Source organism: Aestuariibaculum sediminum, assembly GCF_014596945.1.
Classification (GTDB): Bacteria; Bacteroidota; Bacteroidia; order Flavobacteriales; family Flavobacteriaceae; genus Aestuariibaculum; species Aestuariibaculum sediminum.
This window is the reverse complement of sequence record NZ_JACVXB010000011.1, coordinates 1-42,913: the sequence shown is the minus strand read 5'-3', so window position 1 is coordinate 42,913 and position 42,913 is coordinate 1. Positions and strand designations below refer to the sequence as shown.

34 protein-coding genes and 1 pseudogene are annotated in these 42,913 nt (G+C 33.6%); 16 read left to right on the top strand and 19 right to left on the bottom strand.

Going from position 1 to position 42,913, the window contains the following annotated elements:
- From ICJ83_RS16015 to der, 6 genes and pseudogenes are all read left to right on the top strand, one after another.
- Window positions 1-180: pseudogene (locus ICJ83_RS16015) on the top strand (thioredoxin-disulfide reductase); the annotation flags it as partial.
- Window positions 181-313: 133 nt separating this feature from the next.
- Complete coding sequence (locus tag ICJ83_RS16010; RefSeq protein ID WP_188231421.1) at window positions 314-2,878, top strand: M1 family metallopeptidase; 2,565 nt, start codon at window positions 314-316, stop codon at window positions 2,876-2,878.
- Window positions 2,879-2,884: 6 nt separating this feature from the next.
- A complete protein-coding gene (locus ICJ83_RS16005; RefSeq protein ID WP_188231420.1) occupies window positions 2,885-4,111 on the top strand; it encodes an Nramp family divalent metal transporter in 1,227 nt (408 codons plus the stop codon).
- Between the two features lie 115 nt (window positions 4,112-4,226).
- Window positions 4,227-4,955 (top strand): FKBP-type peptidyl-prolyl cis-trans isomerase, encoded by a 729-nt coding sequence (locus ICJ83_RS16000; RefSeq protein ID WP_188231419.1) that lies wholly within the window; start codon window positions 4,227-4,229, stop codon window positions 4,953-4,955.
- A 133-nt stretch (window positions 4,956-5,088) separates the two neighbouring features.
- Complete coding sequence (era, locus tag ICJ83_RS15995) at window positions 5,089-5,973, top strand: GTPase Era (protein ID WP_188231418.1); 885 nt, start codon at window positions 5,089-5,091, stop codon at window positions 5,971-5,973.
- Window positions 5,974-6,241: 268 nt separating this feature from the next.
- Entirely contained in the window at window positions 6,242-7,546 is a 1,305-nt protein-coding gene (gene der, locus ICJ83_RS15990) for a ribosome biogenesis GTPase Der (protein WP_188231417.1), read from the top strand.
- A gap of 315 nt (window positions 7,547-7,861) precedes the next feature.
- Here the strand turns inward: der and ICJ83_RS15985 are convergent, their stop codons facing one another.
- From ICJ83_RS15985 to ICJ83_RS15965, 5 genes are all read right to left on the bottom strand, one after another.
- Window positions 7,862-8,671 carry a TPM domain-containing protein gene (locus tag ICJ83_RS15985; protein ID WP_188231416.1) on the bottom strand — a complete coding sequence of 270 codons (810 nt, stop codon included), beginning with the start codon at window positions 8,669-8,671 and terminating at the stop codon, window positions 7,862-7,864.
- A gap of 5 nt (window positions 8,672-8,676) precedes the next feature.
- Window positions 8,677-9,114, bottom strand: coding sequence for a TPM domain-containing protein (locus ICJ83_RS15980; protein ID WP_188231415.1), 438 nt, complete (start codon window positions 9,112-9,114; stop codon window positions 8,677-8,679).
- Window positions 9,115-9,120: 6 nt separating this feature from the next.
- Window positions 9,121-9,744 (bottom strand): LemA family protein, encoded by a 624-nt coding sequence (locus ICJ83_RS15975; RefSeq protein WP_188231414.1) that lies wholly within the window; start codon window positions 9,742-9,744, stop codon window positions 9,121-9,123.
- A 91-nt stretch (window positions 9,745-9,835) separates the two neighbouring features.
- Window positions 9,836-10,165, bottom strand: coding sequence for a MerR family transcriptional regulator (locus tag ICJ83_RS15970; RefSeq protein WP_188231413.1), 330 nt, complete (start codon window positions 10,163-10,165; stop codon window positions 9,836-9,838).
- Entirely contained in the window at window positions 10,165-11,136 is a 972-nt protein-coding gene (locus ICJ83_RS15965; RefSeq protein WP_188231412.1) for a M23 family metallopeptidase, read from the bottom strand. The genes ICJ83_RS15970 and ICJ83_RS15965 overlap by 1 nt, the downstream gene beginning before the upstream one ends.
- A 218-nt stretch (window positions 11,137-11,354) precedes the next feature.
- On the opposite strand from ICJ83_RS15965, the gene alaS reads away from it, so the two are divergent.
- The 4 genes from alaS to ICJ83_RS15945 all read left to right on the top strand — a co-directional run bounded on the left by alaS (window position 11,355) and on the right by ICJ83_RS15945 (window position 16,832).
- Entirely contained in the window at window positions 11,355-13,967 is a 2,613-nt protein-coding gene (alaS, locus tag ICJ83_RS15960; RefSeq protein ID WP_188231411.1) for an alanine--tRNA ligase, read from the top strand.
- Window positions 13,968-14,004: 37 nt separating this feature from the next.
- The gene (locus ICJ83_RS15955; protein WP_188231410.1) at window positions 14,005-14,970 is read left to right on the top strand and encodes a GSCFA domain-containing protein; all 966 of its coding nucleotides are present in this window, start codon (window positions 14,005-14,007) and stop codon (window positions 14,968-14,970) included.
- Between the two features lie 453 nt (window positions 14,971-15,423).
- Entirely contained in the window at window positions 15,424-16,038 is a 615-nt protein-coding gene (locus ICJ83_RS15950; protein WP_188231409.1) for a DUF4230 domain-containing protein, read from the top strand.
- Window positions 16,039-16,079: 41 nt separating this feature from the next.
- A complete protein-coding gene (locus tag ICJ83_RS15945) occupies window positions 16,080-16,832 on the top strand; it encodes an enoyl-CoA hydratase/isomerase family protein (protein WP_188231408.1) in 753 nt (250 codons plus the stop codon).
- Here ICJ83_RS15945 and ICJ83_RS15940 read toward each other — a convergent pair whose 3' ends face one another.
- The 3 genes from ICJ83_RS15940 to ICJ83_RS15930 all read right to left on the bottom strand — a co-directional run bounded on the left by ICJ83_RS15940 (window position 16,833) and on the right by ICJ83_RS15930 (window position 19,684).
- Complete coding sequence (locus ICJ83_RS15940; protein ID WP_188231407.1) at window positions 16,833-18,593, bottom strand: aromatic amino acid hydroxylase; 1,761 nt, start codon at window positions 18,591-18,593, stop codon at window positions 16,833-16,835.
- Between the two features lie 110 nt (window positions 18,594-18,703).
- The gene (locus ICJ83_RS15935) at window positions 18,704-19,273 is read right to left on the bottom strand and encodes a DUF4136 domain-containing protein (RefSeq protein WP_188231406.1); all 570 of its coding nucleotides are present in this window, start codon (window positions 19,271-19,273) and stop codon (window positions 18,704-18,706) included.
- A 258-nt stretch (window positions 19,274-19,531) separates the two neighbouring features.
- The gene (locus tag ICJ83_RS15930; RefSeq protein ID WP_188231405.1) at window positions 19,532-19,684 is read right to left on the bottom strand and encodes a DUF5522 domain-containing protein; all 153 of its coding nucleotides are present in this window, start codon (window positions 19,682-19,684) and stop codon (window positions 19,532-19,534) included.
- Window positions 19,685-20,079: 395 nt separating this feature from the next.
- Here ICJ83_RS15930 and ICJ83_RS15925 point away from each other — a divergent pair, with 395 nt between their 5' ends.
- From ICJ83_RS15925 to hemL, 3 genes are read left to right on the top strand one after another with little or no spacing between them, the layout of a single operon-like run.
- Window positions 20,080-20,994, top strand: a complete 915-nt coding sequence (locus ICJ83_RS15925; protein ID WP_188231404.1) for a 1-aminocyclopropane-1-carboxylate deaminase/D-cysteine desulfhydrase — start codon at window positions 20,080-20,082, stop codon at window positions 20,992-20,994.
- Between the two features lie 2 nt (window positions 20,995-20,996).
- Window positions 20,997-21,803, top strand: coding sequence for a glucosaminidase domain-containing protein (locus tag ICJ83_RS15920; protein ID WP_188231403.1), 807 nt, complete (start codon window positions 20,997-20,999; stop codon window positions 21,801-21,803).
- Window positions 21,804-21,828: 25 nt separating this feature from the next.
- Window positions 21,829-23,115, top strand: coding sequence for a glutamate-1-semialdehyde 2,1-aminomutase (gene hemL, locus ICJ83_RS15915; protein WP_188231402.1), 1,287 nt, complete (start codon window positions 21,829-21,831; stop codon window positions 23,113-23,115).
- Window positions 23,116-23,200: 85 nt separating this feature from the next.
- Here the strand turns inward: hemL and ICJ83_RS15910 are convergent, their stop codons facing one another.
- The 5 genes from ICJ83_RS15910 to lysS all read right to left on the bottom strand — a co-directional run bounded on the left by ICJ83_RS15910 (window position 23,201) and on the right by lysS (window position 31,109).
- On the bottom strand, window positions 23,201-23,680 hold the full coding sequence (locus tag ICJ83_RS15910) for a hypothetical protein (protein ID WP_188231401.1): 480 nt from the start codon (window positions 23,678-23,680) through the stop codon (window positions 23,201-23,203).
- 108 nt (window positions 23,681-23,788) lie between these two features.
- Complete coding sequence (locus ICJ83_RS15905; RefSeq protein WP_188231400.1) at window positions 23,789-25,006, bottom strand: hypothetical protein; 1,218 nt, start codon at window positions 25,004-25,006, stop codon at window positions 23,789-23,791.
- Window positions 25,007-25,324: 318 nt separating this feature from the next.
- Entirely contained in the window at window positions 25,325-27,400 is a 2,076-nt protein-coding gene (locus ICJ83_RS15900) for a response regulator (RefSeq protein ID WP_188231399.1), read from the bottom strand.
- Window positions 27,401-27,890: 490 nt separating this feature from the next.
- Window positions 27,891-29,150: an SEFIR domain-containing protein gene (locus tag ICJ83_RS15895; protein ID WP_188231398.1), complete on the bottom strand. Its 1,260-nt coding sequence runs from the start codon at window positions 29,148-29,150 to the stop codon at window positions 27,891-27,893.
- A 261-nt stretch (window positions 29,151-29,411) separates the two neighbouring features.
- Window positions 29,412-31,109 carry a lysine--tRNA ligase gene (gene lysS, locus ICJ83_RS15890; RefSeq protein WP_188231397.1) on the bottom strand — a complete coding sequence of 566 codons (1,698 nt, stop codon included), beginning with the start codon at window positions 31,107-31,109 and terminating at the stop codon, window positions 29,412-29,414.
- A 208-nt stretch (window positions 31,110-31,317) separates the two neighbouring features.
- Between lysS and ICJ83_RS15885 the strand changes: the two genes are divergently transcribed.
- Together ICJ83_RS15885 and lipB are read left to right on the top strand one after the other, a co-directional pair.
- On the top strand, window positions 31,318-31,476 hold the full coding sequence (locus tag ICJ83_RS15885; RefSeq protein ID WP_188231396.1) for a YqaE/Pmp3 family membrane protein: 159 nt from the start codon (window positions 31,318-31,320) through the stop codon (window positions 31,474-31,476).
- A gap of 55 nt (window positions 31,477-31,531) precedes the next feature.
- The gene (gene lipB, locus ICJ83_RS15880) at window positions 31,532-32,230 is read left to right on the top strand and encodes a lipoyl(octanoyl) transferase LipB (RefSeq protein WP_188231395.1); all 699 of its coding nucleotides are present in this window, start codon (window positions 31,532-31,534) and stop codon (window positions 32,228-32,230) included.
- Here the strand turns inward: lipB and ICJ83_RS15875 are convergent.
- From ICJ83_RS15875 to ICJ83_RS15850, 6 genes are all read right to left on the bottom strand, one after another.
- Window positions 32,227-33,201, bottom strand: a complete 975-nt coding sequence (locus ICJ83_RS15875; RefSeq protein ID WP_188231394.1) for a bile acid:sodium symporter family protein — start codon at window positions 33,199-33,201, stop codon at window positions 32,227-32,229. The genes lipB and ICJ83_RS15875 overlap by 4 nt on opposite strands.
- A gap of 53 nt (window positions 33,202-33,254) precedes the next feature.
- Window positions 33,255-33,656: a response regulator gene (locus ICJ83_RS15870; RefSeq protein ID WP_188231393.1), complete on the bottom strand. Its 402-nt coding sequence runs from the start codon at window positions 33,654-33,656 to the stop codon at window positions 33,255-33,257.
- A complete protein-coding gene (locus tag ICJ83_RS15865; protein ID WP_188231392.1) occupies window positions 33,643-35,514 on the bottom strand; it encodes a PAS domain-containing sensor histidine kinase in 1,872 nt (623 codons plus the stop codon). The genes ICJ83_RS15870 and ICJ83_RS15865 overlap by 14 nt, the downstream gene beginning before the upstream one ends.
- A 418-nt stretch (window positions 35,515-35,932) precedes the next feature.
- Window positions 35,933-36,982 carry a nucleoid-associated protein gene (locus ICJ83_RS15860; protein ID WP_188231391.1) on the bottom strand — a complete coding sequence of 350 codons (1,050 nt, stop codon included), beginning with the start codon at window positions 36,980-36,982 and terminating at the stop codon, window positions 35,933-35,935.
- A gap of 84 nt (window positions 36,983-37,066) precedes the next feature.
- Window positions 37,067-39,502, bottom strand: coding sequence for a ribonuclease HII (locus ICJ83_RS15855; protein WP_188231390.1), 2,436 nt, complete (start codon window positions 39,500-39,502; stop codon window positions 37,067-37,069).
- Between the two features lie 71 nt (window positions 39,503-39,573).
- Entirely contained in the window at window positions 39,574-40,173 is a 600-nt protein-coding gene (locus ICJ83_RS15850) for a ribonuclease HII (RefSeq protein WP_188231389.1), read from the bottom strand.
- A gap of 419 nt (window positions 40,174-40,592) precedes the next feature.
- On the opposite strand from ICJ83_RS15850, the gene ICJ83_RS15845 reads away from it, so the two are divergent.
- Window positions 40,593-42,611, top strand: a complete 2,019-nt coding sequence (locus ICJ83_RS15845) for a putative porin (protein ID WP_223154816.1) — start codon at window positions 40,593-40,595, stop codon at window positions 42,609-42,611.
- Window positions 42,612-42,913 lie beyond the last annotated feature (302 nt).

Below are 42,913 nucleotides of genomic sequence, written 5' to 3'. Positions count from 1 at the left end.
AAGTTAGATGAAACAGGGTATATTATTAATACACCAGGAACAGCAAAAACAAATGTGCCAGGGGTATTTGTAAGTGGTGATGCAGCCGACCATGTTTATCGTCAGGCAATCACGGCAGCAGGTACAGGTTGTATGGCTGCATTAGATGCCGAACGTTATTTGGCAGCAAAAGTGGGTTAATTACTATAAAAATTTTACTTTTACTCGTTATCGAGACTAACAAGTCCCGAAACCGAGGCAATTAAAAATTAATAAACAACCTCGTGATGACCACGGGGTTGTTTCATAAATATCTATATACTACATTTTATCTATGAGGAATCTTTTTTTTGTTTTAGTTTTTATTAGTGTGTTTTCATGTCAATCAAACTCTAATGAAGAGAATCTTTTATTAGTCGAAGGTATTTCTTCAGAATTGGCAACGTACAGGAAAAAGCAAGTTTCCGAAATTGTTTATAATCTATTTTTTAACATTCCCGCAGAAAAGGAAAAAGCCATTAATTCGGAAATGCTTTTAAATGTTCAAATAAATGATTTAGAATACCCTTTGTATTTAGATTTCAATGAAGATAAATCAAAAATTAAACACGTATCAGTTAATGGAAAAGATATAGATATCATTCATAAAAGAGAGCATTTAATTATTCTTCAAAAGCATTTAAAAGAAGGCGCAAATAGTATAATTGTAGATTTTGATGCCGGTGAAGTGTCTTTAAATCGAAACGACAATTATTTGTATACTCTATTAGTGCCAGATCGTGCCAGCACTTTATTCCCTTGTTTTGATCAGCCAGATTTAAAAGCAACGTATCAATTAAATATTACAGCACCAGAGTCCTGGAAAGTACTTTGTGGTGGTCCATTGGATTATAAAGAATCGGACAAAGGGTATACGAAGCGCGTGTTTAAGATGTCTGATAAAATGAGTACTTATTTATTTTCATTCGTAGCGGGGGTGTTTAATGAAACTATAAGGACGCCTGGCGATATGGAAATGACTTTATTGTATCGTGAAAATGATTCGGCTAAAATAGCAGCAAGCGTAGACGCCATTTTTAAACATCATCAAAATGCATTAGATTTTTTAGAGGCGTACACTCAGTATCCGTTTCCATTTCAAAAAATGGATTTTGCATCTATCCCAGGGTTTCAATATGGAGGTATGGAGCACGTTGGAGCTATTCAATATAGAGAATCTTCACTTTTTTTAGATGATGCGACCACACAGGAACGATTATTAAATCGCGCGCGTCTTATAGCACACGAAACCGCGCACATGTGGTATGGCGATTTAGTAACCATGAAATGGTTTGACGACGTTTGGTTGAAAGAAGTATTTGCCAATTTTATGGCCGATAAAATTGTTAACGGATCTTTCCCTAATATTAATCACGATTTAAAATTTTTAACATCTCATTATCCCAGCGCTTTCAGTGAAGACAGAACCTTGGGGGCGACGCCTATTCGACAACCCTTAGGAAATTTGAAAAACGCCGGTACATTATATGGAAATATCATTTACCATAAAGCTCCAATAATGATGCGTCAATTGGAGGTTATTATGGGTGAAGAACCTTTCAAAAAAGGCATGCGAAACTATATTAAATCTTATGCTAACGGAAACGCAACCTGGAATGATTTAGTTGAACTTTTAGACACTGAAACTACTATCGATTTGAAAGAATGGAGTGAGGTATGGGTTAATCAACCAGGGCGCCCCATAGTTTCAGATAGTGTCACTTATTCAAAGCAAGGTGAAATTGAACGTTTCGAAATTATGCAGCACGCAGAGGACGGAAGCGATAATATCTGGACGCAAGCTTTTAATATTGGATTGGTTTATAAAGATTCAATTCACCTGGAGCCTGTAAATTTGAATGCAAAAAGCGTGCGTTTAAAATCGGTTGAGGGCTGGCCAAAACCAGAGGCTATTATTTACAATTATAATGGGTTGGGTTATGGCGTTTTTCCTGCTACTATTGAAAATTACAATGTTTACGATATTCAAGATGATGTGGCTCGCGGGTTTAGTTATATCAATTTGTATGAAAACATGCTAAGTGGAAGTATTTCTGCAATCACAGCGTTTAATGAATTACTTGAGGGGTTAAAAGTAGAGGATGAAGATTTAATAATTGATTTAATTTCTAAAGAAATAAGTTCAGTATACTGGAAGTATTTTAATGCAGAAGAGCGTGCATTAATGCAGAACGTATTGGAAACATTTTTACGAGAGCGTTTAAATGAAAATTTAGATCAGAGTATGAAGAAAACAATGTTTAATCTTTACAAAAGTATCGCTCATTCAGAAACTGGAAAAGCATTTTTATACGATGTTTGGAATAAAACAGTTTCGTTAGATAACGTTTACTTAAATGAAAACGATTATACAAGTATTGCATCAACCCTGGCTATTTTTCAACATGAAAAGGCGGAAGACATTTTAAACGAAGCTGAAAATCAAATTTCTAATCCCGATAGGAAGAAACGCTTCCAATTTGTTCGACCTGCATTATCACAGGATGAAACCGTTAGGGATAACTTTATGAAATCATTGGCTAAACCAGAGAACCGTGAAAAGGAATCCTGGGTATTAGATGCCCTTGGTTACGTAAATCACCCGATGCGTCAGGCTTCAGGACAAAAACATTTAAGAATGTGTTTAGATTTATTGGAAGAGATTCAACTAACTGGTGATATTTTCTTTCCGAAAGCTTGGTTAAATGCATCTATAGGGGCATATACATCGCCAGAAGCCTATAAAGTTTTGCAACAATTTTTAACCGATAATCCCGATTTTAGTCCAGTGTTAAAAAATAAATTGTTACAGGCCACCGACCCACTGTACCGCGTACAGTATTTATGGAAACAAGAATAATATAGCATGATTAAAAATTGGTTAAAAAATATAGGTCCCGGACCGTTAGTTGCAGCTGCATTTATTGGGCCAGGAACTGTAACCATGTGTACTTTGGCTGGCGTTAATTTCGGTTATGCACTCCTTTGGGCTTTATCTCTTTCAATTATTGCTACCATAGTGCTTCAGGAAATGTCCTCCAGATTAGGTATTATTACCCAAAAGGGACTTGCGGAAACTATTAAGGCTGAAATTAAATCGCCAATTTTAAAGGGAGCAGCAGTCTTCCTTATTTTATCGGCTATTGTTGTGGGTAATACCGCCTACGAAGCTGGTAATATTAGTGGTGGGGTTTTAGGATTAGAGGCTGTTTTTAGCCAACAACAAATAGAAACCGGTTTGGTTTCAGTAAATGTGTTTAGTGTTATAATTGGTATTTTGGCCTTTTCTTTGCTTTATATAGGTAATTATAAAGTTATTGAAAGGGCACTGGTAGGTCTGGTGATATTAATGAGTTTAGCGTTTTTCATAACGGCAATATTAACAGGACCTAATTTGTTAGAAGTTTTAAAAGGTGCTTTAATACCATCTTACCCAGAAAATAGCATTTTAACCATTATTGGTTTAATAGGTACAACTGTTGTCCCTTATAACTTATTTTTACATGCTTCTTTAGTTAAAGAAAAATGGCATCATAACAGTGATTTAAAATACGCCCGAAAAGATACGATTATCGCTGTTGTTTTAGGCGGGTTAGTATCTATGAGTGTTATGGTTTCGTCGTCTGCTATTCAAGTCAATGATGTAAATAGTGCAGCCGATTTAGCTAAAGGATTAGAACCTCTTTTTGGTGTTTATTCTAAATATTTTTTAGCAATCGGTCTTTTTGCTGCAGGAATTACAAGCGCTATTACTGCACCTTTAGCAGCTGCTTATGTAGCGTGCGGTTGCCTGGGTTGGAACAGCAATTTAAAGTCGGGATACTTTAGAGGTATTTGGATGTTTGTATTAGTTGTTGGTATTATTTCATCTTCAGTGGGTATAAAATCTATTGAAATAATCAAATTTGCTCAAGTTGCAAACGGCATATTGTTGCCGGTGGTGGCTGGCTTTTTAATTTGGATAATGAATAGAGCTTCCGTATTAGGCAATTATAAAAACAACGTTAAACAAAATGTGTTTGGTATTGTAATATTGTCGATTACTATCTTTTTAGGCTTGAAAAGTATCCTGAAAGTGTTTCAAGTACTTTAAAAGGGTATTAATTACATTTAATTCTGTAAAAAATCATAAAAATCTAACGGCTATCTTATATTAAATTTGTTACTTTAGCGTTCGAATTTTTTTAAACTATTAAAAAGACTATATAATGAAATTAATTAAATGTTTAGGCGTTGCTGCAGCTGGTTTAGCAATGGTTTCTTGTAATCAAAATGGAGGGGTTCCTAATAAAGCATTAAATACAGAAATTGATTCTGTGAGTTATGCTATTGGAATGGACGTAGCCCGTAACATTAAAACAAATGCTTCAGAAGTAGATAAGGAGATTTTTATGCAAGGATTCATGAATGCTCAAGATTCAGCTAGTCTAAAAATTTCTGAAGATCAGGTTCAGGCGATTTTAAGTAAGTACTTCCAAAAGAAACAAGCAGATGCAAGGAAGAAGCAAGAAGAGGAAATGATTAAAAATGCTGAGGAGAAATTTGCTGATAACAAAGCTGAAGGAGAAAAATTCTTAGAAGACAACAAGTCTAAAGAAGGTATCCAGGTTACCGACAGTGGTTTACAATACGAAGTTTTAAAAGAAGGAACCGGAGAGAAACCAACACCTTCTTCTCGTGTGAAAGTACATTATCATGGAACATTAATCGACGGAACAGTATTCGATAGTTCTGTAGATAGAGGTAACCCAACCGAGTTTGGAGTTACACAAGTTATTCCAGGATGGACCGAAGGTTTACAATTAATGTCGGTAGGTTCAAAATATAAATTCTACATTCCACAGGAATTAGCATATGGTTACAGACAAAGTGGGCCAAATATCAAACCGTTTTCTACATTAATTTTCGAAGTAGAACTTTTAGAGATTGTAAAATAATTTAATCTCATTAATAAAAATATTAAAAGGCAGAAAAATTTATTTTTCTGCCTTTTTTAGTTTATCTGGGTTAATTATAGTCAAATAAACAAAACAAGGTTGTATTTTTGCACCATCTAAATAATGAGTAGGAATGAGTCATAAAGCCGGTTTTGTAAATATTATAGGTAATCCTAATGTGGGTAAATCCACATTAATGAATGCTTTCGTAGGTGAAAAATTATCGATTATAACCTCAAAAGCGCAAACCACACGCCATAGAATTCTTGGAATTGTGAATGGTGATGATTTTCAGGTTGTTTTATCTGATACCCCTGGAATTATAAAGCCAGCTTACGAGTTACAGGAATCTATGATGGATTTCGTAAAATCTGCATTCGAGGATGCCGATGTGTTGTTATATATGGTTGAAATAGGAGAAAAGGAACTAAAAGATGAAGCTTTTTTCAAAAAAATAACCAGTTCAGAAACACCGGTATTATTACTTTTAAATAAAATAGATACCTCCAATCAAGAGCAATTGGAAGAACAGGTGCAGCTTTGGGCCGAAAAAGTACCTAATGCCGAGATATTTCCAATTTCTGCGCTCGAGGGGTTTAATGTTCAGGAGGTTTTTAATAGAATTATTGAGTTACTTCCAGAATCACCTGCATTTTATCCTAAGGACCAGTTAACAGATAAACCAGAACGTTTTTTTATCAACGAAACTATTCGTGAAAAAATCTTACTTCATTATAAAAAGGAAATTCCGTATGCAGTAGAGATAGAAACAGAAGAGTTTTTAGAAGAGGAAAATATTATTCGAATTAGAGCCGTAATTATGGTAGAACGCGATACTCAAAAAGGAATAATTATTGGTCATAAGGGAGCAGCTCTAAAGCGTGTGGGCATGGAAGCCCGAAGGGATTTAGAAGCCTTTTTCGGGAAACAGATTCACTTAGAAACTTATGTTAAAGTGAATAAAAATTGGCGAAGTAATCAAAACCAATTACGTCGTTTTGGTTATAACCAGCGTTAACCTTTGATTGAATTTTAAACGGTTTTGGGTAAGCCATTTGTCCAGATTATTTGTCTGGTTTTTTATACTAAAAACACCAGTATTTCAGTGTTCTTCAAATATGTAATAAGGGTTCATTTCCAATCTTTTAAATAAGAAACCATGGTTTGAAATGAAAACATTTTTAATCTTTTCTAAAAAAGAAGATTAGCTAATGTATATTTCCTATTTTTGCAAAAAATTTCAGTAGTCATAAGTCAGTTAAAAACTGCGTCACATAATTAAGAGTATGAGTAATATAGTTGCTATAGTAGGTCGTCCAAATGTTGGTAAGTCAACATTTTTTAACCGTTTAATACAACGTCGAGAAGCCATTGTAGATGCGGTAAGTGGTGTTACCCGAGACAGACATTATGGAAAAACTGACTGGAATGGAAAAGAATTCTCGCTTATCGATACTGGTGGGTATGTTGTTGGAAGTGATGATATTTTTGAGGCTGAGATAGATAAACAAGTAGAATTAGCCATTGATGAAGCCGATGCCATTATTTTTATGGTTGATGTAGAATCTGGTATAACTGGTATGGACGAAGACGTAGCTAATATTTTAAGGCGCGTTAAGAAACCTGTATTTTTAGTAGTTAACAAAGTAGATAATGCTAAGCGTGCGGAAGATGCAGTAGAATTTTATGCTTTAGGTCTTGGTGATTATTATACCGTTGCAGGAATTAATGGTAGTGGTACTGGTGATTTATTAGACGCCGTAGTTGCTGCCTTACCAGAAAAAGAAGAGGTTGTAGAGGACGAATTACCCCGCTTTGCAGTTGTTGGTCGTCCTAATGCCGGAAAATCTTCCTTTATAAATGCTTTAATAGGAGAAGAGCGTTATATCGTTACGGATATTGCAGGAACCACTCGGGATGCCATCGATACAAAATATAACCGATTTGGATTCGAATTTAACTTAGTAGATACGGCAGGAATACGCCGTAAATCTCGAGTAAAAGAAGATTTGGAGTTTTATTCGGTGATGCGAAGTGTGCGTGCTATTGAGCATGCCGATGTGTGTTTAGTGGTTTTAGATGCTACGCGTGGTTTCGATGGTCAAGTGCAAAATATTTTCTGGTTAGCAGAACGTAACCGTAAAGGCATTGTGATTTTAGTAAACAAGTGGGATTTAGTTGAAAAAGACCATAAATCCACGAAAGAATACGAAAAAGCAATAAAAAAACAAATTGCACCATTTACCGATGTGCCCGTTATATTTATATCGGCAATGACCAAACAACGTATTTATAAAGCCATTGAAACGGCTGTTGAAGTGTACCAGAATCGTACAAAGAAGATTAAAACAAGTACACTTAACGAGATCTTTTTACCTCTTATTGAAAACTATCCTCCACCAGCGTATAAAGGGAAATTCGTTAAAATAAAATATGTTATGCAGTTGCCAACACCGCAACCACAGTTCGCATTTTTCTGTAATTTACCGCAATATGTAAAAGATCCTTATAAACGTTTCTTAGAAAATAAACTTCGTGAACACTTCGAGTTTACAGGAGTACCCGTAAGTGTATATATGCGTAAGAAATAGGTTTATTGGAGGTTAGAAGTGTTTTTGTCTAAAGTCTAAAGTTATCGTCACGTCAAGTAATTTTGAGGTACGAGAAATTGTATCCAGACACAGAACAAATAAAAATTTACTCTGTTTTCGCTATAACAAATCATAGGTTTGTCACTTTAATTGATGAGAATTTTTTAAACAACCTAATAATCAGAATCATACCTCGTTACTCTTTTGTCCTTTTTCTAGAACAAATAGCAAAATACATATTCCAAAAATTCAAAAATCGTTAATCAGAAATTGTAATTTCTAAAGTATTATATTCAATAATCTAAAATAAAAATATTACCAGCTGCCACCGGCACCACCTCCCGAGAATCCGCCGCCGCCAAATCCGCCGCCGAATCCCCCGCCGCCAGAAAAACCACCACCTGATCTGCTTCCAAATCCGCCACGTCCCATATTACTTAATATAATGGCGTCCCAAATATCGAATCCGCCATGTCTGTTACCACCACGACCATTATTACCACCGCCACCACGACGGTTTTTCGAAATCATGATTATAATAAAAATGATTATTAATAAGAAGAAAAACCCAAAAGGGCTATTGTTTTTATCTGCTTTTCGTGCGCCTTTGTAAGCTCCGGTAAGGACGTCAAAAATAGCATCGGTACCTTTATTTAAGCCCTGAAAGTAATCTCCGTTTTTAAACTCAGGGATGATGACATTTCTAACAATTTCGCCAACAATACCTGCGGTAAGCCGGTCTTCAACGCCATAACCCGGGGAAATCCATATTTGTCTATCGTCTCGGGCTAATAATATAAATACGCCATTATCTTCCTTGGCCTGACCAACGCCCCATTTATGTGCCCATCGTGGTGTTAATAGTCCAATATTTTCACCTTTTGTGGATCCGATTATGGCTACCACAATTTGTGTGGATGTAGTGTCAGAATATTTTATAAGCTTGCGCTCTAAGTTAATTTTTTCATTTTTAGAGAGCAGTCCCACATAATCATAGACACTGGTTTGTTCTTCAGGTATCTCAGGAATATTGAATTGGGCAAAACCAATATTGAAAACAAGAAATGTTATTGTTAATGCTAAAATAAAAGGCTTAAAACGTGTGTTTGTTATGGGAAATTGCATGTGTTTTATCCTTTTGAAATGTCGTTTGAAAGTTCGTTTTCATCCCCATGTTGCCAAGGGAAATGTGTTTCAAGTTCCTTGCCTGCCTTTAACACGCCATCAACTAATCCTTGTTTGAATTTTCCAGCTTTAAAGTGTTCTTGTATAATATTTTTCGTGCTATCCCAAAATCCTTTGGGTACAACATCATTAATGCCTTTGTCGCCACAAATAACAAAAGCTTTGTCTTCTACAGCAACATAAATTAATACACCATTCTGTTCTTTGGTATTATCCATTTTTAAAAGGTGAAAAACACGTAAAGCGCGCTTATACGTATCGCCGTAAGATGACTTTTCCAAGTGTACGCGTATTTCTCCAGAAGTTTTTAACTCAGCTTGACGTATCGCATCTACGACTTCCTGCTCTTCGCTTTCGGTAAGGAAATCTTCTACTTTAGACATGGTTTCTTAGTTAAAATCGAATTCCACATCAACAGGTTGTTCAGCACCACTTTCGGAGTCGAAATACGGTTTACTATCGAAGTTTAAAATTCCCGCCAACAATGAGTTTGGGAAGGTTTTTATATGGATATTGTAGGGTTTAATCGCTTCGTTATATCGTGTTCTGGCGGTTTGAATCGTATTTTCTGTACTTGTTAATTCATCTTGAAGCTTCAAGAAATTTTGATTGGATTTTAATTCTGGGTAACGCTCCACGGTTACCAATAAGCTTTTAAGCGCACCACTTAAACCACCTTGAACCTGATTGTATTGGGCCAACTGTTCCGGTGTAATGTTATTAGGATCTATGCTAATGGAGGTTGCTTTGGCACGAGCCTCGATAACTTCGGTTAGGGTCTTGCGTTCAAAGTCGGCAGCACCCTTAACTGTGTTTACCAAATTCCCAATTAAGTCATTTCTACGCTGATATGATGTTTGTACATTACCCCAGGCCTCGCCAACATTTTCTTCAAGGGCAACGGCTTTGTTGTTAAAGTTCATACCAAATAAAATGGAAATTACAATAAAGATACCGATAGCAATAGCAGCTATGGCACCACATCCAAGACCTGAAATTAGTCCTTTTTTCATAATAAAATAAGTTTAATAAAGTTTTCGTTTCTATGTATTAGACGCAAAGTAATTTAAGATGTTACTTTTTTTAAGAGATACCTTTGTGATTTTAAAGGTGTTCTTTAATTTTTATTAGTTGATTTTTTACATCTTCTAATTTGCTTATAATTTCAAAATTAGACATAGGCTCTTGCTTTCCTTCTTTTAAATGAATTTTAGCTCCCTCAAGGGTGAAACCGCGTTCCTTTACCAAATGATAAATAAGTTTCAAGTTTTTAATATCATCCGGGGTAAACTTACGATTGCCTTTTGCATTTTTCTTAGGTTTAAGCGCATCAAACTCTTTTTCCCAAAAACGGATTAAAGAGGTGTTTACCTGAAATGCCTTAGCGACTTCGCCAATGCTATAATAACGTTTTTCGGGTAGTTCTATGTGCATTAGTCTAAGGATTGGTTTTCTAATGAGGCGTGCTCTAAAAGTTCATTAAATTCTTCGGCTGTTAAACTTCCGTAGTAAAAATTAATTGGGTTAATACGTTGTCCGTCTTTAAAAATTTCATAATGTAAATGAGGCGCCTCTGAACGTCCTGTACTTCCTACAAAACCAATTAGGTCGCCGCGTTTCACTTTTTGATTTCTTTTTACATTGTACTTGTATAAATGCGCATACAAACTTACGTAACCATAACCATGGTTAATACGTATATGGTTTCCGTAACCGGAAGCATTATTGTCGGCGCGCTCAACAACGCCATCTCCACTGGCATAAATAGGGGTGCCTCGAGGAGCGGTAAAATCCATACCCCAATGCATTTTTCTGGCTTTAGTAAAAGGGTCGGAGCGCATACCGTAACCTGAAGCCATTCGGGTTAAATCTTTATTGCTTACTGGTTGAATGGCTGGAATGGCCGCCAATAATTTTTCTTTTTCCTCAGCTAATTTGGTTATTTCATCTAGAGATTTCGATTGTACTACAATTTGTTTTTGTAAAATATCTAAACGTTTGTTACTTTCTATAATTAGTTTAGAATTGTCGAAGCCTTCCAGATTTTTATAGCGATTAATTCCTCCAAATCCAGCTTTTCGTTGTTCTTCAGGAATAGGATTTGCCTCAAAATAAACCCGATAAATATTGTTGTCTCTTTCGGCAATATCGGCTAATACAGTTTCTGCTTCTGCCATTTTTTTATTGAGCAGTTCAAATTGTAATTGGGCGTTTTGCAATTCACGTTTTAACTGACGTTCCTTAGGGGATTCGATATATTGACTGGCAATAAAAACAAATAAAAAACCAAATAGAGCAGATCCTAATAAAAATACAAACGCATATTTAAATGTCGTTCTTTTTTTACGTTCTATTTTTTTATAGGATAACGATTCTGAATCGTAATAATATTTTACCTTACTCATGTCGCAATTTATTCTATTTTTGCACTTTATAACAAAAGCAATTCGAATTTGAATTTATTTAAATTAAACAATTAAACACAGATGATGGCGTATAGATTAAATACCCATTATAACAAACGTTATCTTGTTTTTTTTAGTTTAATTTTGTCAAGAAAGTAAAGATAAAAATTTGTTTTGTAATAAAAGTATTTTAACAAAATAGTAACCATTTTTAATAAATGAAGTCACAAGATATTCGCGCTAAGTTTTTAAGTTTTTTTGAAGATAAAAAGCATGCCATTGTACCATCGGCACCTATGGTGTTAAAAGATGATCCAACCTTAATGTTTATAAATGCAGGTATGGCACCTTTTAAGGAATATTTTTTAGGTAATGCAATTCCGAAAAGTAATCGTGTTGCCGATTCTCAAAAATGTTTACGAGTTTCAGGAAAACATAACGATTTAGAAGAAGTTGGTTATGATACATACCACCATACATTATTCGAAATGTTAGGAAACTGGAGTTTTGGTGATTACTTTAAAAAGGAAGCTATTGCTTGGGCTTGGGAATTACTTACCGAAGAATTTGGTATAGATAAAGATATATTATACGTTACCGTTTTTGAAGGCGATAAAGAGGATAACCTTGGGCTGGATACAGAAGCATACGATTTATGGAAACAGTTTGTACCCGAAGATCGTATTTTAATGGGAAATAAAAAGGATAACTTCTGGGAAATGGGAGATCAGGGACCTTGTGGCCCTTGTAGTGAAATTCACGTTGATATCCGTTCGGCAGATGAAAAAGCTAAAATTCCAGGTAAGGATTTAGTAAATATGGATCACCCACAGGTTGTCGAAATTTGGAACCTGGTATTTATGCAGTACAATCGTAAGGCTAACGGTAGTTTAGAAAGTCTTCCAGATAAACATATCGACACTGGTATGGGATTTGAACGTTTGTGCATGGTGCTTCAAGGAAAACAATCCAATTACGATACCGATGTATTTACACCCATTATTAGAGAAATAGAAACCATTACCGGTAAAACTTATGGTAATGATGAAAAAACTGATATTGCTATTCGAGTGATTTCAGATCACGTGCGTGCCGTAGCATTTGCTATTGCAGACGGGCAATTGCCAAGTAATACTGGAGCTGGTTATGTAATACGTAGAATATTGCGTCGTGCCGTGCGTTATGGTTTTACATTTTTAGATAAAAAGGAACCTTTTATTTACCGATTGGTAGAAGTGCTAGCAGCAAAAATGGGACATGCATTTCCAGAGATAAAAACACAAAAACAAATTGTTGAAAATGTTATTAAAGAAGAAGAACACTCCTTTTTAAGAACCTTGGAGCAAGGATTGGTTTTATTAAATCGTATCGTTGAAGAAACAAAAGGTAAAGAGGTTTCTGGAGAAAAGGCTTTCGAATTATATGATACTTATGGATTTCCTATTGATTTAACAGCACTTATTTTAAATGAAAAAGGACTTAGTCTTGACCATGAAGGTTTCAAAGCACAATTAGAAAAACAAAAAAAGCGTTCACGCGCTGCCAGTGAAATGAGTACCGACGACTGGACGGTTTTATATGATGATAGCGATGAAGAATTTATAGGTTACGATACGCTAACTGCTAATGTTAAGATTACTAGATACAGAAAAGTAGTGTCGAAAAAAGATGGCGAAATGTATCAATTGGTATTTAACATAACACCATTTTACCCTGAAGGAGGAGGACAAGTGGGAGACAAGGGTTACATTGAAGCCGCTAACGGTGATGTAACGTATATCTTAGATACGAAAAAGGAAAATAATGTGATCATACATTTTGCAAAAGAATTACCATCTGGCGTTAATGGCACTTTTAAAGCCATTGTAGACGAAGAAGAACGCGCCAGAACCGAAGCAAATCACACGGCCACTCACTTATTGCATCAGGCTTTAAGAGAAATTTTAGGAACACATGTAGAGCAAAAAGGAAGTGCGGTACAGAGTAAATCTTTACGATTCGATTTTTCTCACTTCTCTAAACTTACAGATGAAGAGTTACGGGATGTTGAAAACTTTGTCAATGCCCGAATAGAAGGTAAATTACCACTCCAAGAAAAACGTAACATCCCAAAAGAAGAGGCGATAGCCGAAGGAGCCATGAGCTTGTTTGGTGAAAAATATGGTGATACCGTTAGAGCTATTCGTTTTGGGCAATCCATAGAGCTTTGCGGAGGTACGCATGTTAACAATACCTCCGATATATGGCACTTTAAAATTGTTTCAGAAGGAGCTGTAGCTGCTGGAATTCGTCGTATTGAAGCAATAACACACGCTGCTGCTAAGGAGTTTTATTTTGAGAATAATCAGGCGTATTTCGAAATGAAATCGTTACTTAACAATGTAAAGGAACCTGTAAAAGCATTAAAAAGTTTACAAGATGAAAATGCCGAATTAAAGAAACAAATTGAAGCCTTGTTAAAAGATAAAGCTAAAAATGTTAAAGGTGATTTAAAAAGTGAACTAACCGAAGTGAATGGTGTTCAGTTTTTAGCGAAACAATTAGATTTAGATGCCGGTGGGATTAAAGATGTTGCTTTTGAATTAGGTGGAGAAGTAGATAATTTATTTTTGTTATTAGCTGCCAATCAAAACGGTAAAGCCTTACTGTCTTGCTATATTTCTAAAAATTTAGTTGCAGAGAAAGGATTAAATGCAGGTTTAGTAGTTAGGGAGCTTGGGAAGTATATTCAAGGTGGTGGCGGAGGCCAACCATTTTTTGCTACAGCAGGCGGTAAAAATCCTGAAGGTATTCAGGAGGCTTTAGTAAAAGCTAAAGATTACGTTGCATAAAACTAAATGTTCCCGCGAAAGCGGGAATCTTTTTTATATGAACTTTCAAACGACAATACCATTAAAGGAGCAAATTGATAATAGGATTGATTATCATTCCAGCCTGTTGTTATTAGGCTCGTGTTTTGTTGAAAATATTGGAGAAAAGTTCAGTTATTATAAATTCAAAAGTCTCCAGAATCCGTTCGGTATTTTATTTAATCCAGTATCTGTTGAAACTTTAGTTAGAAGAGCAGTGCAGGAGGATTTGTATTCTGATAATGATTTAATTTTCCAAAATGAACGGTGGCATTGTTTCGATGCGCACTCTAATTTAAGCGATAGTTCCAAGCAGGAAGTAATTACCGCCTTAAATTCAGCAATTAATCTTACGCACAAATGTATTACTAATGCGACACATATAATTGTTACTTTGGGAACGGCATGGGTTTATCGAAATAAAGAAACACAAGCGATTGTTGCTAATTGTCATAAAGTACCGCAAAGGAATTTTGATAAAGTCTTACTCAGTGTCGATGAGGTGTATCAATCTATTAAGGGTGTGGTGGAAGAAATACATCGTATAAATCCCAATGTAACTATCATGTTCACGGTTTCTCCTGTCCGTCATATTAAGGATGGCTTTATAGAAAATACACAAAGTAAAGCTCATTTAATTTCAGGAATTCATCAATTACTGGGCGAAAGTAAATCATCCAAGCATGATGCATTATATTATTTTCCTTCATTTGAAATCATGATGGATGAACTAAGAGATTACCGCTTTTACACCGAAGATATGTTACATCCTAATAAAGTGGCTATTCAGCATATATGGGAAAGGTTTTGTAGGGTGTGGGTTTCCAAATACGCCCTGCCTACTATGGGTTTGGTTGACGATATTCAAAAAGGATTAAGACATAAACCATTTAACCCCAATTCAGAAGCACATAAGGTATTTCTTGAGCGTCTTGAATCTAAGAAGAAACTATTACAATCGGAATTTGAGCATATAAAATTCTAATAATTAACACTATAAAACCTATAGGTTTCGTAGGTGAAAACTTAGGTTTTAAATGATTGTAATTCAGTTAATTGTGATGTTTGCGGATTATCTTTTTTTATAACACTTAATCGAAAAATTCATACCACTTAACTAAAATGATTTAATTTTAGTAGGCTATTAATCAATTCATATTAGAAACATCAATTTCGGTAATCGAAAGGTCGGTTGTTGGGTTGATGTTTTTTATATGTATAACACATGACTGTCTTTGCTTATTGTTTAAATTAAGTTAAAGCAATCATAATAATGCCTTAACTTATAACACAAGATTTACTGTTATATTTGTAAAGCTATTAATCAATAATATACATTAGTTAGGCTTCATATGTCGAAGAAAACTAGTGTATTTTTTTTGCCTAATATTTCGTGTTGTCGTGTAATTTATGTCTAAAATAATATTTAATTTAGGGGATGCGAAAAATATTATTAGGAGTTTTTATTACTCTATTTGTTTTATTGGTCATTAAGTTTTGCGAAGATAAGCGTCAGGAGGAGGTAACACTAAAAGAACATAGTGCTTTAATTGAAAAGGAAATTAAAAATGTTGGTAAATTAGTAGTTACCGAAGGACGATTTAGCGAGATTTACAATTATAAGAATTCTAAAGAAATTCTAGGGGAATACTTTACCTCTGAAAAAAAGGCTTTAGTAGTTGTTAATGCAGATGTCACCGTGGCATACGATTTAAGTAAGCTCACTTTTAATATTGATGAGGAAAATAAAATGCTCACTATTTTAACTATTCCCAAAGAAGAAATTCATATTTATCCCGATATAGAATATTACGATGTACAGTTTGGTTATTTTAATCCTTTTGAAGCTAAAGATTACAATTCTATAAAAAATATAGTAACTAAATTGATTAAAGAAAAAGTTGATGCATCGGAGATAAAAAGTAACGCAAAAAACAGGTTGATTAGCGAACTATCTAAGCTTTATTTGTTAACCAATTCTTTAGGGTGGACTTTGAAATATGAAAACACAACCATTCTTAATAACGAAGAACTCACGAATCTAAAACCATAGTTTTTGTTTATCTTCGGCCATAAAATAATGAGAAAAATATTATGATTGAGGCTTACGTAACTCTTAAAATAGAAAATAAAGTTGGATTTATCGAGTTTTATCATCCCCAACATAATGCTATGCCAAGTGATGTTTTGTCACAGTTAGAAAATACAATAAAAAGTGCTGGTAACAATAATGAAATAGCTGTTGTTGTTTTGAAAAGTGGTGGAGATAGAACATTTTGCGCAGGAGCTAGTTTTAATGAGTTAATAGCTATTGAAGACCCTCATGCGGGACAACTTTTTTTTTCAGGGTTTGCCAAGGTTATAAATGCGATGCGAAAGTGTCCAAAATTAATTATAGGTCGCATTCAAGGTAAGGCTGTTGGAGGCGGTGTAGGTTTAGCTGCGGCTACCGATTACTGTTTTGCAACTAAGTATGCCTCCATAAAACTTAGTGAATTAAGTATTGGTATTGGACCATTTGTTATTGAACCTGCGGTAACAAGACGCGTTGGATTAAATGCCATGTCGCAAATGACGTTAGATGCTGAAACTTTTTTTGATGCAAAATGGGCGAAAGAAAAAGGGTTGTATACTGAAGTCTATGATGATGTCGTAAAAATGGATCAAGAGCTTAACAATTTTACACAAAAATTGGCAGGATATAACCTTGAGGCTTTATCAGAAATGAAAAAGGTGCTTTGGAAAGACACTGAAAACTGGGATAATTTACTTATTGAACGTGCAAAAATTAGCGGTAAATTAGTTTTAAGTGAATTTACAAAGCATACGTTAAAACGATTTAAATAATTATACTTTTACCTGGTCCCGGATAATATTCAATCCATCATCAATTAATTTGCCTACTTGTGGTCTGTTTTGTTTTACGGTTTCTAAATGATCTAAAATACGACTACAAAGTGAATTTTCATTGCCTTTAAAAGCCAATTCATAAAGCTCAATAGATAGTAACCAGTCAGTTGGAAAGTTTTCAATAAGTTCGTCTAGCACTTTGGTTCTCGAAATAGTTTTGTTTCTTCCTTCCCGGTAATCTCTTATTTGCTGATATAGAGCTTCAAGTTTTAATTGTGTATTGGTTTTTTTAATGTGAATGGTCTCACTCGTGGGTTTATGCGTTATTAAATCGAAGCTTTGTAAATCCGCAGGGCCAGAAAATGCAGAAACTACAGATTTCCCGACAGCCATATCGTAAACCCCCCATTCAGGTTTGAACAAAACAGTGTCTTTATGTGCAACGGTACAATTATTAAAACTGATAAGAATAATTTTACCTTGCAGATTTCGTTTTCCAGTTATAATTTGTCCTGAAACGGTAATGTCGCCTTCAAATTCTAAAGTAATCGATTCTTCTTCAAAAATATTATAGGCTTTCAAGTCTCTAGGACTCATATCTTCAATGGCTAAGTTAATACCTTTAAGCTTACCTATTGGCGAACCAAATCCTTTATTATGAGTTTGAGTACCATGACCAACTAATTCTTTTTCCCTGTAGGCTAAAGCTGTTGGGCCTTTAGTTTGAATGTAAATGGGGTTTCCGTTATCGGAAATAACATGACTAAATTGTCCTGAAATTTGAAGACCAGTGCTGAGTTCAACAGAGCCCAAAGCTTCCGATGCAATTAATTTATTAACACCCATTAGACCACCTTTTCGCAGTGCCATAGTGTTCGCAAAGGTTTCCAAAACCAAACTTAAATGCGCAAAATTAGGTGTTACATATAGTTGTGGTTGTGGTTTAGTAATATCGAAATCCTGGTAGGTTGCCTCAATGGTATATGGTAACTTTTTAACGGCGTCGGTCATGCACCAGGCACTTTCTCCAATCGATGAAAGTAATCCAGCACCATATATTTTGGGGTTGTCGATAGTGCCAATCAGGCCATATTCAACCGTCCACCAATGTAAGTTTCTAATCAAAGCCATTTCACTAGGTTCGCCCATGTTTTCTTGAAGTTCCTCCACTTTTTCTTCAGCTTTTAAAATATCGGCATCCGAAGTGTTGGGGGCTTCTTTTATTATAGATAGGTGTCGCACCGCTTCATATAATTCGTAATCTTTTGCCGAGGAAATGGCTTTACAACCAATTTCACCAAACCGACGTAAATATTCCGCGTATTCAGGGTTGGCAATTATAGGCGCATGACCTGCTCCTTCGTGTAAAATATCGGGAGCTGGTGTATATTCTATATGCTCCAATTGTCTAATATCACTAGCAATTACCAAAACATTATAGGCTTGAAATTCCATGAAGGCGTTAGGTGGTATAAAACCATCAACAGCAACCGCAGCCCAGCCAATATCTTTTAAAATACGGTTCATGCCATACATATTCGGTATATGATCCACTGAAATACCAGTTTGTTTTAATCCTTCCAGATAAGAGTCATGTGCTACCGAACTTAAAAAGTCAACATTTTTGCGCATAACGTAGCGCCAAACAGCTTGATCTATAGCTGAATAAAGTTCATAATTTTGGGGTTTAACGTATTGAAGTAAATGCTTAGGTAAGCGATCCAAAATAGGGTTAGATGTTATATTGGTGGTGGACATGTTTTTAGTTTAAGTTGTAAAATAAATATACAAATTATAGCAAATACTCCGTAAACAACAATGTTAAATAAAACAAAAAGCAACCTTAATAGGTTGCTTTTTGTTTGTTGTTATTGTTTTGGTTGCGGTGGATATTCTTCTAATATTTTCGAGACAAACTCTTTAATTAAGGCTTCTTTCTTATCCATGTTTTGTGAGAGGTATCCTGTGCCCATGCCTTGCCAAACCAATTCTTTTTTATTGGCATCAATTAAGTCTATATATAAAACACCTTCAGTACTTGTTGTAGCGGTAGGTTGATTCCAGCCCCAACCCCAACCAGGACCGAAACCAGCGCCCCAAGGGCCCCAGCCGCCCCAACCCCAGGCACCATAGCCCCAGGCATTGTTGTATACATCTACACGTTGGGTGGATTTGGTAAATAGACTAATTAAAAGGTCGGGTGTTTCAGATTTTGTGAATCCTTTTGCTAATAGCTCAGCTTCAATTGCTCGTAATATGCGACGTTTGTCTAAATCACTAATTTCAGCTTTATCGATACCTGTTTTGTAAAAGGCGAAAGTTTTGTAACTGTTAAAATCGGCCTGTTTATCGTAGTCGGTAGCCACTTTTATAGAGCTACACGATGTGGCTACTATAAGAATTGCTAAAAGCGGTAATGTTTTTAATACTAGTTTCATGATGCAATTTTTTAGTTATAGTAAATTTAATAAACTAAAGTGGATTTTTTGGAATTAACTTTAATCTGTCAAGATCCTTTAGATAAATTAAATCATATAAAAAGCATCAATAATCGTACCAAGCATAATACTTTTAACACTTGAATGTAAGAAAGTTAAAATCCATTTTTTACTCGCATGTCGGCATTTGATAAACTATAATCGTCTGTTAATATGTATTTTCCTGTTAATTGCAAACTAGATTATAAATTGGGTTTTTTACCCTCTTTTAGCATTAAATCCGTAAGGGCAATGGCGGCATCCACTTTCACAGCAATAACCGCGTTTAAGATGATATTGTTCAGTAAAACAGCGATAGCCTTCAGGGGTAAGGTAGTAATCGCCTTCTTCAATGGGTATTATCTTTTTCATATAGGTAGCAAAAATACTTTAAATTTTTATTATTATACTTTTGTTCAAATTCTTAAAGGGGATTATTATGATTTTGGTTTTACAATTTTTAGTTCCTAGGGGGTATTCTGCGATAACTTTGTTTCCATTTGTTTTTATAAAGGAAAAGCATTTGAAGAATAATTTAATTTTTATAAATCACGAACGGATACACTTAAAACAACAAATGGAACTGTTCGTTGTTTTTTTTTATTTGTTTTACGGATTGGAATTTATTATTCGGTTGTTTCAATATAAGTACTGGCATTTGGCTTACAAAAATATATCATTTGAGCGAGAGGCTTATGCTCGAGAAAACGATTTACACTATTTAGAACATAGGTCATTTTGGAGTTTTTTAAAGTATCTTCGCAGTCATGATATTTAAGTTGAACCAAATTAATAATCAAACTATAGAGGTTCCAAATTCTTATGGAATTGAACTCTACATCAAACGGGAAGATAAAATCCATGATTTTGTTTCAGGTAACAAATACAGAAAACTTAAATACAATATTTTAGAAGCAGATAAGTTAAATTTCAATAGTCTGTTAACTTTTGGCGGAGCATTTTCAAATCACATTGCAGCGGTAGCTGCGGCCGGAAAGTTATATGGGTTTACTACGGTTGGCGTAATTCGTGGCGAGGAGTTGGGAAATAGTAATTCGCTTAATCCTACATTAAATTTTGCTCAAAAATGTGGGATGCAATTTAAATTTGTGAATCGAGATACGTACAGAGATAAAACAAATGAGGTTTTTATACGAGCGTTACATGACGAATTTGGTGATTTTTATTTGATCCCCGAAGGAGGTTCAAATTATTTAGCAGTTAAGGGGTGTGAAGAGATTTTATCATCAGAGGACCATCAGTTCGATTTTATTTGCTGTCCTGTTGGAACAGGCGGGACGATTTCGGGATTAATAAACTGTTCAAAACCTGGTCAACAAATTTTAGGATTTCCTGCGCTAAAAGGCAACTTTTTACAAACAGATATTAGTAAATTTGCACTGAAAACCAATTGGAAACTTATACCTGATTATCACTTTGGGGGGTACGCGAAGGTTAATTTAGAGCTGATTGATTTTATTAACCAATTTAAAAAAACATATGAAGTTCCTTTAGATCCTGTGTATACAGGAAAAATGATGTACGGAATTATAGATTTAATAGAGAAAGGTTATTTTCCTGAAAAAGCAAAAATTTTAGCAATTCATACGGGTGGTTTACAGGGTATTTCAGGAATGAATGCCAAATTAAAAAAGAAACATTTACCATTAATAGAAACATAATAATGAATAAATTTTGGCTGTTATTAGTTGTAGTCGTTTTACTAGCAAGCTGTAAAACCAGAAAAGTGCCAACTAAAAAAAACACAACTTCGAATACCGAACGTGTCATAAAGAGGACGGTGGAAAACCCGAAACCATCTGAAACTAAACCATTAGAAACAAAGGTTTACGCTAATGCTACCGAACGTTATATTGATACCTTTAAGGATATCGCTAAAATGGAAATGCAACTTTACGATATTCCTGCCAGTATTACACTAGCTCAAGGTATTTTAGAGTCAGGGTCAGGTAATGGAAGGTTATCCGTAGAGGCTAATAACCATTTTGGAATTAAATGCCATGGTTGGACAGGTGCTAAAATTTATCATGATGACGACCGCTCACAGGAATGTTTTAGAAAGTACGTAGACGCTAAGTATTCGTTTAGAGATCATTCCCTGTTTTTAACCGAAAGAAAACGCTATGCTAATTTATTTAAATTAAAAGCAGGCGATTATAAAGGCTGGGCTCGTGGCCTTAAAGCAGCTGGTTATGCCACCGATAGAAAGTATCCTGATAAATTAATAAGCCTTATAGAAAGATACGACTTACATAAATATGACGAGGAAGTTTTAGGAACGGCATACGAACCTATAGATTATGCAAAAGAAGAATCAATTCATAACACCGTTCATACAGTAGTTAAAGGAGATACACTTTATTCCATTTCCAAAAGATATAATACCACAGTACAAAATATTCAACAATTAAACGGGTTAAACGGAACAAATATTAGTATAGGACAGGAGTTGATTATTTCTAAATATTAAACAGAACATAAAAGTAAAAAGTAATATGATTTATAAACGCAGTAGCGCATTATTTACTGAAGCAGAACAGGTAATTCCAGGAGGTGTTAATTCGCCCGTAAGAGCTTTTAAAGGAGTAGGTGGTACACCAATTTTTGTAAAAGAGGCTAAAGGTGCGTATTTGTATGATGAAGACGGTAATAAACTTATAGACTATATAAATTCTTGGGGTCCTATGATTTTAGGGCATGCTTATCAACCAGTAGTTGATGCTGTTGTTAAAAAGGCACAAAAAGGAACGTCTTTTGGTATGCCAACAGAGATTGAAACTAAAATTGCTGAATTGGCAGTTTCAATGGTACCTAATATCGACAAAATAAGATTTGTAAATTCAGGAACGGAAGCTTGTATGAGTGCTGTGCGATTAGCCAGAGGGTATACAGGAAGAGATAAGATTATAAAATTTGCAGGGTGTTACCACGGCCATAGCGATTCCTTTTTAATACAGGCAGGAAGTGGAGCCAGTACATTTGGAACACCAAACAGTCCAGGAGTTACTCAAGGAACAGCAAAAGATACCCTATTGGCACAATATAACAATATCGATAATGTAAAGGAACTTTTAGAGGCTAATAAAAACGAAATAGCGTGTATTATAATTGAGCCGGTAGCAGGAAATATGGGTTGCGTACCACCACAAAATGATTTTTTACAAAAGTTAAGAAACTTATGCGATACGCATAATGTGTTATTGATATTTGATGAGGTTATGACAGGGTTTCGACTGGCCAGAGGAGGCGCTCAGGAATTGTTCAATATTAAAGCCGATATCGTTTGTTTCGGTAAAGTTATTGGTGGGGGCTTACCTGTTGGGGCGTTTGCTGCCAGAAATGAAATTATGAATCATTTAGCTCCTCTTGGGCCAGTATATCAGGCAGGTACTTTAAGTGGGAATCCACTGGCCATGGCGGCTGGTCTAGCCATACTTACAGCGCTAAATGAATCGCAGGAAATTTTTAATCGATTAGCCGAAAAAACCGAGTATTTACATAAAGGTATTGCTAAGGTGTTATCAGATAATAAAATCACCCATACCATTAATCGCGTGGGTTCAATGATTTCAGTACATTTTGATGAGGCAGAAGTTGTCGATTTTAATACTGCAGCTAAAGGGAATAATGATACCTTTAAATCATTCTTCCATGGGTTGTTGAATGAAGGGGTGTATATTGCACCTAGTGCATTTGAAACATGGTTTATAACAGATGCCTTAAGTTATGAAGATTTAGATTTTACTATTAACGCGGTAAATAAGGTAGCAAAATCTTTATAATGATTATATATAAAAAGCGCGTTTCTAATTGTAGAAACGCGCTTAAACTAACCAACCAACTATAGTTAAAAATTAACTAAACTATTTATTTTCTGTTTTTAGGAGCTTCACTTGGTTTGTGAGCCATATGTCTTTTCATTTTACGACCTTGTTGCTGCATTTTTTTCTGATGATTTTCCCATTTTATGAATTGTTCACTATTTAAAATAGTTTTCATTTTTGCTTTTTCATCAATCTGATGGTCTAAACGAGCATTCATCATTTTATAACGTTGTTCCTGAGTAGGTTTTTTTAGTTCGCCATGTTCTCTCTTGGCTTTTAAATTAGCCATCATCTCTTTTCTGGCCTTGGCATTTTCTAAGTTTAACTTGTATATTTCATCTTGCTGTTTAGTTGTTAAATCTAAGTGCAAGGTCATTTTTTTTGTCTTCAATGTTGCTGCCTGTTCTGGGCTTAGGTCGCTCATTCTATGAGGTCTGTCCATGCGATTAGCAAGCGCTCTTTTTTCTTGTGCAATACCTTGTAAGGTTATTAAGGCCATTGCTATAACTAATATGTTTTTCATCGTTTTAAGCGTTTTATTTGATTTTAAGACTTTGAAAAAATAGAAAGGTTTAATGGGGAGTAAAATATTAACGCATTATTAACGATTGGAAATCTGTAAATTAAGATTCTATAAATTGAAGATGGGCCATTTCAAATTGATTCCGGTTTGTAAATCGGGTGCGTTATTAACCAAAAGGTCTTCCTTTAAATAAATGGATAATTTTAAATTATTTCTGCCGTAGGTATAGATAAAGGACCAATACGATAACGTTTTATATAACGTTGAAACGCCATGGTGCCAACCGCCTCTAATTTCTTGCCATTTCCCAAATAATTGGTAATATGAGGCCTCTTCTTTTTTATTATACCGGCTTTGAATTTGATAGTTAACGCCGAAGGCATGATATGTGTTTTTTCTTGTAAACTTTGTAATTTCTAAGTCCCCTTCACCTGTGCCTAAATATGCGTTGTTGCCAAAATCTACCGGGCTCTTGAAGTTAATTATGTTTTTACGAAGCAAATTAAAACCGATACCAATATCAAATCGGTAATTATTTTTTAGAGGTATTGTTTTTAATCCGTTTGCCGAAAAACCAATGTCTAAACTATTATTGTACTTTGATGTGTTAACCCCTAAATGTGTCCCAAAGTTTAGATAGATATTATGTTTTTTATTCCAATTTAATTCTGGGTATATATAATGACTAAATTCCAAACCATTAATTAAAAAGTCATTATTGTGTAAGTCTACAGTTTTACCATGTCGGTCTAAATATTCGAAATTGGTTTTGTTTAGTCCATAATATCTTCGGCCGTAGGGATCTTCTTTGCCAATAATATAGCTGTGCGTCCATTCTATAAATTCATCGCTTGTAAATATGGAAAAGGGATATTTTCCTTTAGAAAATACATGTGTTCGTAAGGCGATGTTTACTTCCTGATTGTTACTTATTGGAATAGTTACATTCAATTTAAATTCTTTTATAACGGCATCCACCAAAATGTTCATATATTCGGCAGGAGTTGTTTCTTGGTCAACAAACCTAAAGTTTCTATGATACCAGATAACTTCATTTTGTTTTTTTCTGGTTTCCGGGTCTTCGGGAAAATATGCTTCAACAAATGGGTGGAAAATATTTCCACTTGAGTAATTTATATTTATTGAGCTGTGTTTTGGTGCTTGTTTTTTAAAATTAGAAACTAGCCTAGAACTAAAAATTCCGAAATGATGCAAGCCTAAAAGGTTCGGGTTGTCGATGCCGTTTTTTACGATACTATCATTTTCTTGCGCGTAAACTACGGAGAAAGTGAAAACAATTAAAATTATCGTAATAGTTTTTGCCATAATCTAAATGTAATTATTTTTCTTAAAGTGCAATCAAGGGGGCTATGGCTACTTTTTTGAGTGGTTATTTATGAATTATTCTTAAAAAAATTAACAGTTTAAAACCTTTGTCTTAAATAAGATTTAAAATTTAAGTTTTCGGTGTTAAACATTTCTAAATAAATTTAGTAATCGGAAATAATTACCAACCTTTGCATCGTAGTTTATTTGAAACAAGTAATGCTCATAAATTAAAAATTCATATTTTTTAATATTGAAGTTATTAGTTAGTTAATAAATTAAGTTTAGTTGGTTAGTTTGTGAAAGCCCAGTAATAGTTTATTGCTGGGCTTTTTTATTATGTGGTTCGGTTTTCCCAAAGTAAAATAAAAGAAGTTTGTAAAGCATATCTTTTTTGAACGGTTTAGTTAAGTAATTGTTCATACCATTTTCTATCCCTTGATTAATAGCTTGTGTTGTTACATTAGCTGATAATCCAAAAATAATAACCTCTTTATCGTTTTCTCTTATCAGTTTTGTCGCTTCCCATCCATCCATTACAGGCATGTGGATATCCATAAAAATAAGTTGATATTTTTTTTGTGTAGCGCTATCTACTGCGGCTTGACCATTGTAAACAACATCAGGATTGATATCAAATTCTTTCAAAAACTTTTTAAGGACTACAATATTAAGTTTGTTGTCATCAACAATTAAAACATTATTTAATGCAACGTTTAAAACCTTATTTATATTTGCATCCTTATCGGTGTTTTGCTTTTCAGCAATATTAAAAAGAAAAGATGCGGTAAATTTACTTCCTTTTCCTTCTTCGCTTTCCACTGTAATGTCGCCTCCCATAAGGGCTGCCAGATTTTTGCTAATAGTTAATCCAAGGCCACTACCTTCATAATGTTTAACGATACTGTTTTCTAATTGCGTAAATTGATTGAAAATACTATTTATTTTGTCTTTAGGAATGCCTATTCCAGTATCTAAAACGTTAATAATAACTTTGAGTTGTTCGCCAATTACCGACTCGCAATACCCTACAGTAACGCCGCCTTCATTTGTGAATTTATATGCATTTTTGATAAGATTATTAACTACCTGGATAAATTTGTTAATATCACCTACAACTTGTATTCCTGGTTCGCCATTATAGATAGTGTTCAAATAGAGGTTTTTTTTAGTAAACTGAAAATCATTCACCTTTAATACTTCCTTTACCTTGTTGAGTGGGGTAAATTTGATTTCCTCCAGTTGAATATGGCCAGATTCTATTTTATTAAAATCCAGAATATCGTTTACTAAATTTAATAGATTACCAGACGATTTATCCATGAAACTCAAGTATTCCTTATGTTCGGCGTTTAGATTTGCATTTTTTAGTAATTCAATAAATCCGATAATGGCATGTAGTGGTGTTCGAATTTCATGACTCATGTTAGAAAGAAACTCGGTTTTAGCCTGTGAGGCTTTATTTGCTCTTTCGGTTTCTTGTTTGAGTACTTCATTTAGTTTTGTTAATCTGGTATTAGATTCCGTTACTATTTTGCTGTTTTTCACAGCACGCAAGTAGAAAAATATGAGAGAGGATAAAATAAGAGCTAAAAACAACCCAATGATTAAAGCGATATTTAAAAGAATATGCCCTTCATGCATTAAAAAGTTTTTTGAAGGATAAATTTCTAGTTGCCATGATTGGTTGTCTCCTTCATCAATTAAGATATTTTTTTTATAAGCTAATTCATTATGGTCCTCAAGAATAATGGGTTCGTTTAAGGTATAAAACAGCGAACCTTTATCGTCATAAAATTTTATAGCATATTTATCTTCAAGGTAGTTTACTATCCGGTCGAAATTCGTTTTAAAATTCATTCCGGCTGTAATTGTTCCTTGAAATTTGTTGTTAAAATAAACAGGTGCATCGACAAGAATGGCATGCCCGGATTGCGTTAGTTCTACCCAGGAGGTCACATTAGTGAGTTTGTTTTTGGCATGTTTATGCCACTCTTTGTTTCTATAATCTAATCTGGAGAGGTCGAAATTTAATACTTTTTCATTTCCTTTTAAGGGGTTAATTTTTCTAATCGTCATTGTGGAGTCGATCCACTCTATAAATTTAAATGAAGGGTTTTGTTTTAAAAGTAATTCGGCATCGTGTTCCCAATTAGAAAAATATTCACCATTGGTATATTCTAAACGGCTTTTTAAGTTTTCAAGACGTGAGATGTCGAGCCGGATAATATTTTCGAACTCTTTGGCTAAAAATTCGCCATTTTCCCTAATGTCTTCTTCAATTATAGCATTATAATTGTCTTTAGATATAAAATAGAGAGATGTAATTAAAAAGGTAAGTATAAAAAAACTGGTAGCAGCAATCACTAGATCAAATCTGTTTGTTTTAATCATGCTGTTATCAGTTTTAGGGTTAATAGGTTTGGTTAAATGTTAACCCTAATATAAGAAAGTTTTAAGAAATAATCTCAACAATTAAATTGCTGTCGGTTTTAATCGACACTTTATGGGGTCATGTTATTTTTTGGAAAGCATTTATGTGGACTTCCTATATTAGACTGGACATAAAGATGAGAGAATAGGTTTGTGTAAAAAATTGCAAAGTAATAAAGTAATAATTGTTTTTTCATAATTCGAAGTTCATGTTAATTAAAACTAATATAAAATACTTTTATTTTGTAAGAATATTAACAAAATGGTTTAATTTTTAGTCAACCTATTTCAGGAAAGTTTATGTTCAATGAATGCCAAGGTTAGTATATGAAAAGTAGGCGATTTCGAAGCATGAAACTTTAGGTTAAACACAGAGCTTGATACGAGCCAAAAACCCTGAATTTATTACTTTCCCGCCTATTTTTTTATATACATTGTTGCCAGTAGTTTTTTATCTATAGTTCTTATCGTGAAATTTGTCAATTGTTAAATTCTCATTCCCATAATTTGAGTTGAATTTCAAAACTTCGGATAAATTAAATTCTTTTTCTACCACTCCGTTTTTAGAAAACACTTTAACAATTAAATTATTTCCTAAAATTTCTTCTGCAGTATAATTTCTTATTAATATTCTGTGTAACTGAACACTTTTTGATTGTTTAGGAAAAATTTTAGGATTGTCCTCATATGTTACAATTTTATAATTGTTCTCTATTTTTCCATCAACATCATATTCTGTTGAGTTTTGAGGATAATGAATTTCTAAATTGTAATCCTCAAAAATTTCATCAGTTTCATTTTTGAGTTCAACACTCAATTCATATTCGATTTTGGTCAATAAATTTGCGAATTGGCTCGCTAAATCGAATCTCGGAATTAAATCAATAATCTGTACATTTTTTTCTTGGGCTTCAAATGGTGGAATAACCTTTTTAGCTATTTGAGGTTTATTTTTACCAACCTCTGAAAATTCGATTATTTCCTCATCCATTAATTTTGAGAATAATTCGTTCATATTTTCTTTGATTGACAAATCAATAATGTGTCTACCTTTAAAGAATAAAGGCGTAATATCATCAGATATTTTGTCAAATGAAACTAAAATATACTTATTGTTGGATTGCTCAATATCTTTAATGATTAGATTATATTCATTTCCCACGCCACCTTTAAATGCTGTTGCTTTTTCTTTATAACCTTTTGACAATACCACAATGACTTTTTTATAATCTGTCATTGCTTGGTGCATCATTTTATTGAAATTTGTTGCAGACTCTCTTTGAGACATTAGCTTGTCAACTTCTGCTTCAAAACCTTTGTCTCTTAAAAAATTTGTAAAAGAAATGACTTTATCATTATGTTGCTCATCATCCCAACTGTATGTTACAAAAACATCTTTTAATTCCATTTTTTTGTTCTCTATAATGTTTTGTTTTTTTAAATGTTCAATTTCTTTTAAACTTATGCTATACCTCAAATCCATTTTTACTAAATGAGGCATTCCAGGAACGTGTCCGTTAGGTTCTGATTTTTTGGTTACTAACTTATTTTCGTGCAATTCGTCCAATAAATCTCTAAAATTGTCAATCCCACTTGCTGGCATAAGTTCCATAAAGAAATTCCCAAAATCGACTGGATGTACTTTTTTATAGAGTTCTAACAAAATAAAATTCACATAATCTTCTTTATTTTGGACGTCTTCTTTTTTCAATTTTATCTTGTGTTTTGGGTTTTGTTCAAATTACTGGAACAATTGCATAAACACAATTGTGTTTATATACATAATATTCATCCTTTTCAAATATAAAGAAAATTCCTATCCTGTCTTGATTGGCTCATAACTAATTAGTGTAATATTAAAAGTGACCATTTCGTGACCAAAAAGGGACTATCATCTGCTATCATCTGCAAACAAAAAAGGATTCACCCTAGAGTAAATCCTTTTTGAAAATATGTTTTATATAAGATAGTTTTATGAAATAATTAGCTCAACAATTAAATCGCTATCGGTTTTAATCACATTCGCTAACTTGTGCTTCGTTAAGGCTTTAATGCCTTTATCCCAGGCTTTGTTACTCAATCCGCTTTCCGATTTTAGAACATTTAAAGGAAGGCTCTTTTTGGCTTTTAAAATTTCGAAAATTGCTTTCTCATTATCGCTTAATGCCACAGTCTTTTTCTCTGGTCTCATTTGCGGGAAGAACAGCACCTCTTGGATAGATTGGTTATTGGTTAGAAACATAATTAAACGGTCCATACCTATACCCATTCCCGATGTTGGAGGCATACCGTACTCTAAGGCACGCAGGAAATCGTAGTCTATAACACCATTTGCTTCATCGTCTCCTTTTTTAGCCAATTCCATTTGGTGTTCAAATCGCTCACGTTGATCAATGGGGTCATTTAATTCGGAGTATGCATTGGCAATTTCTTTTCCGCAAACCATTAACTCGAAACGCTCTGTTAAATCTGGGTTGTCGCGGTGTTCTTTACATAACGGACTCATTTCTTTCGGATAATCGGTAATGAAAGTAGGTTGTATATAGTTGCCTTCACATTTTTCACCAAAAATTTCATCTATTAATTTACCTTTACCCATGGTGTCATCAACTTCAATACCCATGCCTTCGGCAGCAGCACGAATTTCGGCTTCGGTTTTACCAGTAATATCAAAACCTGTAAATTCTTTTATAGAATCTGCCATAGTAACTCTGGCATAAGGTGCTTTAAAATCGATGTCGTGCTTACCAAATTTAGCTTTTGTAGAACCATTAACGGCTATGGCGCAATGTTCTAGTAAGCGTTCACAGAAATCCATCATCCAGTTGTAATCTTTATAGGATACATAAATTTCCATGGCTGTAAACTCAGGGTTGTGCGTTCTATCCATCCCTTCGTTTCGGAAGTTTTTTGAGAATTCATAGACACCATCAAAACCTCCAACAATTAAGCGTTTTAAATATAGTTCGTTAGCAATTCGCATGTATAAAGGAATGTCCAGAGCGTTATGATGTGTTACAAACGGTCTTGCAGCAGCGCCTCCAGGAATAGATTGCAGTACAGGTGTTTCTACCTCAAAATAACCAGCGTCGTTAAAAAATGAGCGCATGGCATTGAATAATTTTGTACGCTTAATAAAAATGTTCTTTACATGCGGATTTACCACTAAATCGGCATAGCGTTGTCTGTAACGTTGCTCAGGATCTTTAAAAGCGTCGTATACTTTACCATCTTTTTCTTTTGGTAGCGGTAATGGTTTTAAGGCTTTACTTAGTAAGGTAAAATCTTTTACCTTAACCGTTTTTTCACCTACTTTAGTAGTAAAAAGTTCGCCTTCAATACCTACAAAATCACCGAAGTCTATTAGTTTTTTAAATACTTCGTTGTATTTTTCTTTGTCATCTCCCGGACAAATTTCATCGCGGTTAAAATACACCTGAATTTTACCTTCGGCATCTTGTAATTCGGCAAAACTGGCTTTACCCTGTACTTTAATCATCATTAAACGACCAGCAATAACCACTTTCTTGTCAGCTTCAAAATGCTCTTTTATCTGTTTCGACGTGTGGGTAACAGGATATAAATCTGCAGGGTACGGATTTACGCCTAATTGGCGCAGTTTTACTAATTTTTCTCTACGTACAAGTTCTTGCTCTGATAATTGCGACATATTCTTAAATGCTGAGTATAATTTTTAAAGGCACAAAGATAAACATTCTCGCTCATGTAGCATACCTAAACATTTATGAAATTTTGGCGTTACCCAAGGGTCGCGCTTTTCGCACTACATGGTAGTTTGCTGCAATTGCTAACGCAATTTGTAACAAAATAATTAGTTTTGCGTCAAATGAGTCATATCAATCAATAACATTTAAATCATGAGTTTCTGGAGGGTTTTGCTTTCTATTTTATTTCCACCACTGGCTGTTTTAGATAAAGGCTGTGGCTCAATTTTAATTGTCTTTATTTTAACCTGTTTGGGATGGATTCCTGGTGTTATCGCCGCCTTAATAATCATTAATAATCCCAAAAACTAGTTAAACTTACTATAGTTAGTTAACAATTATTCGATTTGTTATAATTTTGCATGCTATGAATAAGTGTATACAACTAGAAGATTTAGGTAAAAAGGATTATAAAGAAACTTGGGATTATCAGGAAGCTTTATTTAAAGGGATTGTCGATTCTAAAATAAAAAACAGAAGAGATAATACCCAGTTGGCAACAAATAATTATTTTCTATTTGTAGAACATCCGCATGTATATACGTTAGGTAAAAGCGGTGATTTTTCAAATTTGCTGTTAAGTGAAGAGGAGCTTCAAAAAAAAGGAGCCACATTTTATAAAATAAATAGGGGAGGCGACATCACTTATCATGGGCCTGGCCAAATTGTTGGATATCCAATTTTAGATTTGGATAACTTTTTTACCGATATTCATAAATACCTCCGTTTCTTAGAAGAAATGATAATTCTAACACTAGCCGATTATGGTTTGAAGGCGCAACGCAGTGATGGTGAAACTGGCGTTTGGTTGGATGTAGGAACCCCTTTTGCGCGTAAAATTTGTGCTATGGGAGTTCGGGCAAGCCGATGGGTAACTATGCATGGGTTTGCTTTAAATGTGAATGCCGATTTGGGTTATTTCGATAATATTATTCCGTGTGGTATTCGAGGTAAAGCGGTTACTTCGTTAAACGTAGAGCTTGGCGTTGATCATGTTGATGAAACCGAAATTAAAAATAAACTATTAACACATTTTAAAACTTTGTTTGAAGCTGAGTTTATTTAAATCTTTTCAATATTATTCTTGCTTAATTTTGTCGCAATTATACTGATAATAAAAATCTGGGTGGCATGAAATAACATAACGGGGAGTAATATTAAACCTAAAGGTGCTGTGCTTGGAAATAATATTTTTGAAAACACTGTGCCGTGTACTAGTGATTTTTTCGTGCCGCAGAATTGCGCTGTAATTGTATCAGACTTTGAAAATCCTAACAAATTTGAAAATGCTCCAATGATAAAATAAACCAAGGTAAATAACAAAATGATTGCTAGAAATACCAATGATAAATCAAGAAGGTTAATAGCGCTAAATATATTTTGTTGAAACGACCGCGCAAAGCTTTTGTAGATAATCAACAATATGATGGATTTGTCAAATATAGTTAATTGGTTTTTGTATTTCTGAGCTAATTTACCCCCAAACTTTTGAAGAAGGATGCCTAGTAATACGGGCAAAAGAATTTCAACAATAAGTTTGACGTATATTTCCATTAAATTGAAATTCGTAGCAGAAAAATTCGTAAATAATTCCATCCATAACGGTGTAATTAGAATACCAATTAATCCTGAAATACTTGCATTAAAAATAGCAGCAGGGATATTTCCTTTGGCTAATGAGACCATAACTACCGATGAAGATACTGTAGACGGTAGGGCGCCTAAAAACAAAAATGACATCCAGATTATTTGTCCTTCTTTGTCGTTAAAAAATCCTTTAAACAATAATATAAGAACTGGAAAAACAATAAACGTAGAAGCCTGAATGAGAATGTGAAGCTTCCAGTTTTTAAGGTCTTGTTTTATTTTATTTGGACTTAATTTTAGTCCGTAAAAAAAGAATATAAGTGATACACCTATACCCGTAATTATGTCCAATGGAATTGGACTTTGTGGGGTTCCCCATTCAGGAATAAAATAGGCAAGGGCTACAGTTATAATAATTGCGGGAACAAACCAATCGAGCTTACGAAACATTGTATTATGATGAAGTTTAACTTTTATATCCTAAAATAGGCGTAATAGACGAACTAAAATTCACTTATTGAAGTTAGCACGTCTTTTAGTTTAGTTAGTGTTATGGGTTTAACGATGTAATTACTGTTTATATTATAGGCTTCTGCACGTTGCCGGTCTTCATCGTTATTCGAACTGGTTAAAATATAGATGTGTAATTTTTGATTGGTGTTAATGGTTTTAAAAGCATCTAAAAATTGCCAACCATCCCAAACAGGCATGTTTAAATCTAATAAAATGAGTTCAGGCAAAGGTTTGCCATTTTCAATAATGGCTTTTAATTTAATAAAAGCATCTTTTCCGTTTGGGCAGATTAATAAAGATTCGACCAATCCTGATAATGTTATAATACGTTTTGTAATATATACATGGGTAGGATCGTCTTCTATAATGCAGGCAAGGTTAATTTTTTTCATGTTTCAAGTAGACTTTAAATGTGGAACCTTTGTTAACTTCACTAAACACATCAATTTTACCACCTAAAGCTTCAACTTGGTTTTTAGTTATAAATAGGCCTATACCTTTTGCATCGGGGTTTTTATGGAAGGTTTTGTACATTCCAAAAAGTTTGTTTTTGTGTTGGTCTAAGTTAATTCCAAGACCATTGTCTTCAAAAGTTATTATGGTGAAGTTTTTGTTTTTTTCTGCTGAAATATTTAAATAACTGTCCCGGTCTTTCGAACTATATTTTATGGCGTTTGTAATAAAATTTAGTACAATGCTTTCTAGGTAAGCTTTTATAGCATAAACGCTTAAATCTTCGGATACCGTGTTATTAATAGTAATATTGTTTTTTTCGGCAAGTGCCTTAATGGCGCTTATTTGACTGTTGATTACAGGCTTTAAAGCTATTTTAATAAGACTGTCCTCTGATGATAAATTAATTTTAACTATTTCAGATAAGTCTTCAATTGTTTCAAGTAAATTATTTGAAGACAATTCCAGTAATTTTATCATTTCATTTTGGAAGTAGTCCGGATTCTCTTCCTTAAGGATTTCTAATAGAGCCGAAATTCCCGAAGAGTGTGAACGCAAATTGTGGGATACGATATGAGCAAAGTTTTTTAAACGCTCATTTTGATCTTGAGTAATAGAAATGATTTTTTTTAATTGTTGCTCTTGCTTTTTTAATTGTGTAATATCAGTTATTTGAGAAATGAAATGCAATACTTCTTTATTGTTTTTTCTAACCACAGAAACAGACAATTGGATATACACAATTTTTCTGTTTTTATGGAAGTATCGTTTTTCCATGTGGTAATGGTCCCGCTTTCCATCAATTACTTCTTGGAGTAAAGCTAAATCCAGATCTAAATCATCGGGGTGGGTAATATCTTGAAAGGTTAACTTTTTTAGTTCTTCTTCGGTGTAACCAATAATGTCGCATAGCGCCTTATTAACTTTTAACCATTGGCCTTCGGTATTGAGAATGGCCATGCCTATTGCAGAGTTTTCAAAATTACCTCTAAAGGCTTGTTCGCTACGTTGTAGTTGAATTTCAGATTCTTTTCGTTTTTGAATATCCTGAATGGTACCGTAAATGCGGCTAAAGCTATTATTGGTTCTTTCAGGAATTCCTAGTACCTTAATCCATTTTTCTTCGCCATGAGCTGTAATAATTTTAAGTTCCTCGGTAAAACGTTCGCCATTATTCATGGCATTTTCAACCAAAGTTGTAATTCTATCCCTATGTTTCCCTTTTTTGTAAAATGCTATGGCAGTATCGATATTAGGTTCGAAATTGTTATCGACGCCATGTATTTTTCTCGTATGGTCACTCCAGGTTATTTTTTTTGTATTTACATCTACTTCCCAATAGCCAATATTAGCTTCTTTATTACAATGTTGTAAATATTCTTCGTTTTCCTTTAAACTTGTCACATCTATATGAGAACCTAACATACGTATTGGTTTACCATCTTTATCTCGAATGGCCAGGCCTTTACAACGTATCCAAATGATTCTTCCTTGTTTATGGGTATACCTAACAATTTGATCGTAGGGATAGTTTGGGTCTTTTAAATGTTTGTACATGTTAGTTTTAGCGATCTCCAAATCATCAGGATTAATAATATCCTGCCATGCCGAAGGTGTATGCGGCATGTCCTTGGGGTCGTACCCTAAAGTTTCCCAGAATTTTTCGTTCATCCATTCGTGTTCCGGACTTTCTAAATCCCAATACCACATACCATCCAAAGAGTTGTTCTGTATAAAATGGAATATATTGGAGTCGATTTGTATTAAGTTATTAAGCTCTTTCTCTAAATAATTCATATAGCTTTAGGATGGTTTATTTCGGGGTTTCAACGTAACTGGATTTATTTTATACTATCTTACAAAATAAATGACCTGAAAAACGACATTGCTATTTTCTTAAAACCCATTTAATTCATTTTTATTTAAGAATATTTGCTTCTTATTTCTTAAACTCTAAATATTAAGTTAGGAGAGTATTTTTAGAGTCTATAGAAATACAATAGTTTATTTAATCTTATTGATCAGTACAAAGGTTGTAAACCTTAGAGTAACTAAGATAAGGCTTTTCAGAGAATTTCAATATATTTTTTTGGGTTTCGGATATTTTTTTAAGGGAATGTAGAAAACCTTTTTGTTATGATACTATTTTAAAATATTAGATACTTATAATTGTTTAGTTGTAAATAATTATTAAAATCCGAAACTCGGTTAGAATTTAGTTTTCTGCATTAAAAAATACCTTGTAGTAGTGCATTTTTTTCTCTTCATCGTAACCGCGCTCTAAGTAATCTACTGTAGCATCGGGTGCATCAATATCTACTTTAATTGAAAAATGAGTGTCGAGTTTTATGTCGGTTTTTATTTTCTTTTTCTCTTTATTTACTACACGTTCGGAAACGTCAAACTGATTTCTAAGTACTAAATTCTGTTCGCTTTCAAAGGTTTTTTTGTAATCGTCAAACATGGATTTGTGCTTATCTTCTTCAAATAATTCTTCTTTAAAACGTTCAACATTTACAACTTCATTTTCCTTAAAGAAATCGATAGATTTTGCTAAAAACGCATTTTTTTCCTGGGCACCATAAGTAGATTTTAAAATCTCTTCAGAGAAATCTTTACATAATTCGATATACTGCTGTGTGTGGTTATTCGAATCATCGGCATATTTAATATTTAAAAACTGATTAATCCAGTATTGGGCGTCGTAATTGTTGTTGTCTACAGACAAAATAATATTTCCTTCGGTATCCGACTGATTTAAAATTAAACAACCTTTATCTACTTTTTTACTACTTATTCCTTTTTGCACCAGAACATCGTAACTGTTATTCTCTAAAAAGGTCTGGAAGAAATTAACTTTGTTTTCAATTTTAAATATTCCGAGGGCATTGGTGGTTATATCATTAAACTCTATGCCTTCAAACATGACAACTAAAACATCTCCGGTTTTAATATTTGCAGATGTAGATTGTTCAAATAAATGTGTAACAATATGTTTTGAAACTTCAATAAAAGCATCGTCGTCATTAAAAATTTGTGCCGAATAAGAATTGATTTCATTTAAATTCACATTGGCGTGATGATTAAACCGGTAGCTTTGTACCACGGTTCCAAAGGGGCGAAGTAAAAACGGTAGCATTAATTCGTAGCTGGCTTCGTCAAACTCAACTAATTTTTCTGAAAATGCATTTTTTGTGCTGTTGAATTTATTACCAACTTTATGGATGATGAATTTTGAAATGGACGCGTTTTTTCTTGAAATCATGTTGTAAATATTAATGATGCAATACTATAGAAACTTCTTCGACTTAAAAATAGTTTTTTGTAAAAAAAGAAAAAAGCCCTGATATTAATTCAATTGATATAGTAATATAGAATTACTTTCTCCTTTAGCAACAAATTCTAAATTTGAATCTTTGTTAATGTTGTCCAACTGTATGGGTGAGTTTGCATAAACCGGAAAATTGGGTAACAATTTCGCTTGACTATCATATAGGTACGCCTTATGGGTTTGCAAATCGGTTATAGAAACATAAATCTTGTCTTTTAAGTAAAAGAATTCTGGGGCAGTATAATTTCCATAATCTATTTCAATGGTCTTGCCTTTTATGGTTAATGTATTATCACTTTGGGCAACCAATGATTTCGTTGAAGTTGTAATGGCGTGTTTTTCCGACAGATTTAAATCCTGAGAAGCGACGTTGCCCTTGGTGTCCACTGAAATTAAATGCCCATTTACACCTGTGGTAATAAATTTGCTGTTATATAAAAACACTGGTGTTTCGGCATATTTATAATCTGTTTTTGGGGTAACCCGAGTTCGGCCAGTCCTGTCTAAAATATAAAGTTTGTCGACTGTTTTTATTACTATATAGTCTTTTGAACCTATTCGAATATGTTTAGGCGTTGTAATTATGGTGTTTTTCGCCGATTTAAAAGTAAACCCTTTAACTATTTTAGCCTCATCATTGTACATTAAAACATTTTTGCCTTGGGTAACTAAAAGTCTGTATTTTTTGTTTTTGTCGTAATCAAATACTGCTAAAGGTTGGGTTATTTTATCGCTAAATTTCATTGGGAATGGGCGGACGTCTTTTCCATTTCGGTCAATAACATAAACCCGATTTGGAGTAGCAAAAGTTAACTGAAGTCTTCCGTTAGAATAAATGTCAATCTGTTCAATTGTGCCTAAAACGGGGCCTTGCAATTCCTTTTTCCATAAAATTTTACCTTTGTTCGAGATGAGGTATAAATTGTTTTTTACATCCTGAACCACAATTTCTTTTTCGCGAGTTATATGATTCGTTACGAATTGCGGATTTGTTAATAGGTCGTTATCCAGCTTAATATTTAATTCTTCTGATACTGCATTAACTGCAGCTTTAGCTTTTCCTTTTTTAATAACGCCATTTATGTGGGCAAAATCCCGATCATAAATAAATTGAAGCGACGAAATAGGGTAATCGTCTAGATTTACGTTTAAGTCTTCGTTAAAATTTTTAGAAACAATTTGCTTTAAGGAAGAAGGATTGGTCACGACCATTAACGAAGCAGCATCGGTTAATTGTTCTTTTGTTTGTACAAAAACGTCGCGTTCACTTAATGTGGTTTTATTTTGATAATTGGTTATAATACTTTGAAGCAATTCAATATTATCGGCAAACACAAAAAAGTTATTCAAAATACAATATTTAGTAGCCTTATTAAAGGTGATAATTGGTGAAAAAGTATTACTAAATAGGTCTGGCTTACTAAAACTAAAAATTTCAATTTCTCTAAAAGTGTCTACTGTGTTTTGTTCGCTAATCAAAGCATCTTCGGTAGCGATAACATCAACAGAGTTTAGTGCTACAGCGCGATCATTGTCTTGGTATATAACGCCAATTTCAATAATATTATCGAAAATTTCGGTGTTTTCGGTAAGAGAATCTTGTTTTTTATAGGCTAATAGATTTGTTTTTAGGTTTTCAAAATGACTAAAAGTAAAACTTAAAAATCCATCAGAATTAGACGGTGTTATGTTTGCTGTTTGATTGTCTTGCGGAATGGTATTTTTAAAAATATTAATTAAACTTTTTGTAGAATCGGTAGCTTTGGTTATTCCGTTAATATAGGTTTCATTTTGACTGATGTCTATATCCAAAGCTATATAATTAGTCAATGTTTTAAAGCTTAGGCTGTCTTCAATAAAAAACGATTTTAAAAACGGATTGTCTGCTTTTGCTAAAACGGATACGGTGCGATCATTGCTGGTCGTTTTGTATATTTTTTCTAAATCTGAATTTATAGCTTTTTTATTTTCAAAAGCTTTGTTTACTATTGATTTTGAAGTCGACGTGAAAAGTATGCTGTCTATAACTGCACTATAATAAGTTTTGTTGTTGAATGTAATTTGCTTAAAGGTTTTATCGTTTTCCTTAACATTGGTTATTGTATATTTAACCACTGAATCACTCTTTATTACATGTTCGTGATATTTGGTAATGGCAGTAATGTGGGTGCTGTTAGAGTCTGATTTTGAAATACAAATAAGTAGGTCTTCTTGGGGTTTTAAAAGCTTTAGGTATTCTAAATTTTCTGATAAATGCGTGTAGCTTTTTGTTTTTGAGAATGTTTGAACCAAATCGCTATTTAGGATGCTACTTTTTAAATTTTCAGTATTCGAAGTTTTTAATATCACTGAAGTATTTTCAGGAATGTAATCTAGAGGTTTTGATCGATTGGTATTTGTATTTGAGCAACTTAAAATAAGGCAAAGAAGCAGCGAAAAACTAAATAATCTCATACATGGGTTAATTTATACAAACCTACATATTTTTCATTTGATAGAATATATATTGCAGGTAATATCATCACTTATAAATCTAATTTTAATTGGTCTGGTAATAGTTTAAACGATTTTCTGTGGTACTTTGTTACGCCGTATTTTTTTATGGCTTCTCGATGTTCTACTGTTGGGTATCCTTTGTTTTTTTTCCAATTGTACATGGGGAATTCTTCATGAATTTTGTTCATATAGTCATCCCGATAGGTTTTTGCTAAAATTGAGGCGGCAGCTATGCTTAAATATTTACCGTCCCCTTTAATAATGGTTTCATAAGGAATGTTTTGAAAAGGTTTAAATCTATTTCCATCAACTATAATAAATTCAGGGGTTTTCGAAAGTTGTTCAATAGATTTATGCATGGCAAGAATTGAAGCGTTTAAAATATTTATACGATCGATGTCGTCTTGAAAAATATGTGAAACTCCAAAGGTTAGCGCGTTTTCCTCAACAATAGGCCTGAGTTTGTCCCGTTTGTTTTCACTTAATTTTTTCGAATCGTTTAAAATGGTATTCTTAAAATTTTTAGGAAGAATTACAGCTGCTGCTGTAACGGGACCCGCAAGACACCCGCGGCCCGCTTCGTCGGTGCCGCATTCTAAATTAAATTCCGAATGATTAAGTAATAACATGTTATGCATAAAATGAGGTCAAATCTAAGGCATAATTAGCATTATTTTAATGAAAAACCCAATTTCTTAATGAAAAGTGGAATGAATTTAATGTTTGTTGATTTATGGGGTATATTGCTTCTGGGTGCGAATATCATAACATAATTTTTGATTCTTTGATAATACATGAATGATTTCATCGAAAACATGGGTTTGTTTTGAAAATTTTTAATGGCTTTGTTTGTTTATTTAAGATAATATTGTGATGTTTGTGTAAGACTAACTCAAATAAATATTTTAAGTCATTCATTATTAAAATAGGATGATGAATAATTTTAAAACAAAGCCAGCATCGATATGTTGGCTTTGTTTATTTAAAATAATTATCCGCTCTTTACGTTCAAATAATTACTTTTGTTCCGAAAAATTGAATAATACAAATGGGTATAACAAAAACGGCGTTAAGTATAAAAACGTTGCTTATGCGAATGGTGGTAAATAAACAAGATAATTCTAATCACATATATTTATTTAAAGTAGCTGCTGTTTGCTTGTTATTTTTCCTAGACTTAGCTGTTTTTGCTCAAGAACGACCAAGCAGAATTAGTCGTGAGTTAGGATTTGCCGATGAGCCCGATTCTACTAAATTATCGCCAAAAGATTTAGCGAAAATTACGGACTACCTTATTATTTCACATGATAATGATACGACGTACGTCGATACCTCATTAACCATTAAAAAAGAATATAAGTTTAATTATTTAAGAAAAGATAATTTTGGGCTCATGCCGTTTTCTAATTTAGGACAAACCTATAATAGTTTAACTTATAATTTTCAAAATTCGAAGTTAATGCCAGACTTTGGCGCTTTAGGAAAGCATTTTAATTATATGGAAGTTGAAGATATTTACTATTATCGTGTGCCCACGCCATTAACCGAATTGTTTTTTAAAACCGCATTCGAGCAAGGGCAATTAGCAGATTCTTTTTTCTCCATAAATACTTCGCCACAACTTAATTTTTCACTTGCTTACAAGGGGTTAAGGTCGTTAGGTAAGTATCAGCATATATTAGCAAGTACAGGGAATTTTAGATTTACAACCAATTATCAAACTAAAAACGCGCGTTATGTTGCTAAAGCACATATCGTTTCACAAGATATCTATAACCAGGAAAACGGCGGTATTCGAGATGATAATATCGAGTTTTTCGAAACCGGAGAGGAAGATCATTTAGACCGATCTATTTTTGAAGTAAATTTTGAAGATGCTGGGAGTAAGCTTGTAGGTAAACGATTTTATTTAAATCATGCTTATAATTTAGTTCAGAAAAACGATTCGTTAGCCAGAAATCATTTAAGTATTGGTCATATTTTATCTTTTGAAGATAAATATAATGAGTATACACAATCAACAAGTAATAATTATTTTGGAGATGCATTTCGATCTAGAGATTTAAGAGATAGAAATACCTTAGAGCGATTCTACAACCAAGTGCATGTAAATTATAGCAACAATATAATAGGTGATGTTCAATTTAATATTAATAATACTAACTTTAATTATGGTTATGATAAAGTTGTAGTTTTAAATGGGCAAACCATTACCAATAGATTTAAGGGCGATGTGTTCGCGGCGGGAGGAAAATATCATAAACAATATAAAGGATTCGATTTATCTGGAGAGCTTGGTTTGAATATTTCAGGTGATTTCGATGGGAATTATATAAAAGGTACAGCATCCTTTAAGTTAAAAGAAGATGTTTTTGCTAGTGCAAGTATTAATCATAGTTCGAAAGCACCAAATTTTAATACTTTATTATATCAGAGTGATTATATAAATTATAACTGGCAAAACAATTTTAGTAATATAGAAACGCAACAGCTTCAATTTAAAATTAATTATAAGGAGTTGGCTAACATTACCGTCGATTATTCTACCATAACAGACTATGTTTATTTTAAGGAAGATGAAACGACCTTTCAGGTAAGACCGGAACAATTTGGCGGAACAATTAATTATCTACGAGTAAAGTTCGAAAATGAGTTTGTGCTTGGTAAGTTCGCATTAAACAACACTGTATTATATCAAAATGAAAATACCGAAGGTGTACTAAATGTGCCGCAGCTAACAACACGTAATACTTTTTATTTCTCATCACATATGTTTGATAAAGCCTTGTTTTTACAAACAGGAGTTACAATGAAATATTTTACCAAATATTATATGAATGCATATAATCCTTTAATTGCAGAGTTTTATGTGCAAAACCAAAAAGAATATGGCGATTTTCCATTATTAGATTTCTTTATTAATTTAAGAATTCGTCAAACCAGAATATTTGCTAAGGCCGAGCATTTTAACTCAGCATTTACAGGTTATAATTTTTATTCTGCGCCAAACAATCCTTACAGGGACTTTACAGTGCGTTTTGGCGTAGTTTGGAATTTCTTTTTATAGAATGTTCCCCTCATCTTAAGCTCTAGGTCAAGTTAGGGTTTTATAGAAGTCTTTGTTCGTTTCTTCTTGAGCTCTATCAGTTATGATTCTAATATTAGGTTATACCTATAATATATTGAGAATATATTATAGTGTCTGGTAAAAAAACATGACTGTTTATTAAGTGAAAATAAAAATAAAAGGATTGTAACTCATTGACAACAAGAGAAGAGTGTAAAAATGAATAAAAAAGGATAAAAAAAGTTTGTTTGGTAAGGAAAAAGCGGGGTATATTTGCAGCCCGTTAGCGGCGATGTTGCTAG

Bases quoted from the DNA above. Each gene is read 5' to 3' on its own strand.
- lysS (WP_188231397.1), bottom strand. From the start codon at position 31,109: ATGTCGCAATTATCAGAGCAAGAACTTGTACGTAGAGAAAAATTAGTA.
- ICJ83_RS15965 (WP_188231412.1), bottom strand. From the start codon at position 11,136: ATGAGTAAGGTAAAATATTATTACGATTCAGAATCGTTATCCTATAAA.
- ICJ83_RS15910 (WP_188231401.1), bottom strand. From the start codon at position 23,680: ATGAAAAACATATTAGTTATAGCAATGGCCTTAATAACCTTACAAGGT.
- ICJ83_RS15935 (WP_188231406.1), bottom strand. From the start codon at position 19,273: ATGAAACTAGTATTAAAAACATTACCGCTTTTAGCAATTCTTATAGTA.
- ICJ83_RS15905 (WP_188231400.1), bottom strand. From the start codon at position 25,006: ATGGCAAAAACTATTACGATAATTTTAATTGTTTTCACTTTCTCCGTA.
- lipB (WP_188231395.1), top strand. From the start codon at position 31,532: ATGAATAAGTGTATACAACTAGAAGATTTAGGTAAAAAGGATTATAAA.
- ICJ83_RS16010 (WP_188231421.1), top strand. From the start codon at position 314: ATGAGGAATCTTTTTTTTGTTTTAGTTTTTATTAGTGTGTTTTCATGT.
- ICJ83_RS15975 (WP_188231414.1), bottom strand. From the start codon at position 9,744: ATGAAAAAAGGACTAATTTCAGGTCTTGGATGTGGTGCCATAGCTGCT.
- ICJ83_RS15900 (WP_188231399.1), bottom strand. From the start codon at position 27,400: ATGATTAAAACAAACAGATTTGATCTAGTGATTGCTGCTACCAGTTTT.
- ICJ83_RS15980 (WP_188231415.1), bottom strand. From the start codon at position 9,114: ATGTCTAAAGTAGAAGATTTCCTTACCGAAAGCGAAGAGCAGGAAGTC.
- ICJ83_RS15955 (WP_188231410.1), top strand. From the start codon at position 14,005: ATGAACTTTCAAACGACAATACCATTAAAGGAGCAAATTGATAATAGG.
- ICJ83_RS15950 (WP_188231409.1), top strand. From the start codon at position 15,424: ATGCGAAAAATATTATTAGGAGTTTTTATTACTCTATTTGTTTTATTG.
- ICJ83_RS15865 (WP_188231392.1), bottom strand. From the start codon at position 35,514: ATGAATTATTTAGAGAAAGAGCTTAATAACTTAATACAAATCGACTCC.
- ICJ83_RS15850 (WP_188231389.1), bottom strand. From the start codon at position 40,173: ATGTTATTACTTAATCATTCGGAATTTAATTTAGAATGCGGCACCGAC.
- ICJ83_RS16000 (WP_188231419.1), top strand. From the start codon at position 4,227: ATGAAATTAATTAAATGTTTAGGCGTTGCTGCAGCTGGTTTAGCAATG.
- ICJ83_RS15970 (WP_188231413.1), bottom strand. From the start codon at position 10,165: ATGCACATAGAACTACCCGAAAAACGTTATTATAGCATTGGCGAAGTC.
- ICJ83_RS15875 (WP_188231394.1), bottom strand. From the start codon at position 33,201: ATGTTTCGTAAGCTCGATTGGTTTGTTCCCGCAATTATTATAACTGTA.
- ICJ83_RS15860 (WP_188231391.1), bottom strand. From the start codon at position 36,982: ATGATTTCAAGAAAAAACGCGTCCATTTCAAAATTCATCATCCATAAA.
- ICJ83_RS15940 (WP_188231407.1), bottom strand. From the start codon at position 18,593: ATGTCCACCACCAATATAACATCTAACCCTATTTTGGATCGCTTACCT.
- ICJ83_RS15870 (WP_188231393.1), bottom strand. From the start codon at position 33,656: ATGAAAAAAATTAACCTTGCCTGCATTATAGAAGACGATCCTACCCAT.
- ICJ83_RS15925 (WP_188231404.1), top strand. From the start codon at position 20,080: ATGATATTTAAGTTGAACCAAATTAATAATCAAACTATAGAGGTTCCA.
- ICJ83_RS15945 (WP_188231408.1), top strand. From the start codon at position 16,080: ATGATTGAGGCTTACGTAACTCTTAAAATAGAAAATAAAGTTGGATTT.
- hemL (WP_188231402.1), top strand. From the start codon at position 21,829: ATGATTTATAAACGCAGTAGCGCATTATTTACTGAAGCAGAACAGGTA.
- ICJ83_RS16005 (WP_188231420.1), top strand. From the start codon at position 2,885: ATGATTAAAAATTGGTTAAAAAATATAGGTCCCGGACCGTTAGTTGCA.
- ICJ83_RS15930 (WP_188231405.1), bottom strand. From the start codon at position 19,684: ATGAAAAAGATAATACCCATTGAAGAAGGCGATTACTACCTTACCCCT.
- era (WP_188231418.1), top strand. From the start codon at position 5,089: ATGAGTCATAAAGCCGGTTTTGTAAATATTATAGGTAATCCTAATGTG.
- ICJ83_RS15920 (WP_188231403.1), top strand. From the start codon at position 20,997: ATGAATAAATTTTGGCTGTTATTAGTTGTAGTCGTTTTACTAGCAAGC.
- ICJ83_RS15885 (WP_188231396.1), top strand. From the start codon at position 31,318: ATGAGTTTCTGGAGGGTTTTGCTTTCTATTTTATTTCCACCACTGGCT.
- ICJ83_RS15855 (WP_188231390.1), bottom strand. From the start codon at position 39,502: ATGAGATTATTTAGTTTTTCGCTGCTTCTTTGCCTTATTTTAAGTTGC.
- alaS (WP_188231411.1), top strand. From the start codon at position 11,355: ATGAAGTCACAAGATATTCGCGCTAAGTTTTTAAGTTTTTTTGAAGAT.
- ICJ83_RS15845 (WP_223154816.1), top strand. From the start codon at position 40,593: ATGGGTATAACAAAAACGGCGTTAAGTATAAAAACGTTGCTTATGCGA.
- der (WP_188231417.1), top strand. From the start codon at position 6,242: ATGAGTAATATAGTTGCTATAGTAGGTCGTCCAAATGTTGGTAAGTCA.
- ICJ83_RS15985 (WP_188231416.1), bottom strand. From the start codon at position 8,671: ATGCAATTTCCCATAACAAACACACGTTTTAAGCCTTTTATTTTAGCA.